We start from the raw sequence: 55,566 nt of genomic DNA, 5'->3' as shown, positions 1-55,566 counted from the left end.
CACCGAGTGGTACCGCGAAGGCCGTGTACCCCTGCACACCCTGCGTGCCAATATCGACTACGCCACTGCCGAGGCGATGACCACTTACGGCATCATCGGCATCAAGGTGTGGATCTTTAAAGGTGAAGTCATCGGTGACGAAGTGCCCGATGAGAAGCCGGCGAAGAGCCGCAAGAAAGCTGCTAAATAAGGAGTACGCAGATGCTGCAACCAAAGCGTACAAAATTCCGCAAGGTACAGAAGGGGCGCAATCGCGGTCTTTCTCAGCGCGGCTCCAAGGTGAGCTTTGGCGAGTTCGGCCTCAAAGCCATCGGTCGCGGCCGCATTACTGCGCGCCAGATCGAGGCGGCCCGTCGCGCCATGACCCGTCACGTAAAGCGTGGCGGTAAAATCTGGATTCGCGTGTTTCCGGACAAGCCAATTACCAACAAGCCCCTCGAAGTGCGGATGGGTAAAGGTAAAGGTGGTGTTGAATATTGGGTGGCTCAGATCCAGCCGGGCAAGGTCCTCTACGAGATGGAGGGTGTATCCGAAGATCTGGCTCGCGAAGCGTTTGAGCTTGCTGCGGCCAAGCTGCCTGTAAAGACAACTTTCGTTAAGCGTTCGGTGATGTAATGAAGACTGCAGATCTACGCGAAAAGTCAGTTGAAGAGTTGAATCAGGAATTGCTGAACCAACTTGAGGCTCAGTTCAAGCTTCGCATGCAAAAGTCCACCGGTCAGCTGGCCCAGACCCATCTGTTGAAGCAGACTCGTCGCGACATTGCTCGCATTAAGACTGTGTTGACCGAGAAGGCAGGTAACTAATCATGGCGGAAGCAAAGCTGAAGCGTACACTCACCGGCAAGGTCGTGAGTGACAAGATGGATAAAACCATCACCGTTTTGATCGAGCGCCGTGTTAAGCACCCGATCTACGGCAAAATCGTAAACAAGTCCACCAAACTCAAGGCCCACGACGAGGGTAATGAGTGCAACATCGGCGATGTTGTCACTATCGAGGAATCTCGTCCGTTGTCCAAGAGCAAGTCCTGGGCTTTGCAGAAAATTGTAGAGCGTGCGGCGAAGGTATAACCCCTAGCGCATTGAATGCCGGGTTGAAAGGTTTCGGAGAGAGACAATGATTCAAGCGGAATCCTACTTAGAAGTGGCTGACAACAGTGGGGCTCGCCGTGTCATGTGCATCAAGGTGCTGGGCGGCTCCCATCGTCGTTATGCACGCGTGGGCGACATTATCAAGGTAACCGTAAAGGAAGCCATTCCCCGCGGTAAGGTGAAGAAGGGACAGGTGATGAACGCAGTGGTGGTTCGCACCAAGAAAGGTGTGCGCCGCCCCGACGGTTCACTGATCAAATTTGACGATAACGCAGCGGTACTGCTGAACCAGCAACATGCGCCGGTCGGCACCCGTATTTTTGGCCCGGTAACTCGCGAACTGCGCGGTGAGAAGTTCATGAAGATCGTCTCGCTGGCGCCCGAAGTTATCTAAGCCTGGAGCGGAGATAGAGTTATGCGCAAGATCAAGCGTGACGACGAAGTGATCGTTGTTGCCGGTCGCGACAAAGGCAAGCGCGGTACCGTACGCAAGGTGCTGAGTGATGGCCGTCTGATCGTTTCCGGTGTGCAGATGATTAAAAAACACCAGAAGCCAAACCCCCAACTGGGTATTGCCGGTGGCATCGTGGAAAAGGAAGCGTCTATCGATGCTTCCAACGTGGCCATCTTCAACCCCGGCACGCAGAAAGCCGACCGGGTGGGCTTCAAAGTACTGGAAGACGGCAGCAAGATCCGCGTCTTCAAATCCAGCGGCGAAGCCATCTAAGGCTCTTGGCGCAAAAGCAGGTTGGTAGATCATGGCAAAGCTTAAAGAGCTCTACACTAAGGAACTCGCGGCCAAGCTCAAAGATGAGCTGGGTCTCGAGAATGTGATGGCAGTGCCGCGCATCACCAAGATCACCGTCAACATGGGTGTCGGCGAAGCGATTGGTGACAAGAAGGTGCTGGAACACGCTGTCAACGATATGACGGCAATTACTGGTCAGAAGCCTATCGTGACCAAGGCGCGCAAGTCTATTGCGGGCTTTAAGATCCGCGACGGTTGGCCGATCGGCTGCAAGGTAACTCTGCGCGGTGAGCGTATGTACGAGTTCCTGGAGCGTTTGATCGACATCGCCATCCCGCGTATCCGCGATTTCCGCGGCGTCAGTCCGAAGCAGTTCGACGGTCGCGGTAATTTTTCGATGGGCGTGACCGAGCAAATTATCTTCCCGGAAATTGACTACGACAAAGTGGACAAGCTCCGCGGACTGGATATTTGTATTACCACCACAGCGGCAAACGACGATCAGGGTCGCGCGCTGCTGAAAGCGTTCAACTTCCCGCTTAAGGGTTAAGAGGATTCCATGGCGAAGAAATCCATGATTGCGCGCGAGAACAAGCGCGCTCGAACCGCAGCTAAGTACGCCGCAAAGCGTCAGGAGCTGAAGGCGATCATCGCCAGTGCCACTGTTTCCGAAGAGGAGCGGTGGGAGGCTCAACTCAAGCTGCAAAAACTGCCGCGCGATGCAAGCCCGGTACGCCAGCAACGCCGCTGTCGTATCACTGGTCGCCCCCACGCCGTATACCGCAAGTTCGGCCTGTGCCGTAACAAGCTGCGCGAAGCAGCGATGCGTGGTGATGTGCCCGGCCTGGTGAAGTCCAGCTGGTAATTTCCGGCAGGTATTGGCAGATTTGAGGAGTCTCATAAGATGAGTATGCAAGATCCGTTGGCAGACATGCTGACCCGTATCCGCAATGCCCTGGCGCGCGGAAAGGCGGAAGTCACCCTGCCATCATCCAAATTGAAAGTAGCGGTAGCCAAGGTCCTGCAGGACGAAGGCTATGTCTCCGATTGCAGTGTCAGTGAAGGCGCCAAGCCGGAGCTGACCATTGCCCTGAAATATTTCCAGGGCAAGCCGGTTATCGCGGAACTGGACCGTGTTTCCCGTCCAGGTCTGCGCGCTTACACTGGTAAGAAAACTCTGCCGACCGTACGCGGTGGCCTGGGTATCGCGATCGTGTCCACCTCCAAGGGTGTGATGACCGATCGCGCTGCGCGCCAGGCCGGTGTCGGTGGCGAAGTGCTCTGCACCGTATTCTAAAGCGGGGGTTATCATGTCTCGAGTAGCAAATAGTCCGGTAGTTATCCCCGCAGGCGTTACCGTTGACCTGAAAGGTCAGGACATCGCCATCAAGGGCGGTAACGGTAACCTGAGCATGGTTGTTCACAGCGATGTGGAAGTGAGCCAGGCGGATAGCCAGCTGACCTTCGCGGCGCGCAGTGGCTCCAAGCAGGCCAGGGCGCTGGCCGGTACCACACGTGCGCTGATCAACAATATGGTTGTTGGCGTGAGCACTGGTTTTGAAAAGAGATTGCAGTTGCAGGGTGTCGGCTATCGGGCGAAAGCGTCCGGTAAGACTGTCAACCTGACCCTGGGCTTCTCCCATCCGATCGATTATCAGTTGCCGGAGGGTGTCGTGGTCGAAACCCCGAGCCAGACTGAAATCGTACTCAAGAGCAGCGACAAGCAGCTGCTGGGTCAAGTGGCCGCTGAGATCCGCGCCTTCCGTCCGCCGGAGCCCTACAAAGGTAAGGGTGTCCGTTATGCCGACGAACGCGTGTATCGCAAAGAGGCCAAGAAGAAGTAAATAGGGCATAGATATGAACGTTAAGAATGCATCCCGCTTGCGTCGTGCACGTCGTGCCCGCGCCAAGATCCGTGAGCTGGGCGCCGTTCGCCTCACCGTGAACCGCACGCCGCGCCACATGTACGCACAGATTTTGTCTGCCGAGGGCGACAGAGTGCTGGCTTCCGCCTCCACTCTGGACAAGGATCTGCGCTCAGGTAAAACCGGCAACGTGGACGCTGCTACCGCAGTGGGCACACTGATCGCCGAGCGCGCCAAGGCCGCCGGTGTGGAACAGGTTGCTTTTGATCGCAGCGGCTACAAGTATCACGGCCGTGTTAAGGCTCTGGCTGATGCTGCCCGCGAAGCCGGTCTGAAATTCTAAGGGTTGAGTTATGGCTAGAGAGAAAGACAAAAGCAACGACGAAGGCCTGCAGGAGAAGCTGGTCCAGGTCAATCGCGTTGCCAAGACTGTTAAAGGTGGTCGTATCTTCGCCTTTACCGCACTGACCGTGGTTGGCGACGGCAATGGCCGCGTCGGTTTCGGAAGGGGCAAGGCTCGCGAAGTGCCGGTGGCGATCCAGAAGGCGATGGAAGCCGCGCGCCGCGAAATGATCCAGGTGGATCTGAATGGCGATACCATCCAGTACGCCACCAAGGGCCGTCACGGCGGTTCCAAGGTTTATATGCAGCCCGCTTCCCAGGGTACCGGCGTCATCGCCGGTGGCGCCATGCGCTCTGTCCTGGAAATGGCCGGGGTGCACAACGTACTGGCCAAGTGCTACGGCTCCACCAACCCGGTGAACGTGGTACGGGCAACCTTCAAGGCGCTGGAGCAAATGCAGAGCCCGGAGGATGTTGCGGCCAAGCGTGGCAAGTCTGTCGAAGAAATTCTGAACTGATAGCGGTTCGGACCAGGGTTATTTATTGGGTAGCACCATGGCTAAGAAGACCATTAAAGTCACCCAGATCAAGAGCACTGCTGGACGCCTGAAAAATCATCAGGCGTGTGTTGCGGGTCTGGGTCTGCGCCGCATCGGTCACACTGTGGAAGTGGAAGACACTCCCTCTGTGCGCGGCATGATCAACAAAGTGAATTATCTGCTGAAGGTAGAGGGGGAATAACATGCGTTTGAACGACTTATCTCCCGCACAGGGCCACAAGCGCAACGCCAAGCGCGTTGGTCGCGGTATTGGCAGCGGCCTGGGCAAGACCGGTGGCCGCGGCCACAAGGGTCAGAAGTCGCGCTCCGGTGGCAGCGTGCGTCCGGGCTTCGAAGGCGGTCAGATGCCCCTGCAGAAGCGTCTGCCCAAGTACGGTTTCACCGCCCGGGTATCCCGCTTCACCGCAGAGGTACGCCTGGCCGAACTGGCCAAGGTGGAAGGCGACACAATCGATTTGGCAGCGCTGAAGAATGCCGATATTATCGGCAGCCATATTAAACGCGCCAAGGTGTTTCTCTCGGGAGAGCTGACCAAAGCGGTCACTGTGAAAGGCCTGGGAGTGAGCAAGGGTGCAAAGGCGGCGATCGAAGCTGCCGGCGGTAAAATTGAAGACTAATCGAGGCGCCAATGGCACGACCAGGAACCGGTGTAAATCCTTTAGCGAATAGCAAGGGGTTGGGCGAGCTTTGGGCGCGCCTTCGTTTTCTGTTTCTCGCGATACTGGTGTATCGCGTGGGAACGCACATTCCGGTACCCGGAATCGACCCGGACAAGCTGGCGAACCTGTTCAATCAGAACCAGGGAACCATCCTGGGGCTGTTTAACATGTTCTCCGGCGGTGCCCTGGAAAGGATGAGTATCCTGGCGCTGGGCATCATGCCCTACATCTCCGCGTCCATCATCATGCAGCTGATGACCGCGGTGACCCCCTCTCTGGAAGCCCTGAAGAAGGAAGGCGATGCGGGCCGGCGCAAGATTAACCAGTACACCCGCTACCTGACGGTGGCGCTGGCCCTGATCCAGGGTATCGGCATGACCTTTGGTCTGGCGGGGCAAAACCTGGCCTACTCACCGGAGCCGGCGTTTGGTTTTTACTTCGTGGCCGTGGTGTCCCTGGTAACCGGCGCTGTCTTTATGATGTGGTTGGGTGAACAGATCACCGAGCGTGGAGTCGGCAACGGCATTTCCATGTTGATCTTTGCCGGTATCGTCGCCGGACTGCCCAGCGCTATCGGTCAGGCATTCGAGCAGGCGCGGCAGGGCGAACTGCATATCCTGCTGCTGCTGGCGATTGGGTTTGTCGCCCTGGCTGTGGTGTATTTCGTAGTGGTAATGGAGCGCGGCCAACGCCGTATCACCATCAACCACGCGCGGCGCCAGGCCGGCCGCTACTCTGCGGCGCCAGCTGCGCAGGCCAGCCACCTGCCGCTGAAGGTGAATATGGCCGGTGTGATCCCGGTGATCTTCGCCAGCAGTATCCTGCTGTTCCCGGCCACACTGGCACAGTGGTTTGGCCAGGGTGGCGAAGGCTTCGGCGCCGAGGTGCTGCAGTGGATGGCATTGCAACTGGGGCCGGGTCAGCCGCTGAACATTATTTTGTTCGCTCTGCTGATCGGTTTCTTCTGCTTCTTCTATACGGCGTTGATGTTTAACCCGAATGAGGTGGCGGACAACCTGAAAAAGTCCGGTGCCTATGTGCCCGGCATCCGCCCTGGCGAGCAGACAGCCCGCTATATCGACCGGGTACTGACCCGACTCACCCTGGTCGGTGCCGCCTATATTGCCGCAGTGTCCCTGCTGCCGCAGTTCCTGGTGGTCGGATTTAATGTTCCCTTCTATCTGGGGGGTACTTCACTGCTGATCGTTGTGGTGGTGGTGATGGACTTTATGTCACAGGTGCAGTCACATCTGTTGTCGCACCAGTACGAAGGCATGATGAAAAAAGCAAACCTGCAGGGCTATGGCCGTCGCTAGCTCGCAGACTGATTGATTTGAGGTAAGGTCGTGAAAGTACGCGCATCCGTTAAAAAGATCTGCCGTAACTGCAAAATCGTGCGTCGCAAGGGCGTTCTGCGGGTCATCTGCAGTGCCGAGCCACGCCACAAGCAGCGCCAAGGCTGATAGAGGGCGCAGCCCCTTGGGTGTTCACGCGGGCATCCATAAAAGCTGAAAGAGGAAAAAACCGCCTGATACGGCCCCGTGTCAGACGGCGACGCCCGGGACTTCTGGTCCCGGGAGTGAAACCTGCCCCCGGGCAGGTTTCCAATTGGGGGCGTTGACTGTCGTTCGCATCCGCTTCGGGAGGTCGAAGGGGAGGCGGGCTATTGCAAATTGGTGTCTGAAAAGCTATCCTTGCGCGCCTTTTTTGGTGGCGCAGGCGGTTTTTTAGTCGCTGTCAGCGCCGGAATCGAAGTAGAGCCACAGTAGAACAAGCAGTGGCTCCCGATACGTGGAGTACGCCTCTATGGCACGTATTGCTGGTGTCAATGTACCAGACCACAAGCACGCCGTGATCTCCCTGACCCATGTCTATGGGGTGGGTCGCACCACGGCCAAATCTATTTTGGCAGCGGTTGGTATCGCTGAATCCACCAAAATCCGCGACCTGTCTGAAGAGCAGATCGACTCCATCCGCGGTGAAGTTGCAAAACTCACTGTGGAGGGTGACCTGCGCCGCGAAGTCTCCATGAACATCAAGCGCTTGATGGATCTGGGCTGCTATCGCGGTCTGCGCCACCGCCGCAGCCTGCCGCTGCGGGGACAGCGCACCAAGACCAATGCCCGCACCCGCAAGGGTCCGCGCAAGCCGATTCGCAAATAAGCCTGATTAAGGCGCGATTTCGCGGTTTAACAAGCCTCTGGAGGCCGACAGGCCCGGGGGAGTTGATACAGGATTTAGGATACTGGTATGGCTAAGCCAAAAACTACTGTTCGCAAGAAGGTCAAAAAGACCGTTGTCGACGGTATTGCCCACATCCACGCATCGTTCAATAACACGATCGTGACGATCACCGATCGCCAGGGCAATACCCTCAGCTGGGCCACCGCAGGTGGGTCCGGCTTCCGTGGCTCACGTAAGAGCACCCCGTTTGCAGCCCAGGTGGCGGCCGAGCGCGCAGGAACTGCGGCGCAGGAATACGGCCTGAAAAACCTAGACGTGGAAGTGAAGGGCCCTGGCCCCGGTCGCGAATCCGCTGTGCGCGCACTGAACAACTGCGGCTACAAGATCACCAACATCACCGACGTGACGCCAATCCCGCATAATGGATGTCGTCCGCCCAAGAAACGTCGCGTGTAAGAGGGGGCTGACAAAATGGCACGTTATATAGGACCAAAATGTAAACTTTCCCGTCGGGAAGGTACCGATCTACAGCTGAAAAGTGGCGTACGCCCGCACGATTCCAAGTGCCGCGCCGAGTCCAAGCCAGGTCAGCATGGCGCCGGTCGCGGCCGCCTGTCCGACTATGGTGTACAGCTGCGCGAAAAACAGAAGGTGCGCCGGATTTACGGGATACTGGAAAAGCAGTTCCGCAACTACTATAAGGAAGCGGCGCGCCTGAAGGGAGCGACCGGTGAAAACCTGCTGCAACTTCTGGAAAAGCGTCTGGACAATGTGGTTTACCGCATGGGCTTCGGCGCCACCCGTGCTGAAGCGCGACAGCTGGTTTCCCACAAGGCTATTCTGGTGAATGGCGCGACCGTTAACATCCCTTCCTATCAGGTACAGGAAGGCGATGTCGTTGCTGTGCGCGAGAAAGCTAAGAAGCAGCTGCGTATCCAGCACTCCGTGTCCGTCGCTGGACAGCGTGGCGAAATCGAATGGGTGGACGTGAACGCGAGCAAACTGGAAGGCACTTTCAAGCGTGTTCCGGACCGCGTCGATCTGCCTGCGGAGATCAATGAAAACCTTATCGTGGAACTCTACTCCAAGTAAGGTCCTGCTCCTGAGTTGGAGTGTAACTGTAAACAGGTATGGCTATGCAGACTGCTGTCAACGAGTTTTTGACACCGCGTCGTATTGACGTCACCGAATACAATCCGAACCATGCCAAAGTGGTTCTGGAGCCGCTGGAGCGCGGCTTTGGTCACACTCTTGGCAATGCGTTGCGCCGCATTCTGCTGTCCTCCATGCCGGGCTGCGCCGTCATCGAAGTTGAAATAGACGGCGTTGAGCACGAGTACAGTGCGATCGAGGGCGTGCAGGAGGACGTAATTGAAATCCTGCTCAACCTGAAAGAGATTGCGGTTGTGATGCACGGCAAGGACCAGGCGGTACTGAGCCTGAGCAAAACCGGTCCGGGCGCGGTGACCGCGGGGGATATTCAGGTGGATCACGATATCGAGATTGTGAATCCTGAGCACGTGATCGCCAATATTACCGGAGATGTAGACCTCAGCCTGCGGCTGACTGTGGCCCGTGGCCGCGGCTACCAGCCCGCGGATGCGCGTCGCGACGAAGAGGAAGAGACCCGGGCGATCGGTCGTTTGCAACTGGATGCGTCCTACAGTCCGGTTCGCCGCGTGGCCTACAGCGTAGAGGCAGCGCGGGTCGAGCAGCGCACGGACCTGGACAAGCTGGTACTGGATCTGGAGACCAACGGTACCCTGGATCCGGAAGAGGCCATCCGCCGCGCCGCCACCATCCTGCAACAGCAGTTGTCGGCGTTCGTGGACCTGCACGGCGAGAAAGAGGCCCAGCCCAAGACTGACGAGCCGGAAGTCGATCCGGTCCTGTTGCGCCCGGTGGATGACCTGGAGCTGACGGTGCGTTCTGCCAACTGTCTGAAGGCGGAGAACATCTACTATATCGGCGATCTGATCCAGCGCACTGAGGTGGAACTGCTGAAGACACCGAACCTGGGTAAGAAGTCTCTGACCGAAATCAAGGACGTGCTTGCGTCCCGCGGCCTGTCCCTGGGGATGCGCCTGGAAAACTGGCCGCCGGCCAGTCTCAAAGGCGACAGCAAGCTGAGCACCCTGTAACAGCGGCCAAGCCGCAACAGAACAATTTGCAATAACCCGAGCAGCTTTGTCGGCTGCTCCAGAACGACTTGCCGCGAAGGCAACTAAAAGTCGGAAGGAATTGAGTCATGCGTCATCGCTATAGTGGCCGTAAGTTCAGCCGCACCAGCGCCCACCGCAAGGCCATGTTCAAGAACATGACCGCTTCTCTGGTGGAGCACGAACTGATCAAAACCACATTGCCCAAAGCCAAGGAGCTGCGCCGCGTTGCCGAGCCGCTGATTACCCTGGCCAAAAGTGACAGTGTCGCCAACCGCCGCCTGGCCTTCGCCCGTATCCGCGACAAGGATGCTGTGCGCAAGCTGTTCGATGAGCTGGGTCCCCGTTACGAAGCCCGTCCGGGTGGTTATATCCGTATACTCAAGTGCGGTTTCCGCGCCGGTGACAAGGCCCCCATGGCGTACGTCGAGCTGGTGGATCGCCAGCAGGCTGAGGAAGAGTCCGAAGCCGCCGAAGCGTAACGTCGGGTAGCCAGCTAGCAGTGAAAGCCGGTCATGGACCGGCTTTTTTCTGCGGCGATAAACGCAAAGAGACCCGCTATGTCGTTTGAAACCCTGCTCAACAGCCTCAGTCCCCAGGTAATTGGGAGCCTGAAGCGCGCCATAGAGCTGGGAAAGTGGCCCGACGGCAGAGTTCTAACCGACGTACAGCGGCGTCGCTGTGGAGAGGCAGTATCCGCCTGGGAACAGCGCAATCTGCCACCCGAGTCCCGGACTGGCTTTGTACCCCCGAAAGAATCCCCCTGCGCCCCGCAGCCGACTGATGAGCGGAAGCTCACCTGGGTGTAATCCCCTGTCTCATACGACCCGGCATCGCTGGATAGCTTGCGCGCTTTGCACAGTGTCCCGCGCCGGTTAAACTTTACCGTTATCCCGATAACGGAAGCGGTCACAATGAATAATAAGGTTCTGCTGTCTGTTGTTACCCCAGTGGTTATTCTGGGTGCAGTCGCCGCCGGCTGGCGGTATATCATTTCCCCATCGGTGGAAGTTGAATCGACTCCGGACCGGACGGTAGAAAACCGCTCCGTGAATCGGCAGGAGTTGATGGCGATGGCCCCCGCGGAAATGGACCGCCAGGAAGCAGCCAAACTGCTGTCGGATCCACGGGTGGAAGCCTATTTACGCAAGGAGCGGGACAAGTTATCCCTGGACGACTATTTCAATGGTAATGACGACACACTCAGCGACCAGGAAATCTGGCAGCTGATAGAAACCATTGAGGCTGAGGGTCGCGTGATGGCCTATGAGGCCCTGGCATTGAAGCTCGCCTGGCTGGAGCGCAACAGTGCGGACAAAGCCGCATTCGAACAGGCTGCCGCTGAATTGGTGGAAGCCTATAGAGAGAAATCCCAGCGCCACACTGCGGAATACGACCCCTACAAGGAAGTGCCCGGCTTTGCGGAGTACAAGCAGAGGGAGGTGGAGATAGTAAAGGAAGTACAGCAGATGACCAGCTTCCCCGACGGCATGAGCCGGCAGGAGTACCTGCGTCAGCGCCTGCAGGAGGCGCGGAAAAAAGCCTATTCAGATCAGGGTAGTCAATGAGCGGTGGCCCATAGAAGCGGCAGCATTCCATGGGCCATGCATCAACTTGGCAACCCAATAGATAATCTCTCATCAATTGGGTTGTCTTCCTTCAAAAGCCGCGCAAATTACATCGAAGGGCTTGCGCCGGCAGATTCTTGTACCGTATTCACCCGGCAACCTACTGCATTGCCGGGTGAATAACCGGGGCTAAAGTAGCCCTCCCACCAAATCGTAGAACCAATTGTGGTTGTTTTCGAAATCGGAAACCTGATCCGATTCGTAGGCGCGGAGTGGGGCACCGCCGCGGTAGTTGACAACATTGTTCAGGAAGTCCCGCAGTACCAATCCGTGCTCGGCGATTTCGCCATATTCCAGATCCAGGATGGTAGTGCAGTGGCTCTCGTTGAAGTCCCGGTACATGGGGAAGTAATAGCTCCAGTTGCCGGTCTGCTCAAGTTCTGGAATCAGGTTGTCGAAGGTGTCCTGCTGCCATTTCTGGCGCAGTTTGGCCAGGCGTGAAGCCGGGTCCGGATCGTTGTAAATATCCTCGTAGAAACGCTCGTAGGAGTAGGAAGAGAAGTTGCCGTCGGCGAGGAAGTGGGTGATGCCCAGACGGTCGGAGGGGAACTTGCCGGACAGGGCGACATAGAGCGAAGCCAGTTCGTTCTTGTCGAATCCCGGTGTGATGCTGGCGAGCATATTGACCGGGTTGACGTCAGTGGGGCTACCGTTGGCAGTGTAGGTGGTCCAGGAATCGAGCACCTTCTTGTGCAGTGGCAGCGACGGATAGCGGTTGTTGTCGTTGCTGTTCAGGGGTGCGCGATAGAGGGGACCGGAGTCATCGATCAAGTAGCCATAATCCACGTTCATATCCGCGCGCAGCTTGGAATAGTTGAGCAGTGCACCGATACTGCCGGCACTGCAGCCCGCGGCCACCATCTGCTTGGGTTTTTGCAGATTGTTTTTGACCCAGGAAGTCACTGCCTGTACGTTGCGTACGCCATTGTGATGCCAGATCAGATCTGGTTTCTGGCCGCTGGGATCCGGATAGACTTCGGTTTTGTCGCCCACATAGATGTCGCCGGTGCAGTAGGGCACATACACCAGGTTCCATTCGCCGGTCTTGAACTGGTTGTAGGGGTGGTGGGTATAGATCAGCGGCGATACCGCGGCAGTGGCCAGGTTGGCAGAGTTACTAAAGTCCAGCAGGTTGATGTTCTGCACATAACCGTCGGGAATACCGTTGGGGTTGCGGGCTCCGCGGATACCGGCGGCACCGGAGCAGCTCTCGTAATCCCAGCAGGCGCCACCGCCTTCGAAATAGAACATGGTGTTGCTGGTGTCCGGCACCCGGTAGACAAAGAACTTATAGGGTGAGCCATTGCCGCACATGGCGCCGGTGTCAGCGGAAAGGTTTACCTGTTGCCAATCGTCGAAATCACCGTGATCGAAGCCGTCGTTGAATCCCGGGTCGTCCAGTGACAGAGGGTACATGCCCTGAGTCTGCGCGGGGGTGACCGGCGCATTCGCTTTGGGCGGATTGAACAGGTGGCCTAGCGTAGTCCAGAAACCATAGTCGCCCGGTTCCGAGTGGGCGCTGGCGCTGAGAGTCAGAAGGCTGGCTGCGATGATTGGAGCCACATAACGGAGCCTTTTTATCATTATTAAATCCCCTGTGTTGGTGGGTATTATTACGGGTTGCGGCCGGGCCGGAACGCGCGTTATACCTCAGGGGCTGGAAAGCTCTCTCACCCTTACTCGAACGTAGCGGTCGACAGCACCTCCATATTGCTTATCGGTTAAAGCGGGCCAAGGTTAGTGAAGAAACCCCAGTGGGTCCAGGGAATTAAGGGGCAAAACCAAGTGGTCATCGTAGACGTACCAGTCATGGCAAATGACGTAAAACACCACTGGAAATAGTGAGGCAGAAAGTGCCGGGCGGGATTGCCCTCTTCGATAAATCAAGCCCTGACAAACCTGACTTGCGGTACCAGGATTCCTGCCCGGCCCGGTGGGCTGCTGGAAAAATACCTTTTCATTATTCCGCTATAGATGCTCAAAGGCGGACGCCAGGCTTTTGGTCCCCAGCACCAGTGTGACCAACAGGACCAGCAGTCCAAAAGTATTTTGCAGCGGCGAATTTCTGAATTTTCCCAGCCGTGGCGCATTCATTTCCCATAACAGAAAGGCCGTGACCACCGGCAACAGCAATCCGTTTGCAACCTGGGCGAACCAGATCAGCCGGACGGGCCGGATCTCCAGTGTGGCGGCGATAGTGCCTGCCGCTAAAATGGCAAGCCATGCCAAGCGGAATGCCATCGATTTCAAGTCAGGTTTTATTCCCAGAATACCGCTGAGCGCGTAAGCGGCGGCCAGAGGCGCCGTCAGGGCCGAGGAAATACCCGCGGAGAAAAGCCCGACCCCCATCAGGTACTGGGCGCCGTCGCCGAACAATGGTCGCAGTGACTGGGCGATATCTGCGGCGCTTCCCAGTGCTATCTGACGGCCGAAAAAGGCCGAGGCGGCGGTGGCGACGATGGCAATGGAGACGAGCCCGCCGAGGGGAATGGAAATAAAAATGTCTTTTCGCGCCTGGGGCAGGCAGTCGACACCGCGCCATTTCCTGCTGGCGGTGGCACTGTGCAGAAACAGGTTGTAGGGCACCACAGTGGTGCCGATCAGTGCGATGACGGTTAATCCGGCACCGGTGGGAATAGAGGGGCGCAGCAGTCCCTTGAGCAGCGCCGGCAAATCCGGTTCGGTCAGGGCCAGTGTGGCCACAAATGCCAGGCTCATCAGCAGCACCAGCGACACCAGTACCCCCTCTATAAGGCGGTACTCCCCGCGCCATAGCAGGCAGAAGGCCGCCGCGGCGATCAGCAGCGGCCAGGGACTAAAGGGGAACTGGCGGCCAAAAGTAGCGGAAGTCAGCGCGTCCAGCCCCAGGCTGGCCCCCACAATATTGCCGCTCTGGTAAGCGGCATTTCCGATCACTATGGCGCTGACCACTAGCGCAATGGCCAGGAGGCGCGCCAGCGGTTGGCTGAAGGTCTGGCGAATATTTTCGCCGAGGCCCTGTCCGGTGACTATCCCGAGCCGGGCGGCCATTTCCTGTAGTATCACACTGGCCAGTATGGCGAACAACAGTGCCCACAGCAGTGCATAGCCGTAATTGGCCCCGGCCAGTGATGCGGAAACAACGGTGCCGGGACCGATAAAGGCGGCGGCCACCATAGTGGCCGGACCGATACTCAGCCGCTGGTGGCGAGTCATATAACTTCCTATTTTGCTGGCTTTTCCGTGGGTTCAACAAGTGGGTAAAACACCGCACGATCACACGGAATCGCTTGTATTTCAATGGCTTGTGCCAACCAATCCAGAGGGTGGCGCGTGACCCGATATGCCGCTCGATTCTCGGGTTGGCAGCATGGCTCCGTTGACGAAATCGCTCCAGCCTGGGGAGGCGAAATACTGTAGTTTAAAGGCGCTTTTTCGTGTATTTCGTGCCTATTGATCCGCTGATTAAATACCGCTATTTTGTCTGGTCTTTCTTTTATTATCTTTTACAAAATACGAAGGATTTTTCATGCTCAGGCGTTGGGTGGGTCCGGTTTGGTTGGCCCTATTGTCAGTTGTTGTGGCCCTGCCCGCGGTGGCCGATTCCATCAATCTCCCCGTGGAGGCGTTTGCCAAATTGCCCGCATACCGGGCTGTGGACTTGTCTCCGGACGGCAAGCGTTTCGCCGCGATTATCAATGTCAAAGGACAGACTGTCGTCTATGCCCAAGACCTCGGGAAAACCGGAGGGATCTATCCGGTCACCAAGACTGACAACAAGAAATATAAGGTGAATTGGATTCGGTGGGCGAATAATCAGTATCTGGTCATGAGCTTCTGGTATCCGAGCCGTGCGAATGGTACCGGAATCACCAGTACCCGCTTGATGGCAGTAAAATACGATGAGCCGGGTTCAATGCGAAACCTGATTCAGATTCGGTCTAAGTCCGAGCGCGACCCCCAATATCAGGACGACGTTGTCGATTGGTTGCCGGAAGAGCCCGATTATATTTTGGTGGCCCTGGATATTGACGCAGTGGGGTCCAAAGGCCTGTACAAGGTTCGACTGAGCAAGTCAGGGCGGAAAGCGATACGCAAGGCCCGCGGTGGAAAGGCCCGCACCGTGGAGTGGATTCTGGATGGCAATCATCAGCCTCGTGTATACGTCGATCTGGAAAAGGACACCTACCGCATTTTCTATCGACGTACAGGGGAAAAAGCTTATCGCTTGGGGTGGAGCTATACGGCACTGTCGGAAGACAGGCTCAGGCCGCTAGCATTTGGTGAGACCGATAGCGAATTGATTGTCAGCGGATACCGGGAGGGTTACCGGGCCCTTTACAAAGTCGACCTTGAAGATCCAACATTGGGAAAACAGCTTCTTTATGCCCGCAAGGGCTACGATGTTTCGGGCAAGTTGCTGTATTCCAACTGGCGTAAAGGCTTTGTGGGTCTGGTGGCTCCCAAAGATGACAGCATGTATCATCTGTGGGATGACCAGTTTGCTGCGTTCGATGCTGCTATCAACAGGGCACTGCCGGGCACGGACAACTATATCGTCGATATGAGCGATGATGGCCAGACCTATCTGCTGTACGTTGTGAGTAGCGACCAGCCAGGTAAGTATTTTTACGGAGACAGAAAGTCCGGCACTGTGACACCGATAGCATCCTCTTACCCGGCCCTCGATACCATCGACCTGCCTGAGAAGCGAGTGGTGCGCTACAAGGCCAGGGACGGCCTGCAGATAGAGGCGTTTCTTACCTTGCCACAAACGGTGGAGCAGGAACAACTACCGACGATTTTGTTTCCCCACGGTGGGCCCATAGCTGCAGATACGGATACCTTTGACTACTGGACACAATTTTTCGCCAGCCGCGGCTACGCGGTACTGCAGATGAATTTTCGCGGTTCGGCGGGCTACGGCTATGATTTTATGGCCGCTGGGTTCAAGAGCTGGGGCCTGCAGATGCAGGACGACATCAGTGACGGATTGCAGTGGCTGGTGGAACAGGGTATTGCGGACCCGGACCGGGTCTGTATCGTGGGCGGCTCCTACGGTGGCTATGCAGCCCTGATGGGGGTAGCCAAGACACCGGATACCTACCGCTGTGCGGTGAGTTTTGCCGGCGTAACGGATCTGCAGATGCTGCTGCGAAACCAACGTCGCTTTTTAAACAATGAAATTGTCGAGCGGCAAATAGGCAGTCTGCGCGATGACAAGCAAAGACTGCGGGAGACTTCACCGCGCCTGCTCGCGGAGCGGATAAAAGTGCCGGTGTTGCTGGCCCATGGAAACAAAGACAGAATCGTTCCGGTGAGGCACTCCGAGGCCATGGCCAAGGCATTGCAAAAGGCTGGAACGCCATTTGAACTGGTGGTCTACGAAGACGGGGACCACTATCTGAGCAAGGAGGAGCATAGGCTCGCCCTGTTTCGCAAAATGGACAGCTTCCTGGCGGCAAACCTTTCTCGCTGAGTCCAAGCCCCTCACGGAGGGGCCTGGCCCAAGTCTATTTCAGGGCAGTCTAGACTTAAAATCAACTTGCCGGGCAGGATTTTACTTCCGCGGAAATATGTTCGGAGTTGGATTGATAACAATCTCCGAGAGGAGAGCAGAAGCAGGCGATGAGAGAGAGGTTGAACCGCTCTTTATCAATTTTTTCCAGAGGTCGACGGATAAGTTGCCTCTGTAGATTCTTAGAAACTCGAAGTCAGACTTTGCCGGGATAATAGTATTGTCTGTCGGGCTGCTGACAATTCCCCCAGACTCAAAGTTGATGTTCGTCCCTTCCTTTTGTGCTTTGCCGATTCTTTGCATTAGTTCGTTATATTCTTTTCGACAACAGCCTTTTAAGAATTCCGTATGATTGGAATACAGGATCTCGTTGTGGTTGAACTGAATGGATTTTAGGATGGCTGGTCCGGACCCGGCATTTTTAAGTGTAAAGGATATGAGAGGCTTTTTCTCCTGAACATCAAAGTTGCCGTGAGAGAATTCAACGATCGGCATGGTCATCACTTTGACTTGAAGGTTGGCCGCTCTGGCCTGTTGATAGGTGGCGTAGAAAGAGGCAGTGGAAATCAGAATGGCGCAGAGCGCGATCAATAAATTGAGTCTTTCTTTACTTAACAACTTCATTTTTGTGTGTCTCTGAGTGAAGCAAAGTGTTTGCGGCTTTGCAAACAAGGCGCTGGAGCAGGCCGGCGCCATTCGTTATTAACCCGGCAATTCAATAGATGATCTCTCATCCATTGAATTGTGGCCCTTGAAAACCTGCGCAATTACGCGGAGTCGCTTGCTTTTCAAGGGCGTGCGCCGACCTCTGCCGGCGGTGGCACATCCTGTGCCGCATTAACCCGGCAACTGATTTGGTTGCCGGGTTAATGGCTGGTTTATCCGAGCATTGGTTTGAGGAATCGTCCGGTATGGGAGGCTTCCATTTCTGCCACTTCTTCCGGTGAGCCAGCGGCAATGATTTGCCCACCACCCGAGCCTCCCTCCGGACCCAGGTCCACAATCCAATCAGCGGTTTTTATGACGTCCAGGTTGTGCTCTATCACAACGATGGTGTTGCCGTGGTCGCGCAGCCGGTGCAATACATCCAGCAGTAACTGTATGTCGGCGAAGTGCAGACCGGTGGTGGGTTCATCGAGGATATAAAGGGTCTGGCCGGTGTCGCGCTTGGACAGTTCACGGGAGAGCTTGACCCGCTGGGCCTCGCCGCCGGATAAAGTGGTGGCGGCCTGCCCCAGTTTGATATACGACAGGCCCACGTCCATCAGAGTCTGCAACTTCTTGGCTACGCTGGGCACCGGATCGAAAAATTCCCGCGCTTCCTCTACGGTCATCTCCAGGACCTGGTGGATGCTCTTGCCCTTGTACTGTACTTCGAGGGTTTCGCGGTTGTAGCGCTTTCCCTGGCAGGTATCGCAGGGCACATAGATATCCGGCAGGAAATGCATCTCCACTTTGATAACACCGTCGCCCTGGCAGGCCTCGCAGCGTCCCCCCTTGACGTTAAAACTGAAGCGCCCGGGCTTGTAGCCCCGGGAGCGCGCCTCCTGGGTGCCGGCAAACAGTTCGCGGATCGGGGTAAAGATACCGGTGTAGGTAGCGGGATTTGAGCGCGGCGTGCGGCCGATGGGACTCTGGTCGATGTCGACACACTTGTCGAAATACTCCAGACCGTAGACCGCCTTGTAGGGGGATGCCTTGAGAGTTGTGGCCTTGTTCAGGGCGGTGGCCGCCAGAGGGTAGAGAGTGGTGTTGATCAGGGTGGACTTGCCGGATCCGGATACCCCCGTTACGCAGGTAAACAGCCCCACTGGGATTTCCAGGTCCACATTGCGCAAGTTGTTGCCGCTGGCCCCTTCCAGGCGCAGGATAAAATCCGGATCCGGGACATAGCGCTCCTCGGGTACGGCGATTTTCTTTCTCCCGGACAGGTATTGGCCGGTGAGGGAGTGCTTACACCCGGCCACCTGTGCGTGGGTCCCCACCGCAACCACCTCGCCGCCGTGGACTCCCGCCCCGGGCCCTATGTCGATGATATGGTCGGCGCTGCGGATGGCGTCCTCATCGTGTTCCACGACGATCACCGTATTGCCCAGGTCCCGCAGGTGGGTGAGGGTGTTGAGCAGGCGTTCATTGTCGCGCTGGTGCAGGCCGATCGAGGGCTCGTCGAGAATATACATCACGCCCACCAGCCCGGCGCCTATCTGGCTGGCCAGGCGAATGCGCTGGGCCTCGCCACCGGACAGCGTCTCCGCGCTGCGGTTCAGGGTCAGGTAATTAAGCCCCACATCCACCAGGAAGCGGAAGCGATCGCGGAGTTCCTTGAGGATTTTGTCGGCGATCTCCTTCTGCGCACCCTTGAACTTCAACTGGTGGCCGAAATAGTCAAAGGCATCGCCTACCGGCATGGCGGTGATCTGGGCCAGGGTGCGGTTGTCGATGAAAACGTTGCGCGCCTCTTGGCGCAGGCGGGTGCCGTTGCACTCCGGGCATTTCTGGGTGCTCAGGTACTTGGCTAGTTCCTCGCGCACCGATTGGGATTCGGTATCCCGGTAGCGGCGCTGGAAGTTGGGGATAATGCCTTCGAAACTGTGGCGGCGCACAGTGACGTCACCGCGGTCGTTGACGTAGCTGAAGTCGATCACCTCGTCACCGCTGCCCTGCAGCAGTGTCTGGCGGTCGCGCTTGCGCAGCTTTCTCCAGGGCCTGTCCAGGTCGAAACCATAGTGTTCGGCCAGGGAGTCGAGCATATGGTAGTAGTAGATATTGCGTCTGTCCCAGCCGCGGATGGCGCCCTCGGAGATGCTGCTGTCCGGGTCGATAATCAATTTGTCCTCATCGAAAAACTGCTTCACTCCCAGGCCGTCGCAGCTGGGGCAGGCACCGGCGGGATTGTTGAACGAGAACAGCCGCGGTTCCAGCTCATTTAGCGAGTAGTCACATACCGGGCAGGCGTGGCGGGCGGAAAAGAGCCGGTCTTCCCCGCCGCCCTCCATAAAACTGATGGAGGCGATGCCGTCGGTGAGATGCAGTGCCGTCTCAAAGGATTCAGCCAGGCGCAGCTGCAGCCCTTCGCGCACCTTGAAACGGTCTACCACCACTTCGATGGTGTGCTTTCTGCGTTTATCCAGCTTGGGCGTGTCGTCCAGGTCGCACACCAGGCCGTCGATGCGTGCGCGCACAAAGCCGTCGCGCCGCAGCCGCTCGAATACATGGACATGCTCGCCCTTGCGATCGCGCACAATGGGGGCCAGCAGCATCATCTTGGTGTCCTCCGGCAGGGCCAGCACCTGGTCCACCATCTGGCTCACAGTCTGTGCCTGCAACGGCTCGCCGTGCTCGGGACAGCGGGGTTCGCCCACACGGGCAAACAACAGGCGCAGGTAGTCGTAGATCTCCGTTATGGTCCCCACGGTGGAGCGGGGGTTGTGGGAGGTGGATTTCTGTTCGATGGAAATGGCCGGGGAGAGCCCCTCGACCGTATCCACATCGGGTTTTTCCATCATCGACAGGAACTGGCGCGCATAGGTGGACAGGGACTCTACATAGCGGCGCTGGCCCTCTGCGTAGAGGGTGTCGAAAGCGAGAGAGGACTTGCCGGAGCCAGAGAGTCCGGTGATGACAATCAGCTTATCGCGGGGAATATCCAGGTCGATGTTCTTCAGGTTGTGGGTGCGCGCACCCCGTACATAAATCGTGTCCACGCTCGCTTGGTCCTGTGCTGGCTGGCGGAAAACGGTCAAGTATAAGCTGGCAGCCAGGCGGACCAAACCCCCGTGTCCGTCGTCGCTGTGGTGCAGATTATTTATCCACCTGTGCCCCCAGCGCTGGTACAATGCGCGCCGGATTAAGCTGTCCCACGCAACTCATGAATTCCACCGAACGTCGCGCCCTCGCCGGTCTGGCCGCCCTGTATGTGTTCCGCATGCTCGGGCTGTTTATGGTGTTGCCGGTACTGTCGGTGTACGGGACCGGCTACCGCCACAGCACTCCGGCGCTGCTGGGGTTGGCCCTGGGGGTCTATGGGCTGAGCCAGGCACTGCTGCAGGTACCGCTGGGAGTGCTGTCCGACCGCTGGGGGCGCAAGCCGGTGATCTACGCCGGCCTGACTCTGTTTGCCGCCGGCAGTTTGCTGGCGGCACAGACGGATTCTGTGTACGGCCTCATTGCCGGGCGGGCGCTGCAGGGCTGTGGTGCCATAGCCGCGGCGACCATGGCGCTGATGGCAGACCTGACCCGGGATGAGAATCGCGGCAAGGCAATGGCGGCTATCGGTGCCGCCATCGGTCTGGCGTTTATGCTGGCAGTAATTCTGGGTCCGCTACTGGCTGGCGCCGGCGGCCTGCAGGCGATTTTCTGGCTGACCGCGGTGCTGGCGCTGCTGGGCATGCTGTTGTTGTGGCGGCTGGTGCCGACCCCGGCCACCAGGCCCCGCCAGCGTGTTTATCGCGGCGACTTTCGCCAGCTGCTGCAAAGCGGTGAGACCTGGCAGCTGGTGAGCGGTGTGTTTTTCTCACACTTGCTGTTGACCGCCCTGTTCGTGCCGCTGCCGCTTGTGGTTGTGGCACAGCTCGGCTTGCCCGGTGCGGAACACTGGAAACTGTATGCCCCGCTGATGCTGGGCTCGTTTGTGGCGATGTTGCCGCTGATGCGCCTGGCGGAGCGCCGCGGCCGCGTGCCCATGGCCATGGGAGTGGCATTAGCGGGACTTGCAGCGGGGAGTCTGGCCCTGGTCACCGGCGGCGCCTGGCTGCTGGTCGCGCTGCTGGTGGTATTTTTCATCTCGTTTAACCTGCTGGAGGCGCTGCTGCCGGCCCAGCTGACACGCGGCGCCCCGGAGCGGGCCAGAGGTGCCGCCTCAGGCCTTTACGCCACACTGCAGTTTTTTGGCGCTTTTGTCGGCGGCAGCCTGGGTGGCTATCTCTATGGCCAGGGCGGCGCAGCGGCGGTCGCACTGCTGGGACTGGTTGTGGTACTACTGTGGGGCTGCCTCTGGTGGTCGCTGCGCCGGGAACCCCAGGCAGGCCCTGGCGCTGGGCAGTGATGCGGCGACTGTTGTATCCTGCTGGATAAAAATACACTGGTTTGCGTTTTGCGCCAGTGGCGCCCTACCGACGGCGCGATCGAACCTTTTAATTTGCACAACGACAATCCCGGCACCGTCCGGGTGATGAAGGAGAGGGCTATGGCCAGGGGTATCAATAAAGTCATTCTGATCGGCAATCTGGGCGGAGACCCGGAGACCCGTTATATGCCCAGTGGTGGCGCTGTCACCAACGTCTCTCTCGCCACTTCCGAGTCCTGGAAGGACAAGCAGAGTGGCCAGCAGCAGGAGCGCACCGAGTGGCACCGGGTGGTGTTTTTCAACCGCCTGGCGGAAATCGCCGGCGAGTACCTGCGCAAAGGCAGCAAGGTCTATGTAGAGGGCTCCCTGCGCACCCGCAAGTGGCAGGACAAGAATACCGGGCAGGACCGCTACTCTACCGAGGTGGTCGCCAGTGAAATGCAGATGCTCGACAGCCGGGGTGGCGAGCAGGGCGGCTACGGCCAGGGTTATGACCAGCAGCCGGGCGACGGCTATTCTCAGGGGGGGCAGCCGGACCCCTATAACCAGGGGCGCAGCTCGGCGCCTACGGCACCATCTGCCAACCAGCCCTCCGGCCAGGCCCCCAAACCGGCTCCTGCGGGCGGCTTCGACAACAGCTTCGACGACGATATTCCCTTTTAAGGTCGATCGGGGACAGTGAGGGACCATCAGGGGCTGCAGTCGGATGCGGTAGATATTATTGGCGCCGGCAACGAGGTCGACAGTACCTTGCAAAAGCGGCTGCAGCGGGCGGGTTTTCGCGTCAAACTATTTTCCCCGGCACAAGTCGACAAGCTGCGCCGGACTTCCCTGGTGATCAATGCCGCCGGCTGTGCCGGGAGCCGGGAGCTGCCTGCGGCACTCGCGGCCTGCCGCTACCTGGCAAACCGCGGTGACCAGGCAATTCTGCATCTCTCTTCCTACCGGGTGTTCCCCGGCCGGGCGCGAAAGCGCTACTACGAAGACGACGAGCCACAACCGAAAAGCGAGGTGGGCACCCAGTGGCTGGCTTGTGAGCAAGCCCTGGGGAGCCACCGGCACAGCACTGTGTTGCGCCTGGGCTGGATGGTGGATCGCAGCGACAGCGCTCTGCTGGGGCGTATTCTGCGCGGCTTGACCAGTCGCCAGTCGGTGTCCTTGGACGACAAGGCGCTGGGCAGCCCGGTAACGCTTTTCGACCTGGGCCGAGTGGTCACTGCAATGGTGCAGCAGCTTGCCAGCGGCGCGCCGACCACCGGTATCTACCATTACGGCGCCGCCGACAGTTGTACGGCGATGGAGTTTGCCCGGGAGGTGGAGGAGCGCGCGCAGTCTTTCTACGAAGAGGGGTTTAGTGCCGGACTCCAGGCCCTGCCGGGAGCGGAAGCCGGAAGCAGTGTGGTATTGGACTGTGGCAGGCTGCGGGATGTCTTCGGAATTCAGCAGCGCAGCTGGCGCCAGGGCCTGACGCGACAGGTGGAGTTATGGCTGGAGCGGCTGGCGGCGGATCACAAAGGTGGGAGTGACACCTAGGGCCAGCTCATTTAGTGTGAACAGGCCCTGACACCGGTTGCGCAAAAAAAACAGACACTCCGCCCGGCGCCGATGCGCCGGAAAGCACAGCTGCCAGCTCAGATCTTGTCGAACACCAGGCTGGCGTTGGTGCCCCCAAAACCGAAGCTGTTTGACAGGGCGCGGTGGATTTTCGTGCTGCGCAGCTCGGTCACCAGGTCCATACCGGCCGCGGCCTCATCCCGGTTTTCCACATTGGCCGAGGCGGCGATGAAATCATTCTGCATCATCAGCAGGCAGTAGATGGCTTCCTGGACCCCCGCCGCACCCAGGGAGTGGCCGGTGAGGGATTTGGTGGAGGCGAATGCCGGTACCTGATCGCCGAAGACTTCGCGCATCGCCCGCAGCTCCGCCACGTCACCGACGGGGGTCGAGGTACCGTGGGTATTGATGTAGTCCACAGGTCCTTCCAGGCCCCTTCCGTCAGCGCCGGCCAGGGCCTGCTGCATACAGCGCACCGCGCCCTCGCCGCTGGGGGCGACCATGTCGTAGCCGTCCGAAGTGGCGCCATAGCCGGTCAATTCGGCGTAGATGGTGGCGCCGCGGGCTTTCGCATGTTCCATCTCCTCCAGCACCAGACAGCCGCCGCCGCCGGCGATGACAAAGCCGTCGCGGTCCGCATCGTAGGGGCGCGATGCCTTCTCCGGCGTGCCGTTATATTTGCTGGACAGGGCACCCATGGCATCAAACAGGTGGGTCAGGCTCCAGGCCAGCTCTTCGCCGCCGCCGGCAAAGACGATGTCCTGCTTGCCCATCTGGATCAGCTCGGCGCCGTTGCCGATACAGTGTGCACTGGTGGCGCAGGCGGAGGAGATACTGTAGTTGACCCCCTTGATCTTGAAGGGGGTGGCGAGACAGGCGGAGACGGTACTGCCCATCACCTGGGGCACCCGGAAGGCGCCGACGCGGCGCACTCCCTTGTCTTTCAGTGTCTGCGCAGCGTCAATGATCGCCGCGGTGGATGTGCCGCCGGAGCCCATGACAATGCCGCTGCGCGGATTGGAAATGTCGCTCTCCTCGAGGCCGGAAGTGCGGATGGCTTCCTGCATGGCGATATAGGCGTAGGCGGCGGAATCCCCCATAAAGCGTAGGTGCTTGCGATCGATATGTTCCTTGAAGTCGATCTCAACCTTGCCGGAGACCTGGCTGCGCAGGCCCAGTTCGCGGTATTCCTCATCGGCTGTGATGCCGCTGCAGCCATTCTTCAGTGAGGCGGTGACCGCCTCCAGATTGGCGCCAATGCAGGATGTGATCCCCATTCCGGTAATAGCAACCCGACGCATACTGGTCTCCGTTTAAGCTTCCTGGCAGTTTACGCTGTTATTGTCCCCGGTTGTATTTGCCACCGGGTTAAAAATTGTCCGTACGGGTGAATAGCCCTACGCGCAGATCCTTGGCCGTATAAATCTCGCGGCCGTCCACAGACACTGAGCCGTCGCCGATTCCCATCACCAGTTTGCGCTCAACCAGGCGGCTCATCTGGATATGGTAGGAGACCTTTTTCGCGGTGGGTAAGATCTGGCCGGTGAACTTCACCTCGCCACAGCCGAGGGCACGGCCGCGGCCCGGGTTGCCTTTCCAGGCGAGAAAATAGCCCAGCAACTGCCACATGGCATCCAGGCCGAGGCAGCCGGGCATCACCGGGTCGCCGGGGAAGTGGCACTCGAAGAACCACAGGTCCGGGTGGATATCCAGTTCGGCGATCAATTCACCCTTGCCGTGGGCGCCGCCATCTTTGGAGATATGGGTGATGCGGTCCAGCATCAGCATATTGGGTGCAGGCAACTGGGCGTTGCCGGGGCCGAACATCTCCCCGCGTGAGCAGGCAAGCAATTCATCACGGCTATAACTGCTTTTCTGAACGAAATTACTCATTTTGTTCCCGTTTCTGGGTGATCACGTCACACTGAGTGGACGTTTTTGTAAGAGCGGGCATTCTAAATAATGGTGGGTCCTTGTCCAGTCGGCCACCTGTCTTTTGCGGTTTGCACGGGCGCTGCTGACTAGATTGCGGGGGTTGGCTGCCGCAAATGCCTACGGTGCCAAAGACGAATTTTCCGCCTATGGGGCCCTTCCCACAGGTGAACAGCGCCGTTATTTTGTGCTAAGTTGCCCGCCCGGCGCGGCAAAGCGTCGGCAGGGATCGTTTGTTGGGGATCAAAATGTTAAAGAAATGCCTGTTTCCGGTCGCCGGCTACGGCACCCGCTTTCTGCCCGCCACCAAGGCCATGCCCAAGGAGATGCTGCCGCTGGTCAACAAACCGCTGGTGCAGTACGGCGTTGAGGAGGCCATCGAGGCGGGGATCAATGAGATTGGCTTCGTGACTGGCCGCGGCAAAAGGGCCATCGAAGATCATTTCGACACCAATTTTGAACTCGAACACCAGATTGCTGGCACCGGCAAGGAGCGCTACCTGGACTCGGTGCGCTATGTCATCGACCGGGCCAGTTTCTCCTACACCCGCCAGGGGGAAATGCGCGGGCTGGGGGACGCCATTTTGCAGGGGCAGCGCCTGGTGGGGGATGAACCCTTTGCCGTAGTGCTGGCCGACGACCTCTGCCTGAACGCGGAACGCGGTGTATTGGCGCAGATGGTACAGCTCTACAAGCAGTTCCGCTGCAGTATTGTCGCTGTCGAAGAGGTGCCGCGGGACCAGATTCACAAATTCGGTGTTATCGCCGGTAATGAGATCAAGCCGGGCCTGTACCAGGTCACCGATATGGTGGAGAAACCGGCCGCGGAAGCGGCGCCGAGCAATATGGCGATCATCGGCCGCTACATTCTGACTCCGGATATCTTTGAGCTGATCCGCGAGACACCGCCGGGTAAAAATGGCGAGGTACAGATCACCGACGCCCTGCTCACTCAGGCGCAGCGGGGCTGTGTGCTGGCCTACCGGTTTGTGGGGCGCCGCTTCGACTGCGGTTCCGTGGACGGCTTTGTCGAGGCTACCAACCACGTCTATGAGCATGTCTATCTGCCGGCTCAGGCAGAGCCGGCAAAGCGATAATCGTGCAAAAAGCGGTTTATAAATGTCAGAGCTGAGCTGCTTCAAAGCCTACGACCTGCGGGGCCGTGTGCCCGATGAGCTGAATGCCGATGTGGCCTATCGGGTCGGGCGGGCCTTTGCCCAGTTTCTCACTGCGCGCCGTGTAGTGGTTGGACACGATATCCGTCTCACCAGCCCGGAATTGACCGAAGCGCTGGTGGAAGGGCTGCGGGATGCCGGTGCCGATGTCTATCACATCGGCGAATGCGGTACCGAGGAGGTCTACTTCGCCACTTTCCACGGCCACTTCGACGGCGGCATCTGTGTCACCGCGAGTCACAATCCGATGGACTACAACGGCATGAAGTTCGTGCGCGCCGGCAGCCGCCCCATCAGTGGTGACAGTGGTCTCGACGAAATCAGGCAGCTGGCCGAACTCAATGCCTTCCCCTCTGTGGAGCGCCGGGGCGAATTGCACCCCTATGCCCACCGCGACGATTTTGTCCGGCACCTGCTGGGCTATGTGGACCGGGCAGCGCTAAAGCCCCTCAAGCTGGTGGTCAACGCCGGCAATGGGGGAGCTGGAGCGGTGGTGGATGCGCTGGCGCCGCAGCTGCCGTTTGAATTTGTACGTGTACACCACGAGGCGGACGGCAGTTTCCCCAACGGTATTCCCAACCCGCTACTGCCGGAAAATCGCGGCTCCACCGCCGAGGCCGTGCGGGCCAGTGGCGCCGATTTCGGTATCGCCTGGGACGGCGACTTCGACCGCTGTTTTTTCTTCGATGAGAAGGGCGCATTTATCGAGGGCTATTACGTGGTCGGCCTGCTGGCCGAAAGTTTCCTGCTCAAACACAGGGGCGCCAGGGTGGTGCACGACCCCCGCCTGACCTGGAATACCGAAGATATAGTGCGCTCTACCGGCGGTGAGCCGGTGCAGAGCAAAACCGGCCACGCCTTTATCAAGGAGCGTATGCGCAGGGAGGACGCCATCTACGGTGGCGAGATGAGCGCCCATCACTACTTCCGCGACTTCGCCTACTGTGACAGCGGCATGATTCCCTGGCTTCTGGTGGCGGAATTGGTCAGCCGTACCGGCAAGTCCCTGTCGGACCTGGTTAGCGAACGCATGGAGGCTTTTCCCTGTTCGGGGGAGATCAATTCCAGGGTGAGCGACGCCGGGGCGCTGTTGCGTGCGGTTGAGGAGAAATACGCGCCTGGGGCGGAAGCCGTGGACCACGTGGATGGACTCAGTGTCGCTTTCCCCCGCTGGCGTTTCAATTTGCGGATGTCCAATACGGAGCCGGTGGTGCGCCTCAATGTCGAGTCCCGGGGGGACAGGGCGCTGATGGAAGCCAAGACCCAGGAGCTGCTGCAGCTGATCCGGGCTTGATACGCGGCCCCATCGAAAAAGCGGTCACAACAGGGCCAGCTCAGTTGGTGTGAACAGACCCTAGACACTGCGCTCCACCGCAAAGCTGGCGAGCTGCTGCAGCGCCGTTTTATGGTCCCCCGGGGGCAGAAAGCCCAGTTGGTTTCTGGCCTGGTCGACCGCGTTGCGGGCCTGCTCCAGGGTGTAATCCAAGGCACCGCAGGCGTCTATGGCCGCAACAATTTCACTGAGTCTGTCGGCACTGCGCCGCTCGATGGCGTCGCGCACCAGCGCGGCCTGCGCGGCGCTGCCCCTGGCCATGGTATAGATAAGGGGCAGGGTTGGCTTGCCCTCCGCCAGGTCATCGCCCACGTTTTTGCCCAGTTCCTCCGGATCGCCGCGGTAGTCGAGGGCGTCGTCCACCAGTTGGAAGGCCAGCCCCAGATGGCGGCCGTATAGCTTCAGCGCATTGCGTTCCTCGGTCGTGCAGCCGGACAGCACTGCCGCAGTTTCGCAGGCCGCCTCAAACAGGGCGCCGGTTTTCTTGTGGATCACGGTGAGATAATTGGCTTCGCTGACCCCGGGATTGCCGGCGTTCACCAGTTGCTGTACCTCGCCTTCGGCGATGGTGTTGGTGGTGTTGGACAGCACCGCCATTATGTCCATGTCGTCCAGCGCCACCATCATCTGGAAGGCCCGGGAATACAGGAAGTCACCCACCAGCACGGCGGGGGCATTGCCCCACTTGGCGTTGGCTGTGAGGCGGCCGCGGCGGCGCTCCGAGACATCCACGACGTCGTCGTGCAGCAGGGTGGCGGTGTGAATGAACTCGATGATGGTGGCCAGGTCGATGTGGCGGTCACCCCGGTAGCCGCAGGCTCTGGCACAGAGCAGTACCAGCAGAGGCCGCAGGCGCTTGCCGCCCGCCTCGACCAGGTAGTGGCCGATATTTTCAACCAGGGGCACGTCGGAGTGCAGCTGCAACAGAATGCGCTGATTGACCGCAGTGAAATCTTCGGCGGCAACCCGGTGAAACGACAACATGCAAAAATTCCTTATACTGCCCGGCAGGCGCGACCCCAGTGGTGGCGGGGCGCTATTGTATCAACCCTGTGAATTGATTAGAATCTGCGCCCCGTTTGGCTGGCTCTCTTTTGCCCAGCAGCGGTGTTAAGGTTAAACAAACGGCGCAAGCTCCCAAAATGCGAGGTAGTGACTTCCCGGTTCCGGGGTCGGCCCGCTGCTTCGTGTCGTCCATTTTGGAGCATAGAGATATGTACGCTGTTATCGAAAGCGGTGGCAAGCAGCACCGTGTGGAAGAGGGCGAGGTGCTTCGCCTGGAAAAGCTGGAAGTGGCCACCGGTGAAACCATCGGCTTTGACAAGGTGCTGATGGTGGTCGACGGCGATAAGGTCAACATCGGTGCCCCGGTGGTAGACGGTGCTAAAGTGACTGCGGAAGTGGTCAGCCACGGCCGCGGCGAGAAGGTGAAAATCATCAAGTTCCGCCGCCGCAAGCACTCCATGAAGCGTCAGGGCCACCGCCAGTGGTTCACTGAGGTGAAAATCACTGGTATCGAGGCATAACAGAGGAGTAACGACTCATGGCACACAAGAAAGCTGGCGGTAGTACGCGCAACGGTCGCGATTCCGAAAGTAAACGCCTGGGCGTGAAGCGCTTTGGCGGCCAGTCTGTCCTGGCAGGCAACATCATCGTGCGTCAGCGCGGTACCAGGTTCCACGCCGGCGTCAACGTTGGCATAGGCCGGGATCACACTCTGTTCGCCACTGCGGACGGTGTAGTGAAGTTCGAGGTCAAGGGCCCCAACAAGCGCAAGTACGTTTCCATCGAAACTGCCTGAGCGGTACTTCGGCCGATGGCAAAGCCCCGCCCTGTGCGGGGCTTTTTCGTTTTATGGCGGCGAGGCGCTGCATGGCTTGTGGGTAGGGATTACACTCCCCGGGACCTGTTCACACTCAGTCATTGTGAGCAGGTCCTAGCAGGCTGTTGAAATTCGAAGAATTTCGACGCCTGCTACCGGAATATGGATGTTCCGGCAAAATCGGCGACGCCTAAGTCGTTGATTTTGAGAGAAAAGTGAAAATCACATTTTTCGCTTTTCGTGTTTTGAAACAGGCAGGATGCCTTTTTCAACAACCTGCTAGAAACAGCGCAGCCGCTCGGGCTGGTGGAGAGAAGATGAAATTTGTCGACGAGGCGCCCATTCATGTGCAGGCGGGTAAAGGCGGCAACGGCTGCCTGAGCTTTCGCCGGGAGAAGTTCGTCGAGAAGGGCGGCCCCGACGGTGGTGATGGCGGCGACGGTGGATCCGTGTATCTGGTTGCCGACGATGCACTCAACACCCTGGTGGACTACCGCTATCAGCCCCGCTACAGCGCCGCCAGTGGCGAGCCGGGCCGGGGGCGCAACTGCACCGGTGCCAAGGGCGAGGACCTGGAGCTGAAGGTGCCGGTGGGCACGACGGTGATCGACGTTGATACCGGCGAGACCATCGGTGACATCACCGGGCATGGCCAGCGCCTGCTGGTGGCGCAGGGCGGTTTCCACGGTTTGGGCAACACCCGTTTCAAATCCAGCACCAACCGGGCGCCGCGACAGACCTCCAATGGCACGCCGGGTGAGGAGCGCCAGCTGAAGCTGGAGTTGAAAGTGCTGGCGGATGTGGGCCTGTTGGGGCTTCCCAATGCCGGTAAGTCCACGTTCATTCGCGCCGTATCCGCCGCCAAGCCCAAGGTCGCAAACTACCCGTTTACCACTCTGGTGCCGAACCTGGGGGTGGTGCAGGTTGAGCGGTACCGCAGTTTTGTGATTGCGGATATTCCCGGCCTGATCGAGGGTGCGGCGGAGGGCGCGGGTCTCGGTATTCGTTTTCTCAAGCATCTGACGCGCTGCCGCGTGCTGCTGCACCTGGTGGACCTGGCGCCCTTTGATGGTTCCGATCCGGTCGAGAACGCCCGGGGCATAGAGCGCGAACTGGAATCTTTCAGTCCCACCCTGGCCGGGCGCGAACGCTGGCTGGTGCTGAATAAGACGGACCTGGTGCCCGCCGCCGAACTGGATGCCCGCTGCAATGCCATAGTTGAATCCCTGGACTGGCATGGACCGGTGTTTCGTGTCGCCGCCATCCGCAAGGAGGGCACCGATGCACTGGCCGGAGCGCTGATGGACTATTTGGAGGGGCGCAGGGATGCGGAAGAGGCAGATCCCGACCTGGCCGCTGCGGAACTGGAGTCCCAGCGCCTGATGCAGCGGGAGGCGCGGGAGCGCATCGAGCAGCTGCGTCGGGAACAGCGGGTCAGGCGCAAGGCCACCCGGGCGGAGGGGGATGACGAGGACTGGAGCGACGACGGTGATGTCGACGTAGAATATCGCCAATAATCAATGACTCCGGGTCGCGGCCCGGTTGGTTACATCCCCGCTAACCCGGGCCCAATGGAGGGAGTGAGTGCAAGTTCGGCAACAGCTGGCCGCCAGCCGGCGCTGGGTGATCAAGATCGGCAGCGCGCTGCTGACCGACAATGGCCGCGGTGTAGACCACCAGGCGATTCTGAACTGGGCAGCGCAGATCGCGGCGCTCTGCAGTGGTGGCGCGGAGGTGCTGCTGGTTTCATCCGGGGCGGTGGCCGCCGGTATGGACCGGCTCGGCTGGCGCCGGCGGCCCGAATCCATCCACCGATTGCAGGCCGCCGCAGCGGTGGGTCAGAGCCATCTGGTGCAGCTTTACGAGCAGGCGTTCGGCCGCTTTGAGCGCAGCACAGCGCAGATACTGCTGGACCACGACGATCTCTCCAATCGCACCCGCTATCTCAATGCCCGCAGTACCCTGCGCACTCTGCTGTCGCTGGGGGTGGTGCCGGTTATCAACGAAAATGACACTGTGGTCACCGACGAGATTCGCTTTGGTGACAATGACACCCTGGCGGCCCTGGTGGCCAACCTGGTGGAGGCGGACGCACTGCTGATTTTGACCGATGCGGAGGGGCTCTTCAGCCGGGACCCGCGCGATGACCCCAGTGCCGAACTGATCCCCGAGGGCTCCGCCGCCGACCCGGCGCTGATGGCGGTGGCGGGGGGCTCACGCAGCGGTCTCGGGCGCGGCGGCATGGCCACCAAGGTGCGGGCGGCGCAATTGGCTGCGCGCTCCGGCGCCTGCACGGTGATTGCCGGAGGTGCCGGCGCAGAGGTTATAACCCGTATCTGCGCCGGCGAGCCGCTGGGTACTCTACTGCTGCCCGAGGCAGACCCGCTTACGGCGCGCAAACGCTGGCTCGCAGGGCAGTTGCAGGTGCGCGGCCGGCTGCTGCTGGACGCCGGTGCCGAAGCGGCGCTGCGGGTCGGTGGCCGCAGTCTGCTGCCGGTGGGCGTCAGTGCAGTGGAGGGCCGCTTCCAGCGCGGCGACCTGGTCGCCTGCTGCAGTGCCGACGGCAGCGAGATAGCCCGCGGGCTGGTGAACTACGACAGCAGCGAAACCGCCCGTATCATGGGGAAGCCGTCAGAGCGGTTTGCCGAATTGCTGGGTTACCGCGACGATGACGAGTTGATTCACCGGGACAATCTGATATTGCTTTGATCGCTCCGCTACGCGGGCCAGGTCCATAATATCCTTTCCTTATGTGTAAAAAGGCGCCTAAAGATGTCTGCGCCGGTGCGGCCCGGCCCTATTCCCGGTTAGGCTGTGGGTTCGTTTGGCTGACGGCATCGGGAGGCCCGCATGAGCACACTGGAAGAAATCCAACAGGTGGAACGGCAGCTGGGGGAGCTGCAGAAAAAGCTGGTGGCCTTGCGGCGCGACTATCGGGGTGCGGCAGTGCCGGATTACACCTTCACCACCCTGGGCGGTCAGGTGACACTGCGCGATCTCTTCGCCGGCCGTGACAAGCTGTTGCTGATCCACAATATGGGGCAGGGCTGTCGCTACTGCACTCTGTGGGCGGACGGTTTCAACGGCCTGGTGCCACACCTGGAGTCGGTAGTGTCGCTGGCCCTGGTGTCCAAAGACCCCCCGGAGCTTCAGCGCTGTTTCGCCAGTGGCCGCGGGTGGCGGTTCCGGCTCGCCTCCCACGGTGGCGGCACCTACCTGAGGGAGCAGTCGGTGTCCGCCGGAGCCGACAATATGCCCGGTGCCGTGCTGTACGAGCGCGAAGGGGACAGGGTTTACCGTAAAAACAGCTGTGTCTTCGGTCCCGGCGATATTTACTGCGCCATGTGGAGTCTGTTGGGTCTCGCCGGCCTGGGCGAGCAGGACTGGACGCCGCAGTTCAGCTATTGGCAGCGTCCCCGGCAGCTGGAGGATGGGGGTGAGAACCTGATCGAATAGGTCCCAATAAAAAACCCCGCCGGAGCGGGGTTTTTTATCCGCCTGTGCAACGGGATTAAGCGGCCAGAGCCTTGATCTGTGCGTTCAGGCGGCTCTTGTGACGGGCGGACTTGTTCTTGTGAATAATGCCCTTGTCGGCCATACGGTCGATGACCGGCACCGCTTCTGCATAAGCGGTCTTGGCTTTTTCCACGTCACCTGCATCGATGGCCGCAACTACCTTCTTGATGTAGGTGCGCACCATGGAGCGCAGGCTGGCATTGTGCTTGCGGCGCTTGTCGTTCTGGCGCGCGCGTTTCTTCGCTTGAGGTGAATTGGCCACCGGTTGCTCCTGTTGGAATCTGTAAATCGCTGTCACTGACGGGCCATGGCCCGATCGGGACGCGACATTATCCCCAGCATCGCTTGTTTGTCAACTGCGCCGGGCCCCGGCTGATACCGGGCATCAATCCACCGGCAGGAAAAGGGTAAACACCACACCGCTGCCGTCCTCGCGGTTCTGGGCCTGTAGGCGGCCCTGGTGAAACTCTGCGATCAGCCGCGCTATATGCAGTCCCAGGCCCAGGTGCCCCTCTCTGCCACCGCCGCTGCGCACCGATACCAATGAGTCGAACAGCTTTTGGTCGTAGCCCGCCGGCAGCGGCGGACCCTCGTTGTCCACCGATATGGCGTAGTCGGCCCGCTCGCTGGCGACAGTGAGCCGGATTTCGCTGTTTGCGGGGGCGAAACTACAGGCATTGTCCACCAGTTTGTCCAGCAGTTGCGCCAGCAGCTCCGGTGCGCCGTAGTAATGCAGGTTTCCCGGCGGCCGTGTGAGGCTGAAGCGGTGGCTGGGTTTGGCGTCCCGATAGCTATGGCTGAGCACATCGAGCAGGTCTCCCAGGTCGAACTCCTCCCGTTCCGCCTGCTGGATGCTCGCCTCCAGGTTGCTGGCGGCGGCCAGACTGTTGAGAATTCCCGACAGGCGTTCACCGCCCTCCATGGCGCGCTGGGCATAGCGGCGGCCAGGCTCGTCCAGCTCCCCGGCGTGCAGGTTGTCCAGCGACGAGCGCACCACCGCCAGCGGTGTGCGCAGCTCGTGGGACAGCTTGCCGGCCAGGGTGCGCAAATACTGGTGGTAGTGATCCAGCTCCGCCAGCAGCTTGGCAAAGGCGCGATTCAGGGCTCCCAGTTCATCGTTCAGTCGCGCGGGGGGAAAGTTGCCGCGCAGTTTGCCGCTGGCGTCCACCGCATTGCCCGCGGCCCGGTGCAGGCGCCGGATCCGCCAGGACAGCCAGTTTGCATAGCCAAGCAATATCAGCAGCGCCGCCCCCGCGGTGGCGCAGGTGATCAGCCACAGCTGCCGCGCCGCCGAGTCGGTCAGGGACTGCATGGCCGCGCCCGACTGCATGGCGATTACCCGCCCCAGCAGAGGTCTCTCCACGATATCGTCCGCGCGGGTGATCACCGGCACGCTGGCCGCGCCTACGCGCTCGGCACTGTCGTCGGCAAACCACTGGCTTGTTGTGGTTCGGTTTAGGCTCAGTGCCTCAGGCAGTGCCCCGGCCGGCAGCCGCTGCAGCGGCTCACGGGCCAGGAGACTGCGGGTGATCCACCGGCGCAGCCAGTGCTGGTTCTGGGATGGCTCCGGGCCCGGGTCGAGACTGCCGCTGCTGGCGAGGAGAAAGCCTTCCCGGTCCACAACCGCCAGGCGCAGGTGCGGGCGGGCAAAGTGGCGGATTTCAGCCTCGAGTTGCGGCAGCGGCTCCACCAGCCTGCCGGGCACGCCGTCCGCCGGCAGGGTGGATGCGATCCTCGCCGGGAGGCCTCCATCGCTGTTGTGGCGGTCGAGGGCAGTGATCGCAAGTTCCCCGGCGGTGAGTGCATAGGGGATGGCCAGCTCCAGTTGATAGCCGTCGGGGCCCGAGGTCCAGCGCCCGCGCAGGCGCAGTTCGCGCTGATAGTCCCCCCGGCGCGGCCTGTGCCGCAGGGCGCGGACAGGTCCCTGGCTGGCCACCGGCAGCAGGTAGCGCTGGCCGTCCATACTCAGTTCCACTGTATCGCCGCTTGCTGGAAGGCCGGTGCGGGGGTCGTGATAGCGATGGGTCTCGTCCGCCACGGTCAGCAACAGGTATACCTGCTCACCGGACCGTCCGAGGGTTACCTGGGCACTGGCGGTGCCGTCGGTCGCGGTGATGGGTTGCGGCGGCAGGCCCCAGGAGCGCCATTCGTCACCGTAGCCATCCAGCCTTGGAGAGTGTGGCAATGGGTGCAGATAGAGCTGGGCGCCATCGGGCCGTCCCAATCGCCCGGAGTCCGGGGCGATCAGTTGAGGGGCGCTGGCCAGCCGCGCCGCCACCGCGTTTGCGGTTGCCTTCAGCGCCTGCATCTGCCCCGCCGCCAGGGCGTCGTCCACCTGGCGCAGATACTGGCAGCCGGCCCAGGGCAGGGCCAGGGCGGCGAGGCTGACGAGGGTCAGTTGGCGGCGCAGCTTCACGGTGGCGGGCTCCCACAGGTCATGGGGACTGCCAGCGGTACCCCATGCCGTAAGCGGTACTTATGGCATCGAATTCGCTGTCGAGCGCCTGGAACTTGCGCCGGATACGCTTGATGTGGGAGGTAATGGTGTTGTCGTCCAGGACCACGCGCGCAGCCTCCATCAGCTGGCTGCGGGATTTCACGTGTCCGGGCCGCCTGGCCAGTGCGTGGACTATCCAGAACTCGGTGACGGTGAGGTCTACCGGCGCTCCCTTCCAGAGGCACAGCAGCCGTGAGATATCCAGCGCCAGCCCGCCCTGGGACAGGGTTTCGCTTGCCTCGCTGCCATCCCTTAGTGTCGTCACACGGCGCAGCAGAGCGTTGATGCGCGCCTGCATATGGGGGAGGGAGATATCCTTGGTGAGATAGTCGTCGGCTCCCAGGCGCAGGCCGGAAATGATATCCAGTTCCGAGTCGCGCGCGGTGAGGAAGAGGATTGGCAGACCGGGTGCCATGGCGCGCAGTTCCCGGCAGAGTTCAAAGCCGCCTTCAATCTCCGCGCCGAGGCCTACGTCGATGATCGCCAGGTCCGGCAGCCGCCGGTGGAAGGCTTCCAGCGCTTCCGGACGGGAGGTGTAGAGGTTGACTGCGTAGCCGCTGCGGCGCAGGGCGTCGCGGTAATTCTCGGCGATGGCAACTTCGTCTTCGACTATGGCTATGGTGGCGGTCATGGTGCTCGGGGGAAGGCCTGTGGCTGGCGGAATCTGCGGTTGACACATGATGCCGCAAATTCGTCCAAATCCAAACTCTAACAGGTTGTTGAAAAAGGCATCCTGCCTGTTTCAAAACACGAAAAGCGAAAAATGTGATTTTCACTTTTCTCCCAAAATCAACGAGTTAGGCGTCGTCGATTTTGCCGGAACATCCATATTCCGGTACCAGGCGTCGAAATTCTTCGAATTTCAACAGCCTGCTAGGGCGCACAGGGGCGCCCGGTGGAGGAGGGCAGGTGCGGGCATTTGCCGCTGACCCGGGTCGAGAGAAGCCCCGCAGGGCCCTCTCAACAACCCGCTAGAGGTTGCCGGCGACGCTGTCCGGCAGGTGAAACAGCAGGTCCACCCGGCGCTCCATGGCGTAGGCGTCCAGGTCGCCGCGATGCGCGGTCGAGTAGGTGGCGCCCAGGGCATTGCGGCTGATCCGCGTGGAATCTACACCATTTGCCTCCAGCGCTCTCTGCACGCTCAGGGCGCGCTGGTCCGACAGCACATTGTTGTAGCCGTCACTGCCGCGGGGATCGGCGCGCCCCTCCAGCTTCACGTGCAGCTGCTGGTGGCGCTTGAGAAAGTCCGCCAGGGCGCTCAACTGACGCAACTGGACTTCCTGCAGCTGATCGTCGCCGGTGGTGAAGAGTATCTGGAATTGGAGGGAATCAACCGCCATTTGGCTGGCGTCGCTGGCCGACAGCCGCGCTGCGTCCAATTGTTGGGCCAGGTCGCTTAATTCATTGTGGCTCTCTGCCAATAGTGATGCCAGCATGTTTGCCTCTTCAGCCTCTCTTATCTGTTCGCCGAGCCAGACTCCACCGAGGGCGCCGGCGACGAAGCCGATCGGACCACCCACGGCTGCCCCTGCGACAGCGGCGCCGGTAAATACAGTGGCCTGCTTGGCCGGGGTGAATTTCGATCCCTGGAATTCTTCAGCCTGGGCACCAGTGGTGACAACGGAACCCAGGGCTATAGCCATCAATACTTTTTTCATCTTTGTTCTCCTTGCGAATCGGTTTGCTCGGGTGGGCCCTGTCCCAGCGGCCCGGTCGAGTCTTATTTAACGCGCGCAAGAAGGCGCTGACATGGCGTCAGCAGGGCAGATTCCGGGACAATTGTGGTGAAATATGGCACTGCCCCGAGGTTCTGCCGAAAACCTATCGCCGGCGGTGGTAGCGGCGATCGCCGGGGGTCTCTATCCGCACCCGCACACGTTGCGGCCGCGGGCCCATGGCTACGGCGATGTACAGCACTGCGGCCAACGCCAGAGCGATAAACAAAGCGTTGATGGTCATCCTTATCTCCCGAACGCCGACAATCCGTTGTGGCGCGCCACTAGCTCTCTCAGAGTATAGTTTCCCCGCCGGGCGCCAGTAGTGTGAACGCGGCGCCGATCGCGGTCCGAGGGATGGCGAAATTGCGTTAGACTTGCCGGCCATCACATTTTCCACTCTGTGCAGGAGCCCGGTTTTGCCTCAACCCGCCGCCAGCAAAGATCTTTCGCCGGAAAAATCCACCAGTGGGCTGTTGCGCGGCAGCTCTGTCGTGAGTGGCGCCACGTTGCTTTCGCGGGTGATGGGGCTGGCGCGGGACATAGTGTTCGCCCGATTTGCCGGTGCCGGTGCCGCTGCCGATGCCTTTTTTGTCGCTTTCAAAATCCCCAATTTTTTCCGCCGCCTGTTCGCCGAGGGGGCTTTCGCACAGGCTTTTGTGCCGGTGCTGGCGGAGTACCGGCAGCAGGGGGGTATTGCCGCTGCGCGGGCACTCAACGACCGTGTCGCCGGGTCGCTCGGTGGCACCCTGCTGCTGGTCACTTTATTTGGTGTGGTGTGCGCCCCTCTGGTGGCGGGTATTTTTGCATTCGGCTGGTGGTGGGACGGCGCTGAGCGGGAAAAGTTCGCCCTGGCCACCGATATGCTGCGAATTACCTTTCCCTATTTGATGCTGATCTCCCTGACCGGATTTGCCGGGGCGGTTCTCAACAGCTTCGACCGCTTCGCAGTGCCAGCGCTGACACCGGTACTGCTGAACCTGGTACTGATCGCCGCCGCGGTATTGGCAACCGGCTGGTTCGAGCCACCCATTATGGGTCTGGCCTGGGGCGTGCTGGTGGCTGGTGTGGTGCAGCTGTTGTTCCAGGTGCCTTTCCTGATCCGCGCCGGGCTGCTGCCGCGCCCCCGCTGGGACTGGAGCCACCCGGGAGTGCGCAAGATTCTGCGGCTGATGGGTCCGGCCATCTTTGGGGTGTCTGTCACCCAGATCAGCCTGGTGCTGGATACGGTGCTGGCCTCCTTCCTACCCACCGGCAGCATCTCCTGGCTCTACTTTTCCGACCGGCTCACGGAGCTGCCGCTGGGGGTCTTTGGTGTGGCGGTGGCGACGGTGATATTGCCGAGCCTCTCCCGGCAGCATATGGCGGGTGACCCACAGCGCTTCCGCCACACCCTGGACTGGGCCCTGCGCTGTGTGACCCTGATTTCGCTGCCGGCGGCGGTCGCGCTGGTGGTACTGGCGGAGCCGCTGCTGACCACTCTGTTTCAGTACGGTCGCATGACACCCTGGGATATGCAGATGGCGGCCTGGTCCCTGCGGGCCTATGCCCTGGGATTGCTGGCCTTTATGTTGATCAAGGTTCTGGCTCCCGGCTACTTCGCGCGTCAGGATACCTATACGCCGGTGCGATTCGGCTTGATTGCCATCTCCGTCAAGATGGTGCTCAGCCTCGCCTTTGTCATTCCCCTGAACCACTATTTCCGGCTCGGCCATATGGGGCTGGCGCTGGCGACTGCGGCCCAGGCCGCAGTCAATGCCTGGTTACTTTACCGGGGGCTGCGGCGGGACGACGTCTTTCGGCCCGAAGCCGGCTGGATTGGTTTTCTGGTGCGGTTGCTGTTGGCCAATCTGGCGATGGTGGCGCTGCTGGCGCTGTTTCTGTACCTGTGGCCACAGTGGTCCGAGTGGACCTGGTGGCAGCGATGCTGGCGCATGGGGGTGATGGTGGTCGCGGGCGGCGCCTGTTACCTGGCCACCCTGTGGGTCTGCGGCATGCGCGCACGCCACTTCCGCCCCGCCAGCTGAGTGGCCGGGACCTGGCGCATGGCTGATGGGGGCGGCGGATTCGGGTATACTGCGGCGCTTGTTTTTGTGAGGATGGGATGACCAGGGTGGCCTCCGCGCGCGAATTGATTTGCGGTTTGCACAATCTGCGCCCCCGCCATCGCGGCTGTGTGGCCACGATAGGCTCCTTCGATGGTGTTCACCGCGGCCACCAGGCGATTATCGAACAATTGCGCCGGCGCGCCCGCGAGTATCAGGTGCCGGCGGTGGCGATCATCTTTGAGCCGCAGCCACACGAATTTTTTTCCGCGGCAAAGGCGCCGGCGCGTCTGATGCGCTTCAAGGAAAAGGTACTGGCGTTATTTGACGCCGGCGTGGACCGGGTTTTGTGCCTGCAGTTCAACAAAACCCTGCGCAGCCTCAGCGGCGAGGCGTTTATCCGGCGAATACTGGTGGATGGCCTGCAAATCAGGCATCTGGTGGTGGGGGATGATTTCCGCTTCGGTTGTGACCGCGGGGGGGATTATGGCCTGTTGCAACGACTGGGGGCCGAGGCCGGTTTTTCCGTTGAGGATACCGCCACGGTGGAAATCCGGGGTGCCAGGGTGAGCAGCACCCGAATCCGCGCGGCGCTGGAGCGGGGGGATTTCGAGCTGGCCCGGGCACTGCTTGGCAGGCCCTACCGGATCACCGGGCGGGTGGCGCCCGGACGCACTCTGGGCAGGCAGTTAGGTGCACCCACCGCAAACCTGCGCCTGCGCCGCTTCCGCTCACCCCTGGTGGGTGTGTACACAGTGCGGGTAAGCGCCACCGATGGCAGCGGACTGGCACCGGACTGCGCCAGTATCAATGGCGTGGCCAACCTGGGCTTTCGGCCGACAGTGGAAGGCGAAGGGGCCCGGCCGCTGCTGGAAGTGAACCTGTTCGATTTTGACGGCGACCTATACGGGCGCGAACTGGCGGTGGATTTCTGCCACAAGCTGCGGGACGAGGTTAAGTTCGACTCCCTGGATGCGCTCAAAGTGCAGATTGCCCGGGATATCCGTGACGCACAGAACTGGTTTTTGCAGCGCGGCTAAAAGAGTCCGGCTGGCACGCGCAGATGTCCGATAATTTTTCCAGTCTTAGAACCGAAGTAGACACCCGATGACCGACTATAAAGCGACATTGAATCTGCCCCACACCGGATTTCCCATGCGCGGTAATCTGCCCCAGCGGGAACCGGAGATTCTCAAGCAGTGGCAGCAGAGCAACCTCTACGAACAGATCCGCGCGGCCTGCAGCGGGCGCGAACAGTTTATCCTGCACGACGGCCCACCCTATGCCAATGGCGATATCCATATCGGGCATTCTGTTAACAAGATCCTAAAAGACATCATCGTCAAGTCGAAAACCCTGAGCGGCTTTGACGCTCCCTATGTGCCCGGCTGGGACTGCCACGGCCTGCCCATCGAGCACCGGGTGGAGAAAAAAATCGGCAAGGCGGGTGTCAAGGTCGACCACAAGACGTTTCGGCGGAAATGCCGCGAGTACGCCGCCACACAGGTGGAGGGACAGAAAAAGGATTTTGTCCGGCTGGGGGTGTTTGGCGATTGGGACAACCTCTATCGCACCATGGACTATCCGTTCGAGGGTGACATTATCCGCGCGCTCGGGCGCCTGGTGCAGAACGGGCATTTGGCGCGCGGCTTCAAGCCGGTTTACTGGAGCGTGGTCGGCGGTTCAGCGCTGGCGGAGGCGGAGGTGGAGTACCAGGACAAGACTTCCTTTTCCATCGATGTCTGCTACCCGGTCACCGATGAAACTGCGCTGGCGATAGCCGATGCGGCGGGGGGTCATGCCGGCGACGGCCAGCTGAGTGTGGTGATCTGGACCACGACTCCCTGGACCCTGCCCGCGAGCCAGGCGGTCTCTGTCAATGCGGAACTGGAATATGTGGTAGTGCAGACCGGCGACCGCCGTATCCTTGTTGCCGAGGCGTTGAAGGATGCGGTATTGGCCCGTGTCGGCCTGGAAGGCGAAGTGGTGGGCCGAATCCACGGCGCGGCGCTGGAGCACAGCAGGGTCCACCACCCTTTTTACGACCGGGAACTGCCCATTATCCTGGGCGACCATGTGACCACCGACGCCGGCACCGGCTGTGTGCACACAGCGCCGGATCACGGCCCGGACGATTTCCTCGTGGGCGGTCGCTACGGTATCGAGACACTCAACTATATCGACGATCACGGTGTTTACCGGGATAAGGTGCCGCTGTTTGCCGGCGAGCATGTATACCGGGTGGACGAGAAGATCGTCCAGCTATTGAAAGACAAAGGGGTCTTACTGCACCAGAGCAAACTGGTGCACAGCTATCCACATTGCTGGCGGACCAAGACGCCGCTGATATACCGCGCCACGCCGCAGTGGTTTGTGAGCATGCAGCAGAGTGACCTGCTGGCCCACGCCCGCGAGGCGGCGGATGCGGTGCAGTGGATTCCCGCCTGGGGCAAGGCCCGTATCGATGCCATGCTGGATGCCAGCCCGGACTGGTGTATTTCCCGCCAGCGTACCTGGGGTGTGCCCATCGCCCTGTTCGTGCACCGGGAGACCCATGAACTTCACCCGGATACCCCCGCGCTGATGGACAGGGTGGCGGAGCGCGTCGACGCAGAGGGAATGGATGTATGGTTCGACCTTGACCCTGCAGACCTGCTGGGGGATGAGGCGGATCAGTATCAAAAGGTCACCGACACCCTGGATGTCTGGTTTGATTCCGGTGTCACCCATTTCGCAGTGCTGGAGCGCCGCCAGGAGTTGCGTTTCCCTGCGGACCTCTATCTGGAGGGTTCCGACCAGCACCGCGGCTGGTTTCAGTCATCCCTGAAGACATCCATCGCCATCAACGATGCGGCGCCCTACAAACAGGTGCTGACCCACGGTTTCACCGTCGATGCCCAGGGGCGCAAGATGTCCAAGTCGATCGGCAATGTGGTCGCGCCCCAGGCGGTGATCAATAAACTGGGGGCCGATGTGCTGCGCCTGTGGGTGGCGGCCACCGATTTCAGTGGCGAGATGGCAGTGTCGGACGAAATTCTCAAGCGCACCGCGGACTCCTATCGCCGCCTGCGCAACACTGCGCGCTTTTTCCTGTCCAACCTGGCCGGCTTCGACCCCGCCGAACATCTGCTGCCGGAGGGCGAGCTGCTGGCGCTGGATCGCTGGGCGCTGGACAGGGCCGCGCGACTGCAGGACGAGATTATCGTCGCCTACCACGACTATCAGTTTCACCAGATATACCAGAAGCTGCACAATTTCTGCGTGGTGGACATGGGTGGCTTCTATTTGGATATCATCAAGGACCGCCAGTACACCGCCCAGGCCGACAGTATCGCGCGCCGCTCCGCCCAGACGGCGCTTTACCATTTGGTGCAGGCGTTCACCCGCTGGGTGGCGCCGATTCTCAGTTTCACCGCGGAGGAATTGTGGCGGTTTATTCCCGGCGAGCGCAGTGACAGCGTCTTTCTGCAGGAGTGGTACCCGCTGCCGGAGCTCCCACAGGACACCGATATGGACGCGGACTACTGGGCTGCCATCGCCGAGGTAAAAACCGCGGTTAACAAGGTGTTGGAAGAGCAGCGCAGCGCCGGCAGTATCGGCAGTTCGCTGGAGGCAGGCGTGGTCCTGTACGCGGATGACGCACTGCGCGAGAAATTGGTGGCGCTGGAGGACGAATTGCGCTTCGTGCTGATCTGCTCTTCGGTTACGGTAGAGCGGCTGAGCGATGCGGCCGGTGCCCACGCCACCGAACTGGAGGGTTTGAAAGTGGATGCGCGCCGGGTTGATCACCCCAAGTGTGTCCGTTGCTGGCACCACCGCGCAGATGTCGGTGTGGACCCTGAACACCCGGAGATCTGCGCCCGTTGCGTGGACAATGTGGTGGGTGCGGGAGAGGAGCGGCACTATGCCTAGGGGATTCAGTTTGTTCGCCCACCCCTGGCGCTGGTACCTGTTGGCCCTGGTGGTAATCGGGCTCGATGTGGCCACCAAGGTGTGGGCGGTGGAGCAGTTTCGCTTTGGCCCCCCGCAGCAGATAATTCCCGGGCTGCTGCGGTTTACCTATGCGGAAAACTACGGTGCTGCCTTCAGTTTCCTGGCCGATGCCGGCGGCTGGCAGCGCTGGCTGTTCGGCCTGGTGGCCCTGAGCTTCAGTGTGGTCATCTGTATCTGGCTGTGGCGCCTCGCCCCGGCCAAGCGGTGGGAGTCCGGCGCGCTGGCGCTGATTCTCGGCGGGGCCCTGGGCAATCTCTGGGACCGCGTTATGCTGGGTTATGTGCGGGACTTTATTTCCGTGTATTACAATAGCTGGCACTTCCCGGTCTTCAATGTGGCGGATATGGCTATCAGTGTCGGTGCCGCCATGCTGGTGATCGAGCTGTTGTTTTTCGGCGAGCACAGGGACAAGAATGCGCGCGACAGTGCAGAAGTTTAACTACTATGAGTGACAACCTGATCGGTGAGCACAGCCGGGTGACCCTGCACTTCAGTCTCAAACTGGAGGATGGTACCGAGGTGGATTCCACCTTTAGCGGCGACCCTGCCTCTTTTTCCGTGGGTGATGGCAGCCTGTTGCCCGGTTTCGAGAAAGCGCTGTTCGGCCTCAAAATGGGCGACGAGGCGCAATTCCAAATTCCACCGGAGGCGGGTTTTGGGCGGCGCAATCCGGCCAATATTCAGAAGGTGCGCCGCGACCACTTCTCGCCGGATATGGCGCTGGAACCCGGCCTGGTAATCTCGTTTGACAATGGCAGTGGCGAACTGCCCGGCGTGGTCCAGGCTGTGGGCGAGGATGAGGTCACCGTGGACTTCAATCACCCGCTGGCGGACCAGACGCTGATTTTTCAGGTAAAGATTATAGAAGTGGCCTCGGTGAACTGATGACAGCAATTCTCCTCGCCAACCCCCGCGGCTTCTGCGCCGGCGTAGACCGCGCCATCGATATCGTCAATCGCGCGCTGGACGTGTTCGGGGCGCCGATTTACGTGCGTCACGAAGTGGTTCACAACAAGTTTGTGGTGGACAGTTTGCGCGAGCGCGGCGCTGTGTTCGTGGACGAGATTTCGGAAGTGCCCGACGATGTCATAGTGATCTTCAGTGCCCACGGTGTGTCCAAGGCAGTGCAGCGGGAAGCGGCCCAGCGGGGCCTGAAAGTGTTCGATGCAACCTGTCCATTGGTAACCAAGGTGCATATCGAAGTGAGCAAATTCAGCTCCGAAGGCAGCGAATGTATCCTGATCGGTCACGCCGGCCACCCGGAAGTGGAGGGTACCATGGGGCAGTACGACAGCAGCACCGGTGGCAGTATCTACCTGGTGGAGAATGAGACGGATGTGGCGAATTTGCAGGTGCGGGACGAGAGCAACCTGAGTTTTGTCACCCAGACCACACTTTCCATGGACGATACGGCGCGGGTGATCGACGCCCTGCGGGCGCGTTTTCCCAGTATCCGCGGTCCCCGCAAGGACGATATCTGTTATGCCACCCAGAACCGACAGGATGCGGTCAAGCAACTGGCCCTGGAAAGCGATCTGGTGCTGGTAGTGGGCAGCCCCAACAGCTCCAACTCAAATCGCCTGCGGGAACTGGCGGAGCGTTGCGGCGCTGAGTCGAAACTTGTGGACGGCGCGGCGGATGTCGACCCGGCCTGGCTGGAGGGGAAGAGGGCCATCGGCATCACCGCCGGTGCATCGGCGCCGGAGGTCCTGGTACAGGGTGTGATCGAGCGTTTGCGACAGTTGGGTGCAGAGGCCCCGGGGGAAATGTCCGGGCGGGAGGAGAATGTCCGTTTCTCCCTGCCCAGGGAATTGCGTTAAAACCCAGTGGCAGCACCCCTGCGGGATGCTGCCATTAACAGCTTAGGGCCAACTCAGTTAGTGTGAACAGGCCCTGGAACAAACCTTCCCTGGCTTTCCCCAGCCCGGGTTTGCGGCGCAAGTCCGCAAACCCTCCCGGTGCTTTGGGTTAAGGGATTACAAGGAAATCTTCGGTTTCAGGACATAAGCCTTCCACCGTAACCGAGTACTCCCAATCTGCCGTGGTATCAGCGAGGAACCAGTTTCCGGTATCCAGATACACTTGAGTCCTCGCACAGTACCCGGCGTATGTCGAGTAGCTTCTGGAGCCGCCCCTGGGGTTGTCATAGTAGTAGTTGAAAACGTGGAATCCTTTGCCGATCCCGGGCCCGCTACCCCGGTATGGATTTAAGAAGCACTGGGAATTTTTCAAACAGGTACGATCATCAACGTTTTTTGTGCTTTTGTATACGTGATGGTCATAATCCTCTGTATTGATGTCTTCATTGAGCTTTTTAACATTGGTCGAAAGCCAGCCTAGCAGGTAAGTGCCCGGTGCTGTGGTGGTGAGGCTGCCCGTATTGTACTGATGCGGGTGAACACATTGGCCCCAACTACGGGTGTTTAGACACAAGTCCATAGCGGTACTGATTTCACCGATTGAAGTGTGGCACTGGCTTGGCGGGTTTTTGTCGTATCCACCGTAAAGATCGCAACGCTCCCTATGCTGGACACTGATGTCCAGCCAGCGCCGCATTTGTGCCAGCGGACCCTGGTTCCCGGTGTAATCGGCGAATATTTGGTTGTGGGCATACGCATTGTACACGGTCGGGCGCTGATAATTGTTGGTGGAGTAATCCACTGCCGACCAATTTGAAGAATTGGAATCCTGAACAAATTGATTGTATTTTTCTACAACATTTGAACCATTGAGCGCAATCGCAGCGGCTACGCCGGGCGGGCCTCCAATCTGGTCTGCTCTTACTTCCACATTCAACCTGTCAAGAGTTTCCGTAAGCGATGATGAAGAATCCACAGCGCCACTAGCTTGAAAAACGTCTCCTATTGCCAAGCCCAGTTCGGCCTTTTTATTTTCCCGCTCCTGATAGCTGTATGCCTTGGCACTGAATTTAAACACCAGGTAAAGTGCCGAGCCGATATTGGCACTGCTTATATAGTTGTCTCCACAGCGCTCTCTAAAGTCTGCTTTGGCTTCGTCATCATTGGGTGACAACACGTTGTTGACCAGTGCCGGATGGATTGCATCTACTGGTGTACTCAGATTCCAGGATTCGCGCCGGTTTTTTATTTTAACCACATATCGAACATAGGTTTCGTCCGAAACTGAATTGACATAGCGCTCCTGTTCGCCGGACAGACCCAAATCGAAGTCATGTGAAGAAAAACCAATTTGCGCAGAAGAGGAAACATCCAGCAGCTGTGCCAGATGTCGATTATCGTTTACATAGCTGATATCAAAGGTGCTTGACTGAGAAGCTGGTGTTTGTGTGATGACAAAATTTGGGTGATTTACATTCAAACAGGTTTCCTTTAGGGAACCTCTAACCAAATCAAAGCCATTACCCAAATGGAATCGCCCCTCATCCGTATTCATTGAGCTGCTCTGGCCTTCCGGGTAATCCCTTTTAAGTTCCGTTTTTGCTGCTGAATTTACAGTTCGAAACTGATAATTTTCTGAATCCAGCGTACTCATTGTGGTCGGATATTTTAAGTACAGATTGGATTCCTGTCTTGGATTGATGAGGGAGTAGTTTCCATAACGGTAAGAGCTGCTGAAACTGGAGTTTTTGGCCAGCACCCTATACCGGTACTTCCCCTCGGTCTTGTTGCTCAGCACACGACTGGGAAAAGATCCTGTATAGACATTTACCCATCCCCCATTATTTTTACTTTCGTAAAGCTCATAGGTAACAGGATAGCCGTTTCCATAACTGGCAGCCCAACTGACCTTTATAGAATCAGTATTAGTATAAGCTGGATAGGTTATTGATGCGGGAGTGCTGGGTGGGCCATAAGGTCCGCCACCACCACCACCTGGGTCGCAGGGGTCTGGTTCAATTAATGTATTTTGCTGACTGAGTTCGTGGGTTGATAGCGGTTCCAGGCAGGGTTCTATTCTTTGAATTTCTGCGCTTTGCAGCGAAAGTGAAGCTGCAAACACCATTTTCGGGGCTAGTGCCGCTAAGGCTGCAAACTTGATGTATTTCATTATTTGTGTACTCAAATTTTAGTTATTTTTTTATAAAAAAGTCTTATAGACTAGAAAATCCTGAAAGTTATATGGGAGATGGAAAGTTCCTATTCAATTTTTACATAAAACATGCTGCCTGAAATTTTCGAGCATTTCTATCGCTTAAACGATAATTTTCGGTCGTGTTAACACGACAACTTATTTTAATTTCCGGATTGATATTGTTTTCAGTGGCTTACACCTTAAATCAAATATATTTGATTATAGGTCGGCTTCCTTGTTTGGTGTATCGGGCTCAATGCACTCACGTTAATTGGGTGCCCCAGTTGACTTTCCAATGCAGTAGCTTGGGTAAGTTAGATGCGGGTTATATCTGATATTAGGGTTCTGTATGTAAATCATGCCAGGACCGTTGAGGCAGTGCAGTATTGAATTAATCAGATGCATATTAAAATCATTATTGGTGTCAGCATAAAATGTTCCTTAAGCTGCATAGATTAATTTTGGCTTTCACAAAAAGTAGGGTTTATCCGCTTTATCATTGAATGGCCCGGTTGGGCGAAACGGTGCGGCGCTTGATTGAAACTTGTGGAGAGCACTGCGGATGTCGACCTGGCACGGTTCAACGGGACGAGTGCCATTGGCATCACAGCCGTAGATTCCAGCACGGGACTTGGCGGGCGTCTGCAATAGTTGGGTGCCGCAGGCCGGCGGGTAATGTCGGGGCGGGAGGAGACTGCCCGCTTCTCCCTGTCCTGGAAGCTACGTAAGGGCTTGGTGGCCCTGTCAATCAGTGAGCTTTTTCTGCCCACCGTTAGTCGGCTCACTTCCGCCATTCGTCGGCGCCTGCCTTAACTGGGGACTTGCGCACTTTAATCCCCTTTACAAGCTGGTATAACTGATGCACGGCGCTGCGGAGGGCGCCAAAGACAAATAAAAAGCTCAAATAAGGTCCAATAATGACACTTTTTCGGCGCTCTGCGGGATTCACCCTGGTGGAGCTGATGTTCACCATTGCGATCCTCGGTATCGTCATGGCTATCGGGGTTCCCTCCTTCACCACCATGATCCAGAACAACCGATTGACTGCGGCCTTCAATGACTTGGCCGGCGCACTGCATTTTGCCCGCGCGGAAGCGGTGCGTCGCGGCGAGGCGATTCGGGTGGATGCCATCGACAACAATATCTCCAATGGGCTTAGGGTCTGGTACGACAAGAACGGGGACAACGGGATGGATGCGGGTGAGGAGCTGCGCTTAGTGCGACTGTCCGCCGCATCCGGCGTGGCCGTAAGCGGGGAGTTGAACGGTAGCAGCGAAGCGAATCTATCCATAAGCTACAGCCCGCGCGGAGTGGTCAGCAATGGTGGCAGCAGGGTTTTCACTCTGTGCGACGACCGCAGCGGCAACCACGGAAAAACACTTGAATTACTCGCCTCGGGTCTGTTGCGCCCCACCTCTGGCATAGCCTGTAACCATCAGGAAAGTGCACCATGAAGCGGCAAACCGGGGCGACAATGATCGAGATCCTTATCACCATTCTGGTGCTGGCGATAGGCCTGCTGGGGCTGTCGGCCACCCAGGTGATGAGCCTCAAAAACGGCAACAATGCCCATCACCGTTATCTGGCTGCACTCGCCGCGCAGGAAATGGCTGAGCGCATGCGTGCCAATCCCGATGGCCTTGAGCTGGGCAGCTACGACGGGCAGACCGTTGACGGCAGTGAAACAGGCTCGAATTGCAGCGAAACCCTGAGTTGCAGCGCGGCCAATCTGGCGACTTTGGACCTGTACGATTGGGGACAGGTGATTTCCGACAATCTGCCCGGTGGTCAGGGCACTATCGCCCGCGCCGGCAGAAGGGTAACCCTTACCGTGACCTGGAACGAACAGCATACCGGTGCCAACCGCGGCACCGCCGCCGGCGGCACGGAGAATTCCACTTTTCAGATGGTGGTACAGCTATGACGATGCAATCCCTTGCCCGGCAGCGTGGCCTGTCGCTGATCGAGCTGATGATCGCGCTGTTGCTCAGCGCAACCTTGCTTTGGGGCGTATTGCAGATATTCGATGGCAACCGCAACACCATGCGTATGCAGACCGCCTTTGCGCGGGTGCAGGAGAGCGGCCGCTTTGCCACCGACCTGTTGGTGAAGGAAATCCGTATGGCCGACTACTGGGGCTGTGCGCCGGACCAGGACAGTATTGAAAACCATCTGGATGTAAACGACGACGACTATACAAACTCAACTGTCCAGGCACTGTATGACCAGATCGGCGCAAACGGGATCGCCGGGGTAGACAATACTAGCGGTGCATCGGTCGGCGGCATGACGGTGCTGGACGGCACCGACGTCCTGACGCTGCGGGGTTCCGAAGATGCCTGTGGCGGAGTCGGACGGATGGTACCTAGTACCCAGGCCGCGGCTTTGCATGTGAGCGCCCAGTGTCAAGTGGCTTCTGGCGAAATCGTATTATTGACCAACTGCCAGAGCGGCGAACTGATGACCATCACTTCCGTACAGGGGGAGGGGGGCTGTAGTACTTCCGGTGGTGGGAACAGTGCCAGTGCTAGTACCGGTACTGGCACTGGTACCGATACAAGCAAAAAAACCATTACCCACAATACCGGCAACTGCAATCTCGCTGGTGCCGTCGATAATGCCACCAAAGTCCTGCAGCGCCAGTATGGTGCTGATGCGCGCATTCTAAAACCCTACCAGCGCACCTACTTTATTGCCGCCAGTGGTGCCGCCGGTGGCAATTCCCTGTATGTGGCGGACACCGGAGCGAGCCCCATGGAACTGGTGCCGGGTATTGACGATTTGCAGATTCTGTACGGCCGCGACACAGACGGTGATGAAGTGGTCGACGGCTGGGTGGCCGCCAGTAGTAACGCCGTGCAAATGGAGCAGGCGATCGCAATTAAAGTGCAGCTGGTAGCGGCCAGTGACAGCGGCGTCAATGCCGATGATCTGACCGTAAAGGACCTGGATGGTGTGGATACCACTTACAGTGATGGCCGGCTGCGCAAGGTCTACCTCAGTGTGGCCAAGGTACGCAACCGGGGGAGGCTGTAAATGAACCGGATGGCGAAGCAAAAAGGGGCGGTGCTGGTCGTCAGCCTCATTATTCTGCTGGTATTGACCCTGCTGGGGGTATCGGCGGCGCGGACAGTGTTGCTGGAGGAGAAAATGACCTTTGCAGCGCGGGACGCCAAGGTGGCACTGGAAGTGGCCGAAGCGCTGGTAAGAGCGGCGGAGCAGGAGATAGACGGTTTCACCACCACCGGTAATTTCGGTGTGCAGAATCACCTGCACCTCCAGGGTGAAGGGCCGGACAGTTTTCTGGACTCCGCCACCTGGAGCAATGCCAATTCTCTTTCCAATGCCGTGGCCATGAATGGGCCCGATGGCGATTCCATAAGTGGTCGCTACTATATTGAGCTGGCCGGTAGTGCTGACAAAGAGGACCCCGCAGATAACATTACTGTTGGTGGCTATGGCCAGTCCACCGGCGGCGGCGAGATCAAGGTGTTCCGTATCGTCGCCCGGGGGCGGGGAATCACCGACAGCACCAGCAGAATCATTGTCAGTCACTACGGCAAGCGTTTCTAGGATAAAAACCATGGTTAACCAACGACAGAATAATTTCTCCATTCAATCGCTGTTGTGGGGCCTTTGCGGCTTTTTATTTGCCTTTTCCACCTGTGTCAGCGCCGCGCCGTTGACACTGTCCGAAGTGCCCCTGCAGGCCACCGGCAAAGTGGAACCCAACCTGATAATTCTGATGGATTCGTCCGGCTCCATGGGACGCACGCTTTCCAGTGGGGAAACCCGTCTGGCGGTGGCAAAGACGGCCGCCACTGAACTGGTTAACGGCCTGGGTGAAATGCGTGTGGGATTGGCTCAGTTTTATGGCTCCAATGGGGCACTAATGCTGCAGGGATTGACCAGCGTTTCTACTACTGGCGCACGTACAGATCTGGTTTCCCAAATTAATGGCATAAGTGCTGGTGGTAATACTCCCTTAGCTGAAGCGATGGCAGATCTGGGACGATACTATGTGGAGGGCTATCCAGAAGAAGAGGTGACGATTCACCCAGGAGGTGGGGATGCCGAGCAGGATGTGGAGGCGAGAGAGGTGTTGGGGGCTGGCCCGATCATGAACGGTGTGTCGTCCCCCGGCACAGGTCAGGACGCGGCGATCCAGCAGTACTGCCAAAAGAATTTTATTCTGGCCCTGACGGACGGTCTGCCTACCAGTGACAGCCCTCGTAGCAGTTATCTGAGAAACTATGATGGGGACGATAATAATCAGAACAACGAGGCGCTGGATGATGTGGCCAAGGCACTCTACGATATCGACTGGCGCCCGGACTTAATAGCTCCCGAAGAACCGGAACATAAAAACAATATCACCAGTTATTTTATTGGTTTCGCAGATGCGAACCTGGCCGATAATCCCTTGCTGGAATCTGCCGGTAGTCAGGGGGGCGGCAGTTATCAATATGCTGACAGTGCCGATGCACTGGCCGCGGCCTTGAACGACGCAGTGAATGCTATTTCCAATTCCATCGGCACCCAGGCGTCGGTAGCCTTTAACTCGACGTCACTGGATGTGGGTTCGGTCATTTACTCGGCACAGTTCGATACCGCCGATTCCAGCGGCAAACTTTTTGCCCGCTCGCTCAATCCGCAAACCGGCCGGATTGCGACGACTTTATGGGAGGCATCGAAAAAGCTCACTGAGAAATCAGCCTCAACCCGCGAGATCATCACCTATTTCAATGGTGTCGGCGTGCCCTTCGACGCTACTACATCTGGAGTGGATGGCAATCCGGAGGATTCTCCCCACGAGCAGGATCTCAATTTCAATGATTCCACCAACAGTGCGGATGGGCTCTGGGCCCAGCGGCTGGCCTATTTGCGTGGCAATACCAGTAACGAGGGCTCCGGCTTGCGCAAGCGGGGTAGTTTTTCCGCTACGGTAGACAACCTTATCGGCAGTAAACTGCTGGGGGATATAGTGCACTCTACCCCGATTTATGTGGGCAGGCCGCAGTTGAACTGGCCTCCCAGCTTCGGTGGTAATAGTGCCGCTCAATCTTATGAGCAGTTTCGCATCAGCAACCAAAACCGGTCGGCTATTGTCTATGTGGGTGCCAATGACGGCATGCTGCACGGTTTCGATGCCGATAGCGGTGAAGAGGTTTTCGCCTATGTGCCTGCCCTGGTGCTGGATGCGACGCGCTATGAGGGGCTGCATTCCTATACCCACCCGGACTATAGACACAACTACTATGTGGATCTGACCCCGGCGGTATCTGACATCTATATCAACACCTCAGGCAACGGGAACCAGAAAAATTGGACCACGGTACTGGTGGGGGGCTTGCGCGGCGGTGGCAAAGGTTACTTCGCCCTGAATGTGACTGACCCGGGTAAACTCAAGGAGGCCGAGACCAATGCCGACGATATAGCCCTGTGGGAATTCGATGGTGCTACCGATGCTAATTCTCTCGGCTACTCCTACTCCGAGGCACAAATAGCGAAGTTGAACAACGGTAAATGGGCGGCAATTTTTGGCAATGGTTATAACAGTGAAACTGGTCAGGCGGGGCTGTTTATCGTCTATATCGAGGAGGGCATAGACGGTTGGAGTGCCGGCGAATGGAAGTTCATTTCCACCGGCTCGGGCGCCGATGCGACCGGGCGCAAAAACGGACTCTCCTCCCCCCGGCTGATAGATCTCAATAGGGACAGGCTGGTGGACCGTGTCTATGCCGGTGATTTGATGGGCAATATGTGGTCTTTCGACCTGTCTTCGGATTCCGACGAGGACTGGGGTGTCTACGGCGATAAACCCCTGTTCAGCGCCGGCAATGCAGCCGGCCGGCCGAACCGCGCCATCCTGGCCGCACCCCTGGTGGCCCGCAATACGGCGGTTGACGGTCAAGGCGCCAATGTGCTGGTGATGTTTGGCACTGGTCAGTATCTCAATAGCGGAGATCTCAGCGATAACCGGCCCGGTAGCTTTTATGCAGTTTGGGACAACGGCTCCACTCAGGGGGACGATGCAACCTCCATTAAAGCCGGGAATTTGGCAAAGCAGGTGCTGGAAATCGATAGTGTCGGGCGAAAGATTAACGAGGAAAAAAGTGTTACTGTGAATTGGGCGGTTCATCGGGGGTGGAGAATGCCATTTCTCAGGGGTGATGTCGATGTCACCGGCTTTTCCGGCGAGCGGGTGATTACGGCGCCCACATTGCGTCGCAACACGCTGTTTTTTAGTACGGTAATCCCCAACCCGCTGCCTTGTGCTTCCAGTGGTGCCGGTTATCTGATGAGCGTTGATTTCAGGACTGGTGCAGCAAACGACGATGCGGTGGCTGATTTCAATGGCGATGGCGAAATCAATGCGGACGATAATGGCTATGTGGGTGTGGCCTTCACCGGCTGTATTGGTGGCAGCTGTGAAGATGACGGTGGCTCCGAAAATGACAATCCCGGTATGCCCGGACAATCGGGATTTATTGGCGATGTACGCTGTACACCGGGAAGCAGTGGCGATGTGTTGTGCGACGATATCGATGTGGGGGATGAGGAGCGCGAAGGTCGCCTCTCCTGGGAGGAGTTCTCTCCCCGCTGAAGGGCGTCAGCGTCGGGGCCAACTATTCTCCTTGGGTATTGATACGGCCCCGGGTTGATAAGAAATAAAGAAGAGGCAAAAGAACCAATGAAACAGCGCGGATTCACCTTGATAGAACTAATGATCGCGGTGGCTATTGTCGCCATACTGGCGGCGGTGGCCTGGCCATCCTACCAGGCGCAGGTGCGTGCCACCAACCGCGCCGATGCCCAGGGCGCCCTGCTGGGTTTGGCCCAGGCCATGGAGCGGCATTTCACCCAGAATGGCAGCTATAAGGGAGCGGCAGCAGGCAATAAAGATGATGGTGCGCCGGCGATTTTTCCCACGCAATCACCACTGGATAGCGGCAACAAAACCTATAACCTTAAGATCGACGTCTCAGATGCAGGGGACACTTACACTCTGCTTGCAGAACCTATAGGATCCCAGGCAGGGACCGGTAATCTGAGCTTGAAGTCCAGTGGTGAAAAAGCCTGGGATCGTAACCTAAATAATAAATTTGATGCGGGGGAGTTGTGCTGGGACAAGGTCTGTAATTAACTCAATTCACACTACCACAAGCGAGATTTTTGCCGCTGCCGGTTTCCACAATACCGTCGCTATCGCTGTCCCTGCCGTAGTAGGGACGGCCGGTGGCGTTTAGCACAATGATCCAGCCGTGGCTGGCTTTTCCGTCGGGTGGACAATAGGCGAAATTGCCATTCTGGTTGCTGGTCAGTCCATCGGGGCGAAACTGCAGGAATGTCTTGGGACTGAAACTGCGCCACTGTAAAGAAGCCCCCGCGGGCAGTGCCGACATTACCCGCTCGATTTTTTCAGTTGTGGCGCGCTCGCCGCTGCTGTCGCTGTCCACAAATAACATGGCGCCACGCCCCCAGTCGTCGCCGCAGCTTTGTCCGTCATCGCTGGGACAAAGGGTGTAGACTTGGCCGTGTCCATAGGCTTTGCCGCGACCGAGGGAAATCAGGTCAAACAACTGGCGACCGGTGGATTCATTCCTGTGGCGGCGATGCAGGTCAGACATGGATGGTGCGGCCAGTGCGATCACTATGGCGAGGATGGCGATGGAAAATATCAGTTCAACTAGGGTAAAAGCCCCGAGATTGCGCAGAGTGTGCATGCCGGATATCTCCCTTTGATGGGGATTTATCAGCATACGCCGATGGGCCCAAAAGCCAATCACAGGGCATTACAGCACGCGGGTATCAGTTTGTACTCTAGCAGGTTGTTGAAAAAGGCATCCTGCCTGTTTCAAAACACGAAAAGCGAAAAATGTGATTTTCACTTTTCTCCCAAAATCAACGACTTAGGCGTCGTTGATTTTGCCGGAACATCCATATTCCGGTACCAGGCGTCGAAATTCTTCGAATTTCAACAGCCTGCTAGGGCCTGTTAAGGAACCTCTGAAAAACTGCTCCAGTCTGGCATAATTTACCCCATTTCCAACATACACAGATTCAATCATGAGCCAACTGACCTTCGCCGAAGCCGAATACACTATCAAGAAACGCAAAACACGGCGCG

Annotated in this window: 61 protein-coding genes (1 of these 61 only partly in view); 46 read left to right on the top strand and 15 right to left on the bottom strand. The window is 58.8% G+C overall.

The genetic code is table 11. The features are described from left to right. From rpsC to AB1S50_RS04735, 23 genes are all read left to right on the top strand, one after another. Positions 1–190, top strand: partial view of a 30S ribosomal protein S3 gene (gene rpsC / locus AB1S50_RS04845; protein ID WP_367149338.1) — the final stretch only. 491 nt of this gene lie to the left of the window's left edge; 190 of the gene's 681 nt are visible here — the last part of the coding sequence; its start codon lies off the left edge, out of view; the stop codon is at positions 188–190. A gap of 11 nt (positions 191–201) precedes the next feature. Beyond that, complete coding sequence (gene rplP / locus AB1S50_RS04840; RefSeq protein ID WP_073277504.1) at positions 202–615, top strand: 50S ribosomal protein L16; 414 nt, start codon at positions 202–204, stop codon at positions 613–615. Next, the gene (rpmC, locus tag AB1S50_RS04835; RefSeq protein WP_020411392.1) at positions 615–806 is read left to right on the top strand and encodes a 50S ribosomal protein L29; all 192 of its coding nucleotides are present in this window, start codon (positions 615–617) and stop codon (positions 804–806) included. Before rplP ends, rpmC begins: the two co-directional genes overlap by 1 nt. A gap of 2 nt (positions 807–808) precedes the next feature. Continuing rightward, positions 809–1,072, top strand: a complete 264-nt coding sequence (rpsQ, locus tag AB1S50_RS04830; RefSeq protein ID WP_367149336.1) for a 30S ribosomal protein S17 — start codon at positions 809–811, stop codon at positions 1,070–1,072. 46 nt (positions 1,073–1,118) lie between these two features. Next, positions 1,119–1,487 (top strand): 50S ribosomal protein L14, encoded by a 369-nt coding sequence (rplN, locus tag AB1S50_RS04825; RefSeq protein ID WP_367149335.1) that lies wholly within the window; start codon positions 1,119–1,121, stop codon positions 1,485–1,487. A 21-nt stretch (positions 1,488–1,508) separates the two neighbouring features. Further along, positions 1,509–1,820, top strand: coding sequence for a 50S ribosomal protein L24 (gene rplX / locus AB1S50_RS04820; RefSeq protein ID WP_367149334.1), 312 nt, complete (start codon positions 1,509–1,511; stop codon positions 1,818–1,820). Positions 1,821–1,851: 31 nt separating this feature from the next. Continuing rightward, positions 1,852–2,391, top strand: a complete 540-nt coding sequence (gene rplE, locus AB1S50_RS04815) for a 50S ribosomal protein L5 (RefSeq protein WP_367149333.1) — start codon at positions 1,852–1,854, stop codon at positions 2,389–2,391. A 9-nt stretch (positions 2,392–2,400) separates the two neighbouring features. Further along, positions 2,401–2,706 carry a 30S ribosomal protein S14 gene (gene rpsN, locus AB1S50_RS04810; RefSeq protein ID WP_367149332.1) on the top strand — a complete coding sequence of 102 codons (306 nt, stop codon included), beginning with the start codon at positions 2,401–2,403 and terminating at the stop codon, positions 2,704–2,706. 39 nt (positions 2,707–2,745) lie between these two features. Further along, complete coding sequence (gene rpsH, locus AB1S50_RS04805) at positions 2,746–3,138, top strand: 30S ribosomal protein S8 (protein WP_367149331.1); 393 nt, start codon at positions 2,746–2,748, stop codon at positions 3,136–3,138. Positions 3,139–3,151: 13 nt separating this feature from the next. After that, entirely contained in the window at positions 3,152–3,685 is a 534-nt protein-coding gene (gene rplF, locus AB1S50_RS04800; RefSeq protein WP_367149330.1) for a 50S ribosomal protein L6, read from the top strand. Positions 3,686–3,698: 13 nt separating this feature from the next. Continuing rightward, complete coding sequence (rplR, locus tag AB1S50_RS04795) at positions 3,699–4,049, top strand: 50S ribosomal protein L18 (RefSeq protein WP_367149329.1); 351 nt, start codon at positions 3,699–3,701, stop codon at positions 4,047–4,049. Positions 4,050–4,059: 10 nt separating this feature from the next. Beyond that, positions 4,060–4,566 (top strand): 30S ribosomal protein S5, encoded by a 507-nt coding sequence (rpsE, locus tag AB1S50_RS04790; protein ID WP_367149328.1) that lies wholly within the window; start codon positions 4,060–4,062, stop codon positions 4,564–4,566. A 37-nt stretch (positions 4,567–4,603) separates the two neighbouring features. Further along, complete coding sequence (rpmD, locus tag AB1S50_RS04785) at positions 4,604–4,789, top strand: 50S ribosomal protein L30 (protein WP_367149327.1); 186 nt, start codon at positions 4,604–4,606, stop codon at positions 4,787–4,789. Position 4,790: 1 nt separating this feature from the next. After that, positions 4,791–5,225, top strand: coding sequence for a 50S ribosomal protein L15 (rplO, locus tag AB1S50_RS04780; RefSeq protein WP_367149326.1), 435 nt, complete (start codon positions 4,791–4,793; stop codon positions 5,223–5,225). 11 nt (positions 5,226–5,236) lie between these two features. Then, entirely contained in the window at positions 5,237–6,583 is a 1,347-nt protein-coding gene (secY, locus tag AB1S50_RS04775) for a preprotein translocase subunit SecY (RefSeq protein ID WP_367149325.1), read from the top strand. 30 nt (positions 6,584–6,613) lie between these two features. After that, positions 6,614–6,730, top strand: coding sequence for a 50S ribosomal protein L36 (gene rpmJ, locus AB1S50_RS04770; protein WP_010133825.1), 117 nt, complete (start codon positions 6,614–6,616; stop codon positions 6,728–6,730). 343 nt (positions 6,731–7,073) lie between these two features. Next, the gene (rpsM, locus tag AB1S50_RS04765) at positions 7,074–7,430 is read left to right on the top strand and encodes a 30S ribosomal protein S13 (protein WP_367149324.1); all 357 of its coding nucleotides are present in this window, start codon (positions 7,074–7,076) and stop codon (positions 7,428–7,430) included. A gap of 87 nt (positions 7,431–7,517) precedes the next feature. After that, positions 7,518–7,907, top strand: coding sequence for a 30S ribosomal protein S11 (gene rpsK, locus AB1S50_RS04760; RefSeq protein WP_020411406.1), 390 nt, complete (start codon positions 7,518–7,520; stop codon positions 7,905–7,907). A 15-nt stretch (positions 7,908–7,922) separates the two neighbouring features. Further along, entirely contained in the window at positions 7,923–8,543 is a 621-nt protein-coding gene (rpsD, locus tag AB1S50_RS04755) for a 30S ribosomal protein S4 (RefSeq protein ID WP_367149323.1), read from the top strand. 44 nt (positions 8,544–8,587) lie between these two features. Beyond that, on the top strand, positions 8,588–9,592 hold the full coding sequence (locus tag AB1S50_RS04750; protein WP_367149322.1) for a DNA-directed RNA polymerase subunit alpha: 1,005 nt from the start codon (positions 8,588–8,590) through the stop codon (positions 9,590–9,592). Positions 9,593–9,699: 107 nt separating this feature from the next. Continuing rightward, positions 9,700–10,092, top strand: a complete 393-nt coding sequence (gene rplQ, locus AB1S50_RS04745) for a 50S ribosomal protein L17 (RefSeq protein ID WP_367149321.1) — start codon at positions 9,700–9,702, stop codon at positions 10,090–10,092. A 78-nt stretch (positions 10,093–10,170) separates the two neighbouring features. Next, positions 10,171–10,419, top strand: coding sequence for a YeaC family protein (locus AB1S50_RS04740; RefSeq protein WP_367149320.1), 249 nt, complete (start codon positions 10,171–10,173; stop codon positions 10,417–10,419). Between the two features lie 105 nt (positions 10,420–10,524). Beyond that, positions 10,525–11,178 (top strand): hypothetical protein, encoded by a 654-nt coding sequence (locus tag AB1S50_RS04735; RefSeq protein WP_367149319.1) that lies wholly within the window; start codon positions 10,525–10,527, stop codon positions 11,176–11,178. Between the two features lie 189 nt (positions 11,179–11,367). Here the strand turns inward: AB1S50_RS04735 and AB1S50_RS04730 are convergent, their stop codons facing one another. Both AB1S50_RS04730 and AB1S50_RS04725 read right to left on the bottom strand, forming a co-directional pair. Continuing rightward, positions 11,368–12,822 (bottom strand): pectin acetylesterase-family hydrolase, encoded by a 1,455-nt coding sequence (locus AB1S50_RS04730; RefSeq protein ID WP_367149318.1) that lies wholly within the window; start codon positions 12,820–12,822, stop codon positions 11,368–11,370. 384 nt (positions 12,823–13,206) lie between these two features. Continuing rightward, positions 13,207–14,433 carry an Nramp family divalent metal transporter gene (locus AB1S50_RS04725; RefSeq protein WP_367149317.1) on the bottom strand — a complete coding sequence of 409 codons (1,227 nt, stop codon included), beginning with the start codon at positions 14,431–14,433 and terminating at the stop codon, positions 13,207–13,209. Between the two features lie 313 nt (positions 14,434–14,746). Between AB1S50_RS04725 and AB1S50_RS04720 the strand changes: the two genes are divergently transcribed. After that, positions 14,747–16,696, top strand: coding sequence for an alpha/beta hydrolase family protein (locus tag AB1S50_RS04720; protein ID WP_367149316.1), 1,950 nt, complete (start codon positions 14,747–14,749; stop codon positions 16,694–16,696). An 81-nt stretch (positions 16,697–16,777) separates the two neighbouring features. Here the strand turns inward: AB1S50_RS04720 and AB1S50_RS04715 are convergent, their stop codons facing one another. Then, the gene (locus tag AB1S50_RS04715) at positions 16,778–17,359 is read right to left on the bottom strand and encodes a hypothetical protein (RefSeq protein WP_367149315.1); all 582 of its coding nucleotides are present in this window, start codon (positions 17,357–17,359) and stop codon (positions 16,778–16,780) included. Positions 17,360–17,613: 254 nt separating this feature from the next. After that, the gene (gene uvrA / locus AB1S50_RS04710) at positions 17,614–20,439 is read right to left on the bottom strand and encodes an excinuclease ABC subunit UvrA (RefSeq protein ID WP_367149314.1); all 2,826 of its coding nucleotides are present in this window, start codon (positions 20,437–20,439) and stop codon (positions 17,614–17,616) included. Positions 20,440–20,603: 164 nt separating this feature from the next. Between uvrA and AB1S50_RS04705 the strand changes: the two genes are divergently transcribed. The 3 genes from AB1S50_RS04705 to AB1S50_RS04695 all read left to right on the top strand — a co-directional run bounded on the left by AB1S50_RS04705 (position 20,604) and on the right by AB1S50_RS04695 (position 23,333). Continuing rightward, complete coding sequence (locus AB1S50_RS04705) at positions 20,604–21,779, top strand: MFS transporter (protein ID WP_367149313.1); 1,176 nt, start codon at positions 20,604–20,606, stop codon at positions 21,777–21,779. Between the two features lie 141 nt (positions 21,780–21,920). After that, complete coding sequence (ssb, locus tag AB1S50_RS04700; RefSeq protein ID WP_367149389.1) at positions 21,921–22,463, top strand: single-stranded DNA-binding protein; 543 nt, start codon at positions 21,921–21,923, stop codon at positions 22,461–22,463. Positions 22,464–22,478: 15 nt separating this feature from the next. Continuing rightward, on the top strand, positions 22,479–23,333 hold the full coding sequence (locus AB1S50_RS04695) for a sugar nucleotide-binding protein (protein ID WP_367149312.1): 855 nt from the start codon (positions 22,479–22,481) through the stop codon (positions 23,331–23,333). Positions 23,334–23,431: 98 nt separating this feature from the next. On the opposite strand, the gene fabB is transcribed toward AB1S50_RS04695, so the two are convergent. Then, the gene (gene fabB, locus AB1S50_RS04690; RefSeq protein ID WP_367149311.1) at positions 23,432–24,655 is read right to left on the bottom strand and encodes a beta-ketoacyl-ACP synthase I; all 1,224 of its coding nucleotides are present in this window, start codon (positions 24,653–24,655) and stop codon (positions 23,432–23,434) included. A gap of 67 nt (positions 24,656–24,722) precedes the next feature. Further along, the gene (gene fabA, locus AB1S50_RS04685; protein WP_367149310.1) at positions 24,723–25,247 is read right to left on the bottom strand and encodes a 3-hydroxyacyl-[acyl-carrier-protein] dehydratase FabA; all 525 of its coding nucleotides are present in this window, start codon (positions 25,245–25,247) and stop codon (positions 24,723–24,725) included. A gap of 287 nt (positions 25,248–25,534) precedes the next feature. On the opposite strand from fabA, the gene galU reads away from it, so the two are divergent. Both galU and AB1S50_RS04675 read left to right on the top strand, forming a co-directional pair. Then, the gene (gene galU / locus AB1S50_RS04680; protein WP_367149309.1) at positions 25,535–26,383 is read left to right on the top strand and encodes a UTP--glucose-1-phosphate uridylyltransferase GalU; all 849 of its coding nucleotides are present in this window, start codon (positions 25,535–25,537) and stop codon (positions 26,381–26,383) included. A 22-nt stretch (positions 26,384–26,405) separates the two neighbouring features. Next, a complete protein-coding gene (locus AB1S50_RS04675) occupies positions 26,406–27,755 on the top strand; it encodes a phosphohexomutase domain-containing protein (RefSeq protein ID WP_367149308.1) in 1,350 nt (449 codons plus the stop codon). A gap of 60 nt (positions 27,756–27,815) precedes the next feature. On the opposite strand, the gene AB1S50_RS04670 is transcribed toward AB1S50_RS04675, so the two are convergent. Then, positions 27,816–28,778, bottom strand: coding sequence for a polyprenyl synthetase family protein (locus tag AB1S50_RS04670; RefSeq protein WP_367149307.1), 963 nt, complete (start codon positions 28,776–28,778; stop codon positions 27,816–27,818). A 230-nt stretch (positions 28,779–29,008) separates the two neighbouring features. On the opposite strand from AB1S50_RS04670, the gene rplU reads away from it, so the two are divergent. The 5 genes from rplU (at position 29,009) to AB1S50_RS04645 (ending at position 33,072) form a co-directional block, all read left to right on the top strand. Continuing rightward, complete coding sequence (gene rplU / locus AB1S50_RS04665) at positions 29,009–29,320, top strand: 50S ribosomal protein L21 (RefSeq protein ID WP_367149306.1); 312 nt, start codon at positions 29,009–29,011, stop codon at positions 29,318–29,320. A 17-nt stretch (positions 29,321–29,337) separates the two neighbouring features. Next, positions 29,338–29,595, top strand: a complete 258-nt coding sequence (gene rpmA / locus AB1S50_RS04660) for a 50S ribosomal protein L27 (protein WP_367149305.1) — start codon at positions 29,338–29,340, stop codon at positions 29,593–29,595. Positions 29,596–29,933: 338 nt separating this feature from the next. Then, a complete protein-coding gene (gene cgtA / locus AB1S50_RS04655; protein ID WP_367149304.1) occupies positions 29,934–31,133 on the top strand; it encodes an Obg family GTPase CgtA in 1,200 nt (399 codons plus the stop codon). Positions 31,134–31,200: 67 nt separating this feature from the next. Further along, on the top strand, positions 31,201–32,325 hold the full coding sequence (gene proB, locus AB1S50_RS04650; RefSeq protein ID WP_367149303.1) for a glutamate 5-kinase: 1,125 nt from the start codon (positions 31,201–31,203) through the stop codon (positions 32,323–32,325). Positions 32,326–32,466: 141 nt separating this feature from the next. Then, complete coding sequence (locus tag AB1S50_RS04645; RefSeq protein WP_367149302.1) at positions 32,467–33,072, top strand: DUF899 family protein; 606 nt, start codon at positions 32,467–32,469, stop codon at positions 33,070–33,072. Positions 33,073–33,127: 55 nt separating this feature from the next. Here AB1S50_RS04645 and rpsT read toward each other — a convergent pair whose 3' ends face one another. The 5 genes from rpsT to AB1S50_RS04620 form a co-directional block, all read right to left on the bottom strand. After that, positions 33,128–33,394: a 30S ribosomal protein S20 gene (gene rpsT / locus AB1S50_RS04640; RefSeq protein ID WP_367149301.1), complete on the bottom strand. Its 267-nt coding sequence runs from the start codon at positions 33,392–33,394 to the stop codon at positions 33,128–33,130. A 123-nt stretch (positions 33,395–33,517) separates the two neighbouring features. Beyond that, complete coding sequence (locus AB1S50_RS04635) at positions 33,518–35,548, bottom strand: ATP-binding protein (protein WP_367149300.1); 2,031 nt, start codon at positions 35,546–35,548, stop codon at positions 33,518–33,520. A gap of 19 nt (positions 35,549–35,567) precedes the next feature. Continuing rightward, a complete protein-coding gene (gene pdsR, locus AB1S50_RS04630) occupies positions 35,568–36,260 on the bottom strand; it encodes a proteobacterial dedicated sortase system response regulator (protein WP_367149299.1) in 693 nt (230 codons plus the stop codon). Positions 36,261–36,600: 340 nt separating this feature from the next. Continuing rightward, positions 36,601–37,287 carry an OmpA family protein gene (locus tag AB1S50_RS04625; protein WP_367149298.1) on the bottom strand — a complete coding sequence of 229 codons (687 nt, stop codon included), beginning with the start codon at positions 37,285–37,287 and terminating at the stop codon, positions 36,601–36,603. 163 nt (positions 37,288–37,450) lie between these two features. Beyond that, positions 37,451–37,588: a hypothetical protein gene (locus AB1S50_RS04620; RefSeq protein ID WP_367149297.1), complete on the bottom strand. Its 138-nt coding sequence runs from the start codon at positions 37,586–37,588 to the stop codon at positions 37,451–37,453. A gap of 175 nt (positions 37,589–37,763) precedes the next feature. On the opposite strand from AB1S50_RS04620, the gene murJ reads away from it, so the two are divergent. From murJ to ispH, 6 genes are all read left to right on the top strand, one after another. Next, the gene (murJ, locus tag AB1S50_RS04615; RefSeq protein WP_367149296.1) at positions 37,764–39,371 is read left to right on the top strand and encodes a murein biosynthesis integral membrane protein MurJ; all 1,608 of its coding nucleotides are present in this window, start codon (positions 37,764–37,766) and stop codon (positions 39,369–39,371) included. Positions 39,372–39,448: 77 nt separating this feature from the next. Then, a complete protein-coding gene (gene ribF, locus AB1S50_RS04610; protein ID WP_367149295.1) occupies positions 39,449–40,429 on the top strand; it encodes a bifunctional riboflavin kinase/FAD synthetase in 981 nt (326 codons plus the stop codon). Positions 40,430–40,496: 67 nt separating this feature from the next. Then, entirely contained in the window at positions 40,497–43,301 is a 2,805-nt protein-coding gene (ileS, locus tag AB1S50_RS04605) for an isoleucine--tRNA ligase (protein ID WP_367149294.1), read from the top strand. Then, positions 43,294–43,821 (top strand): signal peptidase II, encoded by a 528-nt coding sequence (gene lspA, locus AB1S50_RS04600; RefSeq protein WP_367149293.1) that lies wholly within the window; start codon positions 43,294–43,296, stop codon positions 43,819–43,821. Before ileS ends, lspA begins: the two co-directional genes overlap by 8 nt. Before the next feature lie 5 nt (positions 43,822–43,826). Then, on the top strand, positions 43,827–44,267 hold the full coding sequence (locus AB1S50_RS04595) for an FKBP-type peptidyl-prolyl cis-trans isomerase (RefSeq protein ID WP_367149292.1): 441 nt from the start codon (positions 43,827–43,829) through the stop codon (positions 44,265–44,267). Further along, positions 44,267–45,202 (top strand): 4-hydroxy-3-methylbut-2-enyl diphosphate reductase, encoded by a 936-nt coding sequence (gene ispH, locus AB1S50_RS04590; RefSeq protein WP_367149291.1) that lies wholly within the window; start codon positions 44,267–44,269, stop codon positions 45,200–45,202. The genes AB1S50_RS04595 and ispH overlap by 1 nt, the downstream gene beginning before the upstream one ends. Before the next feature lie 148 nt (positions 45,203–45,350). Here ispH and AB1S50_RS04585 read toward each other — a convergent pair whose 3' ends face one another. Next, a complete protein-coding gene (locus AB1S50_RS04585) occupies positions 45,351–47,411 on the bottom strand; it encodes a hypothetical protein (protein WP_367149290.1) in 2,061 nt (686 codons plus the stop codon). A gap of 941 nt (positions 47,412–48,352) precedes the next feature. Between AB1S50_RS04585 and AB1S50_RS04580 the strand changes: the two genes are divergently transcribed. The 6 genes from AB1S50_RS04580 (at position 48,353) to AB1S50_RS04555 (ending at position 54,582) form a co-directional block, all read left to right on the top strand. Further along, positions 48,353–48,889, top strand: coding sequence for a GspH/FimT family pseudopilin (locus tag AB1S50_RS04580; protein WP_367149289.1), 537 nt, complete (start codon positions 48,353–48,355; stop codon positions 48,887–48,889). Then, positions 48,886–49,359 (top strand): type IV pilus modification protein PilV, encoded by a 474-nt coding sequence (gene pilV / locus AB1S50_RS04575; RefSeq protein WP_367149288.1) that lies wholly within the window; start codon positions 48,886–48,888, stop codon positions 49,357–49,359. Before AB1S50_RS04580 ends, pilV begins: the two co-directional genes overlap by 4 nt. Next, positions 49,356–50,471 (top strand): PilW family protein, encoded by a 1,116-nt coding sequence (locus AB1S50_RS04570; protein ID WP_367149287.1) that lies wholly within the window; start codon positions 49,356–49,358, stop codon positions 50,469–50,471. Before pilV ends, AB1S50_RS04570 begins: the two co-directional genes overlap by 4 nt. Next, the gene (locus AB1S50_RS04565) at positions 50,472–51,008 is read left to right on the top strand and encodes a pilus assembly PilX family protein (RefSeq protein WP_367149286.1); all 537 of its coding nucleotides are present in this window, start codon (positions 50,472–50,474) and stop codon (positions 51,006–51,008) included. 10 nt (positions 51,009–51,018) lie between these two features. After that, on the top strand, positions 51,019–54,042 hold the full coding sequence (locus AB1S50_RS04560; RefSeq protein WP_367149285.1) for a PilC/PilY family type IV pilus protein: 3,024 nt from the start codon (positions 51,019–51,021) through the stop codon (positions 54,040–54,042). Positions 54,043–54,129: 87 nt separating this feature from the next. Then, positions 54,130–54,582 (top strand): type IV pilin protein, encoded by a 453-nt coding sequence (locus tag AB1S50_RS04555; RefSeq protein WP_367149284.1) that lies wholly within the window; start codon positions 54,130–54,132, stop codon positions 54,580–54,582. A gap of 1 nt (position 54,583) precedes the next feature. Here AB1S50_RS04555 and AB1S50_RS04550 read toward each other — a convergent pair whose 3' ends face one another. Together AB1S50_RS04550 and AB1S50_RS04545 are read right to left on the bottom strand one after the other, a co-directional pair. Next, positions 54,584–55,162, bottom strand: a complete 579-nt coding sequence (locus AB1S50_RS04550) for a GspH/FimT family pseudopilin (RefSeq protein ID WP_367149283.1) — start codon at positions 55,160–55,162, stop codon at positions 54,584–54,586. A 186-nt stretch (positions 55,163–55,348) separates the two neighbouring features. Continuing rightward, on the bottom strand, positions 55,349–55,566 hold a 218-nt coding region (locus tag AB1S50_RS04545; RefSeq protein WP_367149282.1), incomplete at its 5' end, for a hypothetical protein.

Source organism: Microbulbifer discodermiae (assembly GCF_040742695.1).
Lineage (GTDB): Bacteria > Pseudomonadota > Gammaproteobacteria > Pseudomonadales > Cellvibrionaceae > Microbulbifer.
The sequence above is the reverse complement of the archived record's forward strand: the minus strand, read 5'-3'. Positions and strand labels throughout refer to the sequence as shown.

Bases quoted from the DNA above. Each gene is read 5' to 3' on its own strand.
- rplP (WP_073277504.1), top strand. From the start codon at position 202: ATGCTGCAACCAAAGCGTACAAAATTCCGCAAGGTACAGAAGGGGCGC.
- rpmC (WP_020411392.1), top strand. From the start codon at position 615: ATGAAGACTGCAGATCTACGCGAAAAGTCAGTTGAAGAGTTGAATCAG.
- rpsQ (WP_367149336.1), top strand. From the start codon at position 809: ATGGCGGAAGCAAAGCTGAAGCGTACACTCACCGGCAAGGTCGTGAGT.
- rplN (WP_367149335.1), top strand. From the start codon at position 1,119: ATGATTCAAGCGGAATCCTACTTAGAAGTGGCTGACAACAGTGGGGCT.
- rplX (WP_367149334.1), top strand. From the start codon at position 1,509: ATGCGCAAGATCAAGCGTGACGACGAAGTGATCGTTGTTGCCGGTCGC.
- rplE (WP_367149333.1), top strand. From the start codon at position 1,852: ATGGCAAAGCTTAAAGAGCTCTACACTAAGGAACTCGCGGCCAAGCTC.
- rpsN (WP_367149332.1), top strand. From the start codon at position 2,401: ATGGCGAAGAAATCCATGATTGCGCGCGAGAACAAGCGCGCTCGAACC.
- rpsH (WP_367149331.1), top strand. From the start codon at position 2,746: ATGAGTATGCAAGATCCGTTGGCAGACATGCTGACCCGTATCCGCAAT.
- rplF (WP_367149330.1), top strand. From the start codon at position 3,152: ATGTCTCGAGTAGCAAATAGTCCGGTAGTTATCCCCGCAGGCGTTACC.
- rplR (WP_367149329.1), top strand. From the start codon at position 3,699: ATGAACGTTAAGAATGCATCCCGCTTGCGTCGTGCACGTCGTGCCCGC.
- rpsE (WP_367149328.1), top strand. From the start codon at position 4,060: ATGGCTAGAGAGAAAGACAAAAGCAACGACGAAGGCCTGCAGGAGAAG.
- rpmD (WP_367149327.1), top strand. From the start codon at position 4,604: ATGGCTAAGAAGACCATTAAAGTCACCCAGATCAAGAGCACTGCTGGA.
- rplO (WP_367149326.1), top strand. From the start codon at position 4,791: ATGCGTTTGAACGACTTATCTCCCGCACAGGGCCACAAGCGCAACGCC.
- secY (WP_367149325.1), top strand. From the start codon at position 5,237: ATGGCACGACCAGGAACCGGTGTAAATCCTTTAGCGAATAGCAAGGGG.
- rpsM (WP_367149324.1), top strand. From the start codon at position 7,074: ATGGCACGTATTGCTGGTGTCAATGTACCAGACCACAAGCACGCCGTG.
- rpsK (WP_020411406.1), top strand. From the start codon at position 7,518: ATGGCTAAGCCAAAAACTACTGTTCGCAAGAAGGTCAAAAAGACCGTT.
- rpsD (WP_367149323.1), top strand. From the start codon at position 7,923: ATGGCACGTTATATAGGACCAAAATGTAAACTTTCCCGTCGGGAAGGT.
- AB1S50_RS04750 (WP_367149322.1), top strand. From the start codon at position 8,588: ATGCAGACTGCTGTCAACGAGTTTTTGACACCGCGTCGTATTGACGTC.
- rplQ (WP_367149321.1), top strand. From the start codon at position 9,700: ATGCGTCATCGCTATAGTGGCCGTAAGTTCAGCCGCACCAGCGCCCAC.
- AB1S50_RS04740 (WP_367149320.1), top strand. From the start codon at position 10,171: ATGTCGTTTGAAACCCTGCTCAACAGCCTCAGTCCCCAGGTAATTGGG.
- AB1S50_RS04735 (WP_367149319.1), top strand. From the start codon at position 10,525: ATGAATAATAAGGTTCTGCTGTCTGTTGTTACCCCAGTGGTTATTCTG.
- AB1S50_RS04730 (WP_367149318.1), bottom strand. From the start codon at position 12,822: ATGATAAAAAGGCTCCGTTATGTGGCTCCAATCATCGCAGCCAGCCTT.
- AB1S50_RS04725 (WP_367149317.1), bottom strand. From the start codon at position 14,433: ATGACTCGCCACCAGCGGCTGAGTATCGGTCCGGCCACTATGGTGGCC.
- AB1S50_RS04720 (WP_367149316.1), top strand. From the start codon at position 14,747: ATGCTCAGGCGTTGGGTGGGTCCGGTTTGGTTGGCCCTATTGTCAGTT.
- AB1S50_RS04715 (WP_367149315.1), bottom strand. From the start codon at position 17,359: ATGAAGTTGTTAAGTAAAGAAAGACTCAATTTATTGATCGCGCTCTGC.
- AB1S50_RS04705 (WP_367149313.1), top strand. From the start codon at position 20,604: ATGAATTCCACCGAACGTCGCGCCCTCGCCGGTCTGGCCGCCCTGTAT.
- ssb (WP_367149389.1), top strand. From the start codon at position 21,921: ATGGCCAGGGGTATCAATAAAGTCATTCTGATCGGCAATCTGGGCGGA.
- fabB (WP_367149311.1), bottom strand. From the start codon at position 24,655: ATGCGTCGGGTTGCTATTACCGGAATGGGGATCACATCCTGCATTGGC.
- fabA (WP_367149310.1), bottom strand. From the start codon at position 25,247: ATGAGTAATTTCGTTCAGAAAAGCAGTTATAGCCGTGATGAATTGCTT.
- galU (WP_367149309.1), top strand. From the start codon at position 25,535: ATGTTAAAGAAATGCCTGTTTCCGGTCGCCGGCTACGGCACCCGCTTT.
- AB1S50_RS04675 (WP_367149308.1), top strand. From the start codon at position 26,406: ATGTCAGAGCTGAGCTGCTTCAAAGCCTACGACCTGCGGGGCCGTGTG.
- AB1S50_RS04670 (WP_367149307.1), bottom strand. From the start codon at position 28,778: ATGTTGTCGTTTCACCGGGTTGCCGCCGAAGATTTCACTGCGGTCAAT.
- rplU (WP_367149306.1), top strand. From the start codon at position 29,009: ATGTACGCTGTTATCGAAAGCGGTGGCAAGCAGCACCGTGTGGAAGAG.
- rpmA (WP_367149305.1), top strand. From the start codon at position 29,338: ATGGCACACAAGAAAGCTGGCGGTAGTACGCGCAACGGTCGCGATTCC.
- cgtA (WP_367149304.1), top strand. From the start codon at position 29,934: ATGAAATTTGTCGACGAGGCGCCCATTCATGTGCAGGCGGGTAAAGGC.
- AB1S50_RS04645 (WP_367149302.1), top strand. From the start codon at position 32,467: ATGAGCACACTGGAAGAAATCCAACAGGTGGAACGGCAGCTGGGGGAG.
- pdsR (WP_367149299.1), bottom strand. From the start codon at position 36,260: ATGACCGCCACCATAGCCATAGTCGAAGACGAAGTTGCCATCGCCGAG.
- AB1S50_RS04625 (WP_367149298.1), bottom strand. From the start codon at position 37,287: ATGAAAAAAGTATTGATGGCTATAGCCCTGGGTTCCGTTGTCACCACT.
- AB1S50_RS04620 (WP_367149297.1), bottom strand. From the start codon at position 37,588: ATGACCATCAACGCTTTGTTTATCGCTCTGGCGTTGGCCGCAGTGCTG.
- ribF (WP_367149295.1), top strand. From the start codon at position 39,449: ATGACCAGGGTGGCCTCCGCGCGCGAATTGATTTGCGGTTTGCACAAT.
- ileS (WP_367149294.1), top strand. From the start codon at position 40,497: ATGACCGACTATAAAGCGACATTGAATCTGCCCCACACCGGATTTCCC.
- lspA (WP_367149293.1), top strand. From the start codon at position 43,294: ATGCCTAGGGGATTCAGTTTGTTCGCCCACCCCTGGCGCTGGTACCTG.
- AB1S50_RS04595 (WP_367149292.1), top strand. From the start codon at position 43,827: ATGAGTGACAACCTGATCGGTGAGCACAGCCGGGTGACCCTGCACTTC.
- ispH (WP_367149291.1), top strand. From the start codon at position 44,267: ATGACAGCAATTCTCCTCGCCAACCCCCGCGGCTTCTGCGCCGGCGTA.
- AB1S50_RS04585 (WP_367149290.1), bottom strand. From the start codon at position 47,411: ATGAAATACATCAAGTTTGCAGCCTTAGCGGCACTAGCCCCGAAAATG.
- AB1S50_RS04580 (WP_367149289.1), top strand. From the start codon at position 48,353: ATGACACTTTTTCGGCGCTCTGCGGGATTCACCCTGGTGGAGCTGATG.
- pilV (WP_367149288.1), top strand. From the start codon at position 48,886: ATGAAGCGGCAAACCGGGGCGACAATGATCGAGATCCTTATCACCATT.
- AB1S50_RS04570 (WP_367149287.1), top strand. From the start codon at position 49,356: ATGACGATGCAATCCCTTGCCCGGCAGCGTGGCCTGTCGCTGATCGAG.
- AB1S50_RS04565 (WP_367149286.1), top strand. From the start codon at position 50,472: ATGAACCGGATGGCGAAGCAAAAAGGGGCGGTGCTGGTCGTCAGCCTC.
- AB1S50_RS04560 (WP_367149285.1), top strand. From the start codon at position 51,019: ATGGTTAACCAACGACAGAATAATTTCTCCATTCAATCGCTGTTGTGG.
- AB1S50_RS04555 (WP_367149284.1), top strand. From the start codon at position 54,130: ATGAAACAGCGCGGATTCACCTTGATAGAACTAATGATCGCGGTGGCT.
- AB1S50_RS04550 (WP_367149283.1), bottom strand. From the start codon at position 55,162: ATGCACACTCTGCGCAATCTCGGGGCTTTTACCCTAGTTGAACTGATA.